Genomic DNA, 45,872 nt, shown 5'->3' with positions numbered 1-45,872 from the left:
AATAAGATAAGTTTTGTATTAAAAGGTTATTTAAGAATATGAATATTGAAGTTATTTTTAGTGAGAATGTTCGGTAGAAAAGAACTTTATTTTCTATCAAATGTTCTAACTATATTATACGAGGAGGTAGATAAAATGGTTCATAATTTGGAAAGAACATTAGATAATATTAAAAACGAAGGAATCAGAACAGGAGAAAAAAATAAAGCAATAGAGATAGCTTTAAAAATGTTAAAAGAAGAGTTGGACATTAATATGATAGTAAATATAACAGGACTAAATGAGAAGGAAGTATTAAGTTTAAAAAAGAAAATAAATAAGCAAAGACACTAAGGAAAATATAATTTAACTTGCTAAAAGCACCTAATGGACACAGTTGTTCTAAGGTGCTTTATTTTTTTAGGTAATTGTATTTGATTCTATAGCGGTACTTAATGATGGGTTCTCCTTTATAGCCCATATCTTAACGCAAAAGATATGATATAATTACTTATAACTACATTATTACCAATATAAACTAAAAAACAAAGGGGGATTTTATGAAAAGAGTAGTCATAATAATTTTAGTTATGGCATTACTATCATCTTTATTTGGATGTACTATAGTTGATAATGGAAAGAAAACAACATCAGATGATTCTTTGAAAGAAGAAATTAAAAATAAAGAGGAAAATTCCAATGATGGAATTGATGGGAAAAAAGAAGTAAATGAAGATGAAGTTACAATAGCCATTTGGGATATTCATCATGGGCAATTGCAGATACAGTTTCCAATGTTAAGATATGAAACTGATAGAATAAAAGAAGATATTGGAATAAATATCAAGTATGATGTGATAAAAGCAAAGGATGAGCAACAATTTTTTAAAAAACTTAATACAAAATTGTATTTAGACAAAGGGCCTACATTAATATACTTTTATAATATGCCAACTGGGATATATACAGGGAGTGGGGTTGCACTAAATCTAGAGGACAAGATAGAAAACATAAATAATATATATGACGCTATAAAGGATAAAAATAACTATTTTGTTCCCATAGGCATGAAAACATATTTTATGAAGATAAATAGGTATGAATTTGGGGAGTTAGATGTAGAAGAGCCAGGATTAAATTGGAATTGGGATAACTATGTAGATATTAGGGATAAATGGTTTAAAAATAAAGGAACAAAGCTTAAGAATTATTTAATTAAAGAAACATATTATCATGATTTTAATCAATTGAACATTATAGATATAGAGGATAAAAAAGTTAATGTAAATACTAGATCAGTTAAAAATATTATTAGAGATTTAAGAAAAGAATTTTTAGGTGGTAAATATAAATTGCCAGATAATTTTAAAGAAGAGGATTATTATAAGGCTTGTTTTAAATTTAATAGTCTTACCCAAGAAGAGAAACTAGGGAAGTACAATAATTTTCTAAATATACCGTCAGATTATATATATCCATATAGTGGTTATAATGGGCTTTATCCATCTACACTAGATTATGAAATCGAAAAAAATAAAATAGTACTTCCAAATATTAAAGATAAAGGAGAAAATCTGTACTTATCAGGATTTCTAGTAAATAGAAACGGTGAAAATATAAATAAGGGTATGGAGTTTTTAAATTATATTTTAAGTGATAAAACTCAGATGAAACTTTATAAAGATTATAAAAAGACTGTAACACGCTTTTATCCAGTAAATAAAAATATAGAAGATAAAATTAAAACCATTGAGAAAAACGAAGAATTAAATGAAAAAGCAACAAAATTAAAAGAATATCAATTGCAAAGGATAAAGAATGGAGAAAATAAACCTAATAGGGTATATAAAGAGGAAAACATGAAAATATTCAGTCTAAAAGATAATTTATATAAAGACATATTTAAGCTAATATTTTCAGACGAAGAGTATAGTGACAGTAAATTAGAAAAAAAGTTACAGGAGCTAGAGAATCAGTATAATATATATTTAAATGAATAGGGAGTACAATTGTTAACTGTGACTGGTTAATTATTGTGGTGACAACTTAGGTTCGGGAGGTGTCGCTGTTTTTTTTAGATAAAGTAAAATTTATTTTATAAAAAAATGAACGTTTCCATATATTAAATACTCGTATATATAAAGGAGGATGGTTTGATGAAAAAATTGTTCATAGTTATTACATTATTTTTATTTATTTTATCAGGTTGCTCAAATGAGAACAATGATAAAGAGTTAATATCTGATAATAAGGTAGGAGAAAAAGAAATAAGTGGGGAGGTAAATGATGACGAAGTTACAATAGCTATTTGGCACCAAGATCACCATATCTTACAGATACAGTTTCCAATGATAGTATATGAAACTAATAAAATAAAGAAAGAAACGGGAGTAGATATAAAGTATGACATTATAAATGCGAAGGATAAACAGGAATTTTTTAAAAAACTAAATACAAAATTATATTTGGACAAAGGACCAACTTTAATATATTTTTATAACACCCCCATCAGTATATATACAGAAAGTGGGGTGGCATTAAAACTAGAGGAAAAAATAGAAAACTTAGATAGGGTATATGATTCCATAAAGGATAAAAATGACTATTTTGTACCTATAGGTATGGAAACAGAATTTATAGAGATCAACGGATATGGAGCCAGTGATTTAGGTATAGAAGAACCAGATCTAAGTTGGAGCTGGAAAGACTACATAAATATTAGAGACAAATGGATAAAAGAAAATAAAGGGAAACTTAAAAGCTATTTGATTTCAGAAACATATTACCATAGATTTAATCAATTAGATATTATAGACACGGAAAATAAAAGAACAAATATAAATACTGAAGAAGTGAAAAATACTATTAAAGACTTAAGAAGTGAATTTTTGGAAGGTAAATACAACATATCAAATGATTTGAAACAAGAGGATTATTATAAAGTATGTTTTGGTAATACTACCAAAGAAGAAAGAAGCGGGAAGTACTTTTCATTTGTAAATAGACCCCAAGAATATATATATCCTTATCCATGGGGAAATGGACTATATGTTTCTGTACTTAATGATTTAGTAAGAAAAAATAAGATAGTAATGCCAAATATTAAAGATAAAGATGAAAACCTAAAGCTAGCAGGATTCTTAATTAATAAAAATGGTAAAAATATAGATAAAGCTATAAAATTTATTAATTATATTCTAAGTGATGAAATTCAAAAATATCTTTATGATACCCACAAAAAAGTTGAAGCACGTTTTTATCCAGTGAATAAAGAGTTAGAAAATAAGATTACAAAATTTGAAAAAAGTCAAGAATTAAGTGAAAAGGTATTACAGTTAAAAGAGTATCAATTAGAAAGAATAAAAACTGGAAAAAATAAGCCTAATAGGGTATATAAAAATGAAAATATGAGTATATTTACTTTAAAAAATAAGCTATATAAGGACATATTTAAACTTATATTTGCAGATGAAGAATATAGTGATAGTAAGTTAGAAGGAAAGCTACAGGAGTTAGAGAATCAATATAATATATACTTAAATGAATAGGGAGTACAATTTTTAATAAAGTAGGGATAGCTTTTTTTAATAGGTTATCCCTACTTTATTAAAAAAATATGCTTAAAATAACAAAAAAAAGTATATATAAAGAATATAAGCTAATAATATGGATATTTTAAATATTAGACTATTATTTGGAGGTGTATTAATGTTAGATATAGATAAAAAGACTATAAATACAATAAGAGTTTTATCAGCAGAAGCAATAGAAAAGGCAAATTCTGGTCATCCAGGATTACCAATGGGAGCTGCAACTATGGCATATACTTTGTGGGATAGGTTTTTAATGGGGTACGGAAAGGAACCTAACTGGAAAAATAGGGATAGATTTGTGCTATCAGCTGGTCATGGTTCCATGCTTTTATATTCTCTTTTACATTTATTTGATTATGATGTTACTATGGATGATATAAAGGAATTTAGACAACTGGGAAGTAAGACTCCAGGACATCCAGAGTATGGTCATACAGAAGGAGTGGAGATGACGACAGGTCCATTAGGTCAAGGAATATCAAGTGCTGTGGGAATGGCAATGGCAGAGAGAAGGTTAGCCAGTGAGTTTAATACAGATAAATATAATATAGTAGATCACTATACATATGTAATAGCAGGAGATGGAGACTTGATGGAAGGTGTGGCAAGTGAAGCTGCTTCATTGGCTGGCCACTTAGGATTAGGTAAACTTATAGTTTTATATGATGATAATAATATTACCATAGATGGAACCACAGAAGTAGCATTTACCGAAGATGTGGGCAAGAGGTTTGAAAGTTATGGTTGGGAAGTTTTACACGTGAAGGATAGTAATGATATAGATCAAATAGAGGATGCCATAACTAGGGCAAGGGAAAATACAGAAAACCCCACATTAATAAAGATTCCAACTACAATTGGCTTTGGAAGTCCCAATAAGGCCGGTAAATCAGCAGCCCATGGAGCTCCATTAGGTGATGATGAATTAAAGTTAGTTAAAGAAGGTTTAGAGTGGAATGATTATCCTGAGTTTTATGTGCCCGATGATGTTCGGGAACATTTAGAAAAAATTATTGAAGAAAAGAAGGAAGAATACCACAAATGGAAGGAAACTTTTAGTGATTATTCTAAAGAATATCCTGATAAGGCCAAAAAGTGGGAATCATGGCATGGCAGCACTATACCTAAAGAATTAGACAGTAGATTAGTAAACTTTGATAAAGAGAGTTTGGCTACCCGTAATGCCGGTGGAGAAGTAATGAATGAGATAGTAAAATATATGGATAACCTAGTGGGAGGTTCTGCCGATTTAAATGCATCAACTAAGACATATTTAAAGGGGAAAGGTGACTTTACACCAGATAATTATAGTGGTAATAATATAGCCTTTGGAGTGAGGGAGCATGCCATGGGAGCTATACTTAATGGTATGGCATTACATGGAGGATTTAGAACATTTGGATCCACATTTTTAGTATTCAGTGACTATATGAAACCTGCCATAAGGCTATCGGCACTAATGGGAATACCGGTAACCTATGTATTTACCCATGATAGTATAGGTCTTGGGGAAGATGGACCTACCCATCAACCCATAGAACATCTAATATCATTAAGGTCCATACCAAATCTATCAGTATATAGACCGGCAGATGCCAATGAAACTGAAGTGGCATGGAAGGAAGCTATTAAAAATACAGAAGGCCCTTCGGCACTAATACTGAGTAGACAGAAACTACCTATGCTAAAATTAAATGAAGATGCCCATAAAGGGGGATATATAATAAGAAAAGAAGAAAAAGACACTCCAGATTTTATACTTATGGGTAGTGGCTCCGAGGTTTCAGTATTGATAGAAGCCCATAACAAACTTAAGGAACAGGGTATAGGTACAAGAGTAGTAAGTATGTTATCCTTAGAGCTGTTTGAAAAGCAGTCTAAAGAATATAAAGATAATGTACTACCACCTAGTGCCAAAAACAGACTGTCCCTAGAGGCAGGCTCAACACTAGGGTGGAGAAGGTATGTTGGAGATAATGGTATAACTATAGGAATAGATACCTTTGGTGCATCGGGAAAAGGGGATGTACTTATGAAGGAATATGGTATAAGTGTGGAAAATGTTGTTAGTCAGGTTAAGGAAAAGTTGAAATAATTTAGAAAATGACCTAGACATTTATCTAGGTCGTTTTTATTAGTGTACATATTGTCTTAAGTAATTGCTTAAGCAATTCTCATTAGTTGCTGGGGGATTTGTAATCCCCCAGTTTATTAAATAACAAAGAATGATAATTTAATAATAGCCAATAGTGAAAAAATATGTTAAACTACTGTTGACAAATAGAAAAAAAGGGGAAATGTAAAGTGACAGATAAAAAAGTTTTACCTATATTATCTATGTTGTTTACAGTTATAGTTTGGGGATTATCATTTTTAAGTATTAAAGTTGTTATAGATATTATTCCCCCTGTAACATTGGGATTTTTACGATTTGCTATAGCATCGGTATTATTATTATTTGTCGTAAAGTTAAAAGGGGCTAGTACAAAACTAGATAGTAAAGATATTCCCTTTGTTATACTTTCAGGTTTTACAGGGATAACATTATACTTTATTTTTGAGAATAATGGAGTTAAGGAACTTCCTGCTTCTACCGCATCATTAATAATAGCGACAATACCTATAGTAACACTAATAACCGATACTATAGTATTAAAGACAAAACTAACTAGGCTAAAATTAATAAGTGTGCTTATATCCTTTATTGGAGTATACTTTATAGTTGGTTCTGACTTAAAAGATTTAATGAGTGGAGGTAGTATAACGGGATATTTATATATGCTAGGGGCAGTTTTAACATGGGTAATATATGCCTTGGTTACTAAGCCAGTTTCCGGCAAGTATTCACAAATGGTTCTTGTATATTATCAAAGTGTTTTTGGAGCATTATTATTTGTACCATTTATGATATATGAAGTTATTTTTATTGAAACTCCCAAATGGTATCAAGTAACAGGAAGTGTAGCCCTTAATATATTATACTTAGGAATATTCTGTTCTGCTGTTGGATATATAACCTATGTATATGGGTTAAAACATCTTGGGGTGTCAATATCATCTATATATTTAAATGCAATACCCCTTGTAACTGTGGTTGCCAGTGTATTTATATTAAATGAAGAAATAACTTTATATAAGGCTGTAGGGGGATTATTAGTTATTATTTCAGTTACCATGGCTAATTGGAAGAAGAAGACTAATAAGGATACAATAAATATATCAAAGGAAAACAATAAAGTACTTGAAAACTAAATGAATTATAAAAATTGTCTGGTGAAATCCAGACAATTTTTTTATCCACTTTCTGCTCTCTGCACCTTGGACCCTGCACAGAACAAAGAAGTGACAAAGTGGCCTTTGTTCCAAATCTGACATTTGAAACAAAAAAATGTATAATACAGCCAATTACTATTTTATAAATGGATAAATTAATCTATAATTATATTAAGATAATTAAAAGTATTACAATAATTAAAAGGGGTGAAATATAGTGGGAAAGAAAACTTTACTTTTAGGATTGGTAGTTTTTGTATTAATTATGGGATTATCAGGTTGTGTTAAAGAGAAGGAGATAAATCAACAAGAACTTTCAGAGGAATATGCTAATGTAGAGTTTAGCGAAGCCACAGAAGCTAGGGTAAGTAGAGTTGACAAAATATATACTTTCATATTATTTACAACATATATAATAATAATTGTTTCAGGTGTATTTATTGTTAAAAATCTATTAATAGCATTTGATTTTAAGACTGCCCATATAAATATTATAATTGTTTTAATAAATGTGGCAGCCATACACTTTGCCATTGGAACATTTAGCTATATTAATACTGCAAGTTGGTATTTGCATGAAACTGGAAAGGAACTGACAAGTATAACCGAGATAGTATCATCCAATATAGTAGCTGTTATAATCATTGTACTATCTGTTATATTGAGAAAGGTATTAGAAAAAATATCAAAACACAAGCTGAAAAATTCTGGAGAAGAAGGGGTTAAATCAAGCTGGGATAAATTTATGGAAAAGCATAAATAATTAGTTGGGGGATTACGAATCCCCCAACAACTAAAAACGAATCCCCAACAACTAGAACGGGGAGTGATTGGATAACTAAGATTTAAGGTAAATCGTCTAATAACTAATAATTATTTAAAAGGATTTTTAACAGATTAATTGAATAGAATATTTAGAGGTATAAAATATTATTTCTGATCATATCAAAGAGGGGGTATTATGAAAAAGAGATTAAATATAAACAAGGCAGTGGTATCTCTAATATTAATAAATATATTTCAAATATCTGTATTGCTGGTAATACTGGGATATGGAACATATCTTTTAAATAAATCCCAAGTGACATTTTATCAAAATGGAAAGTTTTTCGTATTTATAGTTATAATGATAGTTTTATCTAATTGCGTGGTATCTATTAGGGGAATATACCTATTGTCTAATTTAAAGGCAAAATATTATATGCAAAGAGAAAGTTTCGGTCAGATTGAAAAGTTAAATATAGAGCTAAGGGGACAAAGACATGATTTCTTAAATCATTTGCAAGTAGTCCATAGTCTCATTGAAATGGAAGAATATGAAGATACTAGAAAATATATAGAAGATGTTTATGAGGATATTAATAGGGTTAGTAGGGTGTTGAAAACAAGGGATGTTGCCATAAATGCCCTTTTGCAGGCTAAAATACAGGACTGTGATAATAGAAATATAAAGGTTGATTTAGAGATAACCTCTAAGTTAAAGGAGTTAATAGTGCCATCTTGGGAAATGTGTAGAATACTTGGAAACATAATAGACAATGCCATATACTCCCTTTTAAAAAAAGACAATAATAGGGTATTGAAAGTTAAAGTATTTAAAGATTTAACAGGACATGTATTTAAAATAATAGATAATGGAAATAAAATCCCAGACAATATTATTGAAAATATATTTGAGCCAGGCTTTACAACCAAGGGAAGTGAAGGGGATGGTATGGGATTATCGATAGTAAAACAAATAGTTTCAGATTATGGGGGAGATATAACGGTAAATAGTGATGAAGGAGAAACTACATTTACAATTAAAGTTCCATATAAAACTAAAAAATTATAAAAGGGTTTTATAAATATAAGATTGAAGGGAGGATTTATATGGAAATATTAGGACCATTACTAGCGAATATAGGTATACTGTCAGCATTTTGTTTTTTTCTAGGAATTGTATTAATAATAGTTGAAATGTTCGTACCAGGATTTGGATTTCCAGGAGTGACAGGGGTTATATTATTACTAGCATCGGTAATTATGATAGCAGAAAGTGTTTTACAAGCCTTTGTTTTACTTGTTATAATATTAGTCATATTAGGAATAGCTTTATCTATAATAATACATTCTGCAGCTAAAGGAAAACTTTCTAATTCAGTTATTTTATCCACATCTATGAATAAGGAAAGGGGATATTCTAGTAACAATGATATGGAGTATTTTCTTGGTAAAAAAGGAATAGTATTATCTAGACTAAGACCATCGGGCTCTGTTGATTTTGATGGAGTAAAGCTTGATGTTGTTGCCGATGGAACATATATAGATAAGGGTGCTAAAGTAGAGGTAGTAAAGGTAGAAGGAAGTAAGATAGTTGTAAGGGAAATAAATGACTAGGTAGGTGGTTTTATGACATTAAAAGTCTTAATTGCCGATGATGATAGTGGGATGAGGCTGGTATTAAAGAAAGTAATAAAAAAAATAGATGGTTTTCAGTTAGTAGGAGAAGCGGATAATGGATTAGAGGCCCTAGAAATGGCTGAATCTGAAAATCCCGATGTAGTATTTTTAGATATAGAAATGCCAAAACTCAGTGGAATAGAGTGTGCAAAGAGTATTATAGATATAAATCCTAAAACAGCAATAATATTTGCCACAGCCCATGAAGAGTATATGGGGGATGCATTTGAACTTTATGCCTTTGATTATCTTACAAAGCCCTTTAGATTAGATAGGGTTTATAAGACATTAAGAAGGATTAAAGATGTAAATAATAAAAGTAATGAAGAAGATAATATAAGTGAGGCATTAGATAAATTAATTATAAAAAATAAAGACGGAATTAGTTTTGTAGATACTAAAGATATTATATTAATTCAGAGGGAAGATAGAAGCACCGTGGTATATACAAAGGATCAAGGATATGTAACTTCAGAAAGCTTAACAGACCTAGAAGAAAAACTAGAGGGAACAACATTTTTAAGGAGTCACAAATCCTATATAATAAATTTATCTAAGATAAAAAGGGTAACCTCCTATGGAAGGTGGACATATAGTATAGAGTTTACAGACACCCATAGGGATGCCCTTATAACCCATAAAAAGTATAAGGAAATAGAAAAAATATTTATAACAGGAGAATAGGGATTGATATAAATGATATATAATAAAGATAATATTTGTATAAAAAGTGATTTTGATATAAGAACCATAAGGGAAGAAGATAATGATATAGATATAATAATACCTATAAATAATAGAACATTAAACTTATATATAAAAGATATACCTTCCTATATATCTTCTAGACTTCAATTTCAAATGATAAAAAATATAATAATAAGATTTAATAGATCAGAAAATAACAATATATGTACGGTTCATCTATTAAGGAATATCGATTTACAGTCTGCTGTAATGAATTTTGAAATGGATTATAATGAAAAAGTCATATCTATAGAGGATAAGGAATATTATATTGATATGAAAATAGGGGATAGGTAAATTATTTTTTATCTACCCCTTATCTTTATAAGTAATTTTATTGTGTATACATTATTAGGAAGAATATTATGGGGGCTGAGAACATATGCTACACTTATTAGAAAATGATAACTTTCTTACATTTGTAACCACTTGTTTCAGCATAATCATTTTATATAACGGTATAAGAAAAACAAATAAAGACATAGGGACATATTTATTTATAATATTATCTGTGATATGGATTATTTTAATAGCTTGGAGAATATTATATTGATATGAAAATAGGGGATAGGTAAATTATTTTTTACCTATCCCCTCTCCCATATTAATTTTTGTTTCAATATGATTTTTAGTGTTTTCTATAATATCTCTATCTATTTTCACTTGTCCCTTTTTTATAAACATAATTACGGTGGAACCACCAAATTTAAAATAACCCTTTTCATCACCTTTATTAACTTTTATATTAGGCTCATAGGTTTGAATAATGGAACCTACACATGTAGCCCCTACCTCTATCAATAAAACTTCACCAAAGTTATTAGATTTAAATACTGTTATTTCCCGTTTGTTTCGACAATATACCTCTGTAAACTTTCTTAAGGTCATAGGATTTACAGAGTAATAATAACCATCGATAAATTTAGATTTTTCAGCTACTCCACCATCGGGGAAGTGGAACCTATGATAATCAGCAGGACATAGTCTTATAACTATACAGGTTCCATTTTCATATTTAGATGCCAGGGATTTACTTTGTAATAGTTCCTCTAAGGAGTAATGGGAACCCTTTATTTGAAGAACTTTATTTATATCTATATTTTCATAGGCAAAAACCCTTCCATCGGCTGGGGAAATCAAAATATTATTATCTTTATTAATAGGTCTGGTATCATCCTTTAATCTTCTAGCAAAGAAATCATTAAAGTTACTATACATATCATGGGATTCCTTTACTGCCTCTGACATATCTATATCTAAAGCATTAATGAAGCCAGGGATCTTTTTCTTACTTATGGACAAGTCTTGTAGTTTTCCATATAGAATAGAAAAAAGCTTTTTCCTAACAAAAGTTTCTAGGATACTGTTTCCCATCTTGGTATCATTAATCCATCTAAGAAACTTTTCCCCTGCAACTGTTTCCTTTTCCTTTTTTCCGGTTTTTCTATCTATATAATAAATGGTCAAAATTATCATTCCTTCTCCTTTAAGTTGTTGGGGGATTCGTAATCCCTCAACTAATCACTATTTTAACATAGAAAATATATAAAAACTATTTTATTTTTCTTGGTAGAAGGAAATAGAATCATAAAAATTCTAGTCTTTAGTATAATAGGTCTTCTAAAAGAAGACCTATTGGATTCAATATATTGAATCCCTACAATAGAATATATTAAGTATACCCCGTTAATATTAAAGCACCTTACACCCTGCACAAAATAAAATCGGCCACACTTCTCGGCCGATTTTTGTCATTCTTTATAAAGATAATTTTCAACACCTTGAGCTATTTTAGTAGCAATAGTATTAACAAAGCTAGGGAGATGAACATTTTTTTCCTCCCAAGGATTACTTAAAAATCCTATTTCAACTAAAGTAGCAGGATAATTTTGCTCCCTTATTACCACAAACCTTCTATCGTATACCCCATCCTGATAAACACCATTTATAGATGTTATATTTCCATATATGGATTTTGCAAGTTTCTTTCCTTCATAACCTAACCTATTATTGGTTGTATTATAATAGGTAGATGCACCAAAGTATCTAGTATCGGGTAAAGCATTGTGGTGAACACTTATAAACGCATCGGGTTTTATTCTTTCACTTATGGCGGCCCTATCGTATATGCTTATATGTCTGTCATTTGTCCTAAGCATAATAACAGAGGCGCCAAGTTCCCTTAGCTTAGTTCTTAATTTCATAGCAGTTGTTAAATTTATATTTTTTTCAAGTATCCACTTCCTATATCCCTTAGTTCCAGTCTTATATCCACCATGTCCAGGATCTACAACTATTGTTTTACCTAATAGACTTTTAAAGGGCTTAAGATATGAGTTATGGCTATAGGCAACCTTGCCAGAAGGGGTTATTATCTTATCCCAGTTACCATTGCTACTTAGTATCCTTACAACATCCCCTTTATTCAATAAACCTAGAGATTTATTCTCTACACTAGGACCTTGTCTAAAGTTTAAGCCATTTACTGTTACTTTTTTTCTATATAACATTTCTGTATTTAGAGATAAATTATTATTAAATGATACTAACCAGCCGGCAATATAACCTATCCTTTCATCATTGATTCTAACCTTAACCCATCCATCTTTTTCTCCTAAATATTGATATCCTTCATGGAGTCTAGCCTGTTTTAAAACAGTACCATCGGTGCTAGGCTTATTTCTAATATTCACTTTATCCATTATTAGTATTGCCCTGGTTTTACCATCGGAAATAACATCTCCAAGCCAACTTGCCACATAGACTTTTTTGCCATTATATTTTACTTGGTACCAACTATGAAAGGTTCTTATGTACTCTAACTTATCTCCAGGGTTAGCTTGTCCTACTTTTTCTGTTTTAACAGAAGGACCAGTTCTTAAGTTTGCAGGTTCGTTTATAGTTATTTTCACATATCTTTTTGGATCTCTGTTGACAAAATAGGATGATACCCATCCAACTTTATTATCTTCAGTCTTTACCTTTAACCAATTATTATTTGTTGAAATAATCTCCACACTATCATTGGCACTTAATTTTGTAACAACATTAGAAGAATAGTTAGGTGAATACAAAAGACCTATACCGGAAATATTTATATGACCTGTATTGGAATTTGCAAAAACAGATTTAGATCCAAATAATATAAATATTACAGCAAATACTAGAATAATTTTTCTCTTCATCATAGTCCTCCTTTAACGTCATAGTTAAGTTACTGTGTACATGATACATTTTTAAATGTATAGCTAAGGACTGGGCATGCCCAGTCCCTCTTTACTCTGAACTCTGCTCTCTGACCTCTGTACAGAGCAAAGGCACCTTTGGTGTTTCTTTGTTCTATATAACTTCCTTAAGAAGCTTAATAAATTTCTTATTCTGGTCCATAGTACCTATTGATACTCTAATCCAAGTATCCTGCATAGGTCTAATGATCATTCCTTTTTTCTGAAGTTCAACAAATACTTCCTGCCCATTTTTATTTACATTAACGAATATATGGTTTGTTTCAGATGGTGCATACTTTAGTCCCATACTATCAAATTCTTTATATAGATACTCTTTTCCTTCTTTATTCAGCTCGTAACTTTTTCTTAAAAAGTCATCATCTTCCAGTGATGCTATAGCTGCTACTTGAGCTAAGGTATTAACATTAAATGGTCCCCTTATTTTATTAATGTTTGAAATTATCTCTTCACTGGCCATGGTATATCCTACCCTTAAGGAAGCTAAGCCGTATACCTTTGAAAAGGTTCTCATAATAATTATATTGGGATAATCATCTAGTAGTTCTATACTATTTTTAGGATAATCATCTCTAGTTACATACTCATTATATGCCTCATCATAAACTACAACTATATCACGTGGAACTTTATCTAAAAAGTTTATTAGTTTTTCCTTTGTAAACATGGTACCGGTGGGGTTATTTGGATTACATAACCAGATAATCTTTGTTTTATCAGTTATAGCTTCTAACATTCCCTCTAAGTCGTATGCCCAATCCTTAAGGGGAACTATAACAGGGGTTCCTCCCATCATCTTGGCTGTAGCTATGTATCTAGGAAAAGTAATATCGGCCATTATAATTTCATCACCTTTATCTATAAAGGTCTTAGAAATTTGATCTATCATTTCGTCAGAACCACTACTAGGTAGCACTTGACTCGGTTTAATATTTAATTTTTCAGCTATTTTTTCCTTTAAAAGTGTAGCATTTCCATCGGGATATAAGGCCAAGTTATCACATGCTTTTTTTATAGCTTCAATAGCCTTAGGGGAACACCCTAATGGATTTTCATTTGATGCAAGTTTTATAACTTCATCTAACCCATATTCCCTTTTAACATCTTCAATAGGTTTTCCAGGTTTATATGCCTGAAGATCCTTTATTTCTTCTCTAAAATTAATACTCAACTAGATTACCCCCTTATATTATTTTTTAAAATATTCTCAAATTAATTATAACATATTAATCTTAGTCATACATTAATTACTAAAGGCTAATTTAATATTATTTATGATAAATTTTAAGAAAATTGGAATAATAAAGAAAAACGGAGGTGTGGCCTATGCTAAAGAAGTTTCCAAAAACTATAAAAAATATTAATATTTAAAAGGATTTTTATTAAAGTTGTAGAATATTTATAATAATCAGAAAACAAACCAACTGATTGAGGGGGTAAAAAAATTATGAAAAGCTATAGTACTGATAAAATAAGGAATATTGGGTTATTAGGTCATGGAGGTTCTGGGAAAACATCCTTGGCTGAAGCAATGTTATTTGTATCTGGGGTATTGAAAAGAAAAGGTAAGGTAGAAGAGGGGAATACTGTTTCAGATTTTGATAAAGAAGAAGCAGAAAGACAGTTTTCAATTAGAACATCAAATATACCTGTTGAATGGAATAAATCAAAGTATAACATTCTAGATACTCCAGGATATTTTGATTTTGTAGGAGAAGTATTTAGTTCCCTAAGTATAGCAGGAGGAGCAGTAATAACGGTAGATGCAAGCAGTGGAGTAGAAGTAGGAACAGAAAAATCTTGGAAATATACTGAAGAGAGAAATATACCTAAAATTATATTTATAAATAAAATGGATAAGGAAAACGTTAACTTTGATAAAATAATAAAAGAGTTAAGGGAAACCTTCGGCAAAAAAATAGCTCCCTTTGCAATACCTATGGGATTGGGAGATGACTTTAAAGGATTTATAAATATAGTTGATTTAAAGGGTCGAGAGTATAATGGTAAAAAATGTTTAGATGTTCCAGTACCCGATGAACTAGAAGATACAATAGAACCCCTAAGAGAAATGCTTATAGAAAGTGTTGCAGAAAGTGATGAAGAACTACTTGAAAAATATTTTGAAGGTGAAGAATTCACAACGGAAGAAATCCATGAAGGACTTAGAAATGGAGTATTAAACAATGAAGTAGTCCCTGTCTTAGTGGGGTCTGCTACCAAGAATATAGGAGTAGAATCCCTTCTTAATATGATGTTTGATTACTTACCCACACCTAAGGATGCAGTGTCATATAAAGGTATAGACCCAAATACCGAAGAAGAAATATCTAGAAAAGTTGACGATAATGAACCATTTTCTGCATTAATATTTAAGACTATAGTTGACCCATTTGTTGGAAAAATATCATTATTTAAGGTTCGATCAGGAAGCATATCAAAAGATATGGAAGTATTAAATGCAAATAAGGATGAAGAAGAAAAAATAGGTAGTCTATTTTTAGTTAGAGGTAAAAAGCAAGTTGATGTTTCTAAAGTAGGTGCAGGAGATATAGGAGCTACTGCGAAACTCCAATATGCAGAAACGGGAGATACTTTATGTGATATAGACAATCCTATTAAATATCCTAAGATAGAATATCCTAAGCCATGTTTATTTAAAGCAATAGATCCTAAATCAAGGGATGATGAGGAAAAAATAAGCTCATCACTACATAAATTAGCTGATGAGGACCCAAGCTTTGTAGTTGAAAGAAATAAGGAAACAAAGCAACAGCTAATCGGTGGTCAAGGGAGTATGCAATTAACGGTAATAAAACACAAACTTAAAAATGACTTTGGTGTTGAAGTTGAACTAACAGTACCTAGGGTGGCATTTAGAGAGACCATCAAAGGTCAAGCGGATGTTCAGGGGAAACACAAAAAGCAATCTGGAGGAGCCGGTCAGTATGGAGATGTTCATATCAAGTTTGAACCAACAACGGAAGAGTTTGAGTTTGACGAAAAAATATTTGGTGGATCAGTTCCAAAATCATATATCCCTGCTGTTGAAAAGGGACTTAAGGATTGCATACAAAAAGGGGTTTTAGCAGGTTATCCAGTGGTTAATGTAAAGGCCACTCTACATGATGGCTCATACCACCCAGTGGATTCAAACGAGATGGCATTTAAAATAGCCGCATCACTGGCCTTTAAAGAGGGTATAAAAAAGGCTAGACCAGTGTTACTTGAACCTATAATGAAGTTAGAAATACTTATCCCCGATGAATATATGGGTGATATTATGGGTGATATGAATAAGCGTCGAGGTAGGATACTTGGTATGGAACCACAAAAGGATGGAACCCAATTGGTTATAGCAGAAGCTCCCCAATCAGAGTTATTTGAATATGCCATAGACCTACGTTCCATGACCCAAGCTAGGGGTAGCTTCACAATGGAATTTTCAAAATATGAAGAAATGCCAAGGGAGTTAAGTGAAAAGGTGATAGAAGATTCAAAGGTGAATGCTTAAAAATAAAGAATAGAGAATAAAGAATAGAGAATAAAGAATAGAGAATAGATAAGGTGCAAAGTGGCCCAGGGGCCACTTTGTATTATGTAGTGACTAATAAATATGTAAGGGCTAGGCATGCCTAGTCCACCTTTAAAACCATAGATATCATGATCACCAAATCTCTGCTCTCTGCACCTTGGACCCTGCATAGAACAAAGAAGCACCTAAGGTGCTCGAGTTCAATAGAAAAAATTAAATATAATAAGGAATTAAAAGATAAATTGAAATAAATGACTATAAAAAACTTTTTTTTAGGGTAAAATAAACAATATAAGACTTGAAAAAAATTCTTTTATGTTTTTTAATATAGTTAAGGTCAAAGAAAGTCAAAGTCAGAAAAACGGAGTGGTATTATGGCTAAAGTAAGTAATATTATAGAAAATTTTATAAAAACCTTATTAAAGGAAGCTGATAATGGAATAATTGAAATACAGAGAAATGAACTGGCACAACATTTTAATTGTGCTCCGTCCCAGATTAATTATGTTTTAAAGACTAGATTTGATTGTAACAAAGGCTATTATATAGAGAGTAAAAGAGGTGGTGGCGGGTATATAAAAATAATGAAGGTAAATATTAGTAGTGACGAATATATTAATAATGTAATAAATAATATGATAGATAAATCTATTACAAAAAATCAGGCTTACAATATAATAGACAGCTTTGTGGAAAAGGGATTGATAACAAGAAGGGAAGGAGCCCTCATAAAAACAGCAATAAGTGATAGGGTTTTATGTGTTGCCGGTAGCAATAAAAGTCAATTAAGGGTAAACATTCTTAAGAATATGTTGCTTATATTATTAAAATAGATTATATGTGTTAAAAAAAATAGTAAGGAGGAAGGGAAATGCTTTGTGAAGATTGCGGGAAAAATAAAGCTACGGTTCATTTAACTAAAGTAATAAATGGAAATGTCAATAAAGTTCATTTATGCGAAGACTGTGCATCAAAAAATAAAGACTTTAATTTTGATTCATCCTTTTCTATTCATAATTTCTTAACAGGACTACTTGAAGGGAGTCATAATGAAACTGTAGATTTTTCTAAAACGAAAAGTATAAAATGTGATACCTGTGGTATGACATATGGAAAGTTTAGACAAATAGGCTTATTTGGATGTGACGATTGTTATGATAATTTTAAAGATAAATTAAAACCATTGGTTAAAAGAATTCATGGACATAACACCCACATAGGAAAGGTTCCTAAAAGGGCAGGTGGGGTTATAAGAGTTAAAAAAGAGATAGAAAAATATAGAAACCAATTAAATTCCGCTGTAAAAAAAGAGGAGTTTGAAAAGGCAGTAGAATTAAGGGATAAGATAAAAGAACTTGAAGGTCAATTAGATAATTAGATGGGTGGTGATTTTGTGACTAAGTGGTTAGAAGGAAATGGTACTGATAGCGACATAGTAGTAAGTAGTAGAATAAGGCTTGCTAGGAACTTAGAAGATATTAAGTTTTCTCCAATGATGTCCCAGAAAGAGGCTGATAAAGTAACGGATATGATTAAAGATTCCGTGTTAGAAAGTAATACAATATTATCAAAGGACTTTCAATTTTTCGGAGTTGAAAATATTTCCCCATTAGATAGAAAAATATTAGTAGAAAAGCATATAATAAGTCCAGCTTTGCTTAAAAGACCGGAATACAGTGGCTTCTTACTTAGGGATGATGAAAAAGTATCAATAATGATAAATGAAGAGGATCACGTTAGGATGCAGGTTATATTCCCAGGATTTGAGCTAAATAAGGCATGGGATTTAGCAGATAAAATAGATGATGTGTTAGAAGAAAATTTAAAGTATGCCTTTGATGAACAGTTTGGATATATAACATCTTGTCCCACTAATGTTGGAACTGGACTTAGGGCTTCAGTTATGCTTCATCTACCGGCATTAGTGATGACAAGGTATATAAATAAGGTATTACAGGCTGTAAGTCAAATGGGTCTTACTGTTAGGGGACTCTATGGAGAAGGTACAGATGTTATGGGAAATCTATTCCAAATATCAAATCAAACTACAATAGGAGAAACAGAAGATGAAATAATAGAAAAATTAAAAAGAATAGTTAGCCAGATTGTAAATGGAGAAAGGGAATCAAGGGATAGATTATTATCAAATAAGAAAATTGAGATTGAAGATAAAGTATTTAGGTCCTATGGAGTTCTTACAAATTCAAGAATATTATCCTCTAAGGAATCAATGAAGCTATTATCAAATGTAAAAATGGGTGTTGATATGGGCATAATAAAAGATATAGACCCAAATAGTTTAAATAAGTTAATGATTATTACACAACCGGCAAATATACAAAAATATGCTGGAGAAAGTTTAAATGGCCAAGATAGAGATATAAAAAGGGCTGAACTAATAAGGGATAAAATTATAGGATAGGAGGTTATTATGTATGGCTATGTTTGGAAGATTTACAGAAAGGGCTCAAAAAGCTATAATGGAGGCTCAACAGGCAGCAAAGGAGCTTAAACACAATTATGTGGGAACGGAGCACATCCTATTAGGGCTTTTAAAAGAAGGAGAAGGTATAGCAGCTAAAACATTAAATAATATGGGAATGGATTTAAATAAAGTAAAAGCCACAGTTGTAGAAGCTGTAGGTGAAGGAAAGGTAGAACAAGAAATATTAGGGTTTACCCCTAGAACGAAAAGGGTATTTGAATTAAGTTTTATGGAAGCTAGAAATCTAGGTCATAATTACGTAGGAACAGAACATCTACTTTTAGGATTAATACGAGAAGGGGAAGGTGTTGGAGCTATAATACTTAAAAGACTAGGCCTAGATTCAAATAAGGCTAAAGAGGCAGTGGTTAAAATGCTAAATAGCAATTATAGTACTCCCCCTAATAATGGAGGAAATAACTCCACATATAATAAAGGAAAAACTAAAACTCCCACTTTAGATAAATACGGTAGAGATCTAACGGGAATGGCAAACGATGGTAAACTAGACCCTGTGATAGGTAGAGATAAAGAGATAGAAAGGGTTATTCAAGTTTTAAGTAGAAGAACTAAAAACAATCCATGTTTAATAGGAGAACCTGGTGTAGGAAAAACAGCTATAGCAGAAGGGTTAGCCCAACAAATAGTAGATGGAAAGATTCCAGAGTTATTAATTGATAAAAGGGTAGTCACCCTAGATTTATCATCAATGGTTGCAGGTGCTAAATACAGGGGAGAATTTGAAGATAGACTTAAAAAGATTATGGAAGAAATAAGGCAAGCACAGAATGTAATCCTATTTATCGATGAAATGCACACGATAATAGGAGCTGGGGCAGCAGAGGGTGCTATAGATGCATCTAATATATTAAAACCTGCATTGGCTAGGGGAGAACTACAGGCCATAGGGGCTACAACGTTAGATGAATATAGAAAGCATATAGAAAAGGATGCAGCCCTTGAAAGAAGGTTCCAGCCTATAACTGTAGATGAACCTACTATTGAAGATACAATTAAGATACTAGAAGGATTAAGGGATAAATATGAAGCCCATCATAGAGTAAAAATAACCGATGAAGCACTAAAAGCTGCAGCAGAACTATCTAAGCGTTATATTACCGATAGATTTTTACCCGATAAGGCAATAGACTTGATAGATGAGTCGGCTTCAAGAATAAGGCTTCAATCCATAACAGCACCATCGGACTTAAAGAAGCTAGAGGATAAACTGGAAGAACTATCCCAAGAAAAAGAAGAAGCTATAAACACTCAAAATTATGAAAAAGCTGCAAGTATAAGGGATAAGGAAAAACAAATAAAGGAAGAACTAGAAGAGAAAAAAGGTCAATGGAAAAAAGAAAAACAATCTAGTTCCAATGAGGTTGGCTATGAAGAAATAGCCCATGTGGTTTCTAGCTGGACAAAAATACCAGTTAAGAAGATGACCATAGAAGAATCAGAGAGACTACTAAAATTAGAAGAAATACTTCATAAGAGGGTAATAGGTCAAGAACAGGCAGTTTCAGCCCTTTCCAGCGCAGTAAGAAGGGCAAGAGTTGGACTTAAAGATCCTAAAAAGCCAATTGGTAGTTTTATATTTGTAGGGCCTACAGGTGTGGGTAAAACATATTTAACTAAGGCACTGGCAGAGGCACTATTTGGTGATGACGATGCAGTTATTAGAATAGATATGTCGGAATACATGGAAAAACACTCAGTTTCTAAGTTAGTTGGTTCTCCTCCAGGATATGTTGGATTTGATGAAGGGGGTCAATTAACAGAGAAGGTAAGAAGAAGACCCTACTCAGTAATATTATTTGACGAGATAGAAAAGGCCCATCCCGATGTATTTAATATACTACTTCAACTTTTAGATGATGGAAGACTTACCGATTCTAAAGGAAGGGTTGTGGACTTTAAAAATACAGTTATTATCATGACATCAAATGTTGGGGCTACAACACTGAAAAAACAAAAAACTCTAGGTTTTGCAGCACCTACTGATGAGGAAAAAGCAGAGTATGAAAAGATGAAGGATAATATAACTGATGACTTAAGAAGGACCTTTAGACCGGAGTTTTTAAATAGAATAGACGAAGTAATAGTATTCCATCAGTTAAATCAGGAGCATATAAAAGAAATAGTTAATCTAATGGTGGAAAAACTAGAAAAAAGGTTAAAGGATTTAAATATTCACATTAAAGTTACAGATAAGGCAAAAGAATATATAGGTAAAAAGGGTTACGACCCAGAATACGGTGCAAGACCTCTAGAAAGGTCCATAAGAAAACTAGTTGAAGATAAGTTATCAGAGGAAATGTTAAAGGGGAATATAACTAAAGATGACAATGTGGTTATAGATTATGATGGTGATAAATTAATATTTAATAAGGAGTAGTTATAAAGGTAAAGGGGGGCTTTAAAGCCCCCTTATATTTTTGTTTAATTTATATATGATTTAGTTATTGGGGAAATTCGTAATCCTTCGATAACTTGTTAGTTAGATGTAGGGTCTAGGCATGCCTAGACCGGTTTTTGATATAATAACATACTTTTCACCACACATTAATTAGAACTATAAAGTAAAAATGTATATATTTGACTTATTTTAGGGAATAAATTAAAATATAAAGTGCATAATGTATAGATTAAGTTTTATAAATATATTTAAGGAGAGGATAGATTGATAAGAAAATTAAAACATATAACCATTACTTTATTTTTAATAGTAATCTTATCAGCTTGTAATAATATTAAAACCCATGAAGTTTCAAAAGATAATAGTATAATAGAAGAATCCATTAAGTTCTTAACCTCCGATGAATGTGGGGGAAGATTACCAAACACAGAGGGCAATAAGTTAGCTAAAGAGTATATAGTTAAAAAGTTTAAAGAAATGGGACTCAAACCCTACCAAGATAATTACTATCACAGCTATAAGCAAAAGATACCTGTGATAAATAAAGATAATGTAGAACTAGAATTATTACTTTCAAAGGATAAAATAAAAATATTTAACTATGGAAAAGATTTTAGAGAAGGAGACATTATAAATACATATTTAGAACTACCTATATATATGGATAGTAATTCTACTAAAGATCATATTAGGCTTATAAAAAACTTTGAAGATATTGAAAAATTTGAGAAGAAGATCAATATCAAAGCTTTTTTATTGTTAGATGAGATATCTGATAGGTCTGCTCCTAGACTAAGTAAAGGGAAAAGAAGACCTATATTTAAAGTATCAAAGGATACATACAATATTTTAAAAGATAACATTGGACAGACTATAAAACTTTCTTTTAATTACAATGAAGAAGAAATAATGGAAGAAAACATAGTAGGTATAATCCCAAGTAAGGCTAGAATAAATGCCATAGTAGTAACGGCCCATTTAGACCATGTTGGGCGTATAAATGATACCATATGGAGGGGAGCTATGGATAATGGCTCTGGAGTATCGGTACTACTAGATGTGGCGGAGAGATTAAGCTCCAAACTAAAGGATAATAACTTTAATACTGACATAATATTTTCTACAACAAACAGCGAAGAGATGGGTTTAATTGGAAGTAAAAAGTTAAATAATCTATTGGTTAATAACTATCAAAGACTGATAAATATAAACATAGATTGCGTAGGGGAAAAGGATAATGAAGGTATTTTAATAGATGCAAGATCAGATGATAAAGAAAACTTAGAGATAGCTAAGGGACTAGAGAAAATATTTAATGAAAATAGTATTTCATCTAAGATTACCATAGGACAGTATCCCAGTGATCATAGATCCTTCAATATAGGGGTAAATATAAGTAATGATATAAGTGAGAGTCCAATTCATACCCCAGATGATACATTAGATAAGCTGGATTTAAAACAGATGTCAGTTATAGGGGAGAAAACAAGTCAATATATAATGAATTATCTAAGGGAAGATAAAACTAATATGGGTGCTAGGAAAATAAAAATTGCTAAAATAAATAATACATTACAGAAAGAAGAAGAAAAACTGGAGTTTGGACAGTTTAAATTAGTAAATATAGATGGTAGGAATCGCTTAATAGAAAATACAGAGTTTTTAGGTTCCATTGATGAGGCTAATAAACTTTATGATAATAAATTAAACTTTATACCTAAAACTGTGGGAAATATGAAACTAGACAATACAGATATTGTTGATAGATTTTTAGCAAAGGAAAAACCTAATGTAGAGGACTACTCTATAGATAAGATATATAATAAGGAAATGTCCATATATAATATAAACCACTTAAACCTAGGATATGAGAATGAAGATAATTCATTAAACTTTGGTTTGCAGTTTACTAAATATAATAAAAAAGATGAAGGAGATATGAATCTATATAAAATGAACTGTGGAGAAAAAGAGTTTATATCCGACGGGACATTAGATTATGGATATAGTATAAAATATACCGGAAAAAATAAGTCGATTACCTTTAAATATGAAACAAATGAAAACATATATACAATATATATTTGGGCGGGTAGTATAAGTAAGTGTAAAGATAAAAAGGAAATGTTAAATTTTATAAAAAATAATAAAATAGATAATGCTATTGATATTATATTTGACGGATTGATAGAAAATAAAGGGTAAAAATCATTGTGTCCCGATGGTTTTTGCCTTTTGTTGTTTAAAGATTAACTAAAGGGTTATAATCTAAACAATAACAAATTTTGTGCCTTCTATACATAAAATTATTGTAAATGATTTGTTAAAATTATATAAAACCAGTAGGAGGAATATTATGAAAAAAATATTTATTGATGATATAGAACTATTAGTGGATGGTTATGAAAGAGATCATATAAGAAGTGAATATACAAACAATAAACTTATTAGAATAAAATGTGAAACCAAAGTTAACGGTATAGATAATAGCAAAAAGCTTAAAGGTGTGTTAGGTAATAAAAATTTCACAGTAAAAATCCCCGATGAGAAACTAGAGTTTGAAGCAAGGCAAGGGGAGATAAGTTATGATTATAGTGATGGTAATGTTTTTAAGGACAAGAATGTAGATATAATACATATTTTAGAGATAATAGAGTTTGAAGAAAAAGCCGAAGAAATAAAGGCACAGATGAAGGCAGAGGATAGTAGAGTTGAAAAGTTAGAAAAGAAAATAGTCATACTAGAAAAGTTACTAGTGGATAAAAAAATTATAGATAGAGAAGAAATAAAAAGACTATCAGATCTTATGACAGAAATATAAATAAAGTGACCAGTTATGGTCACTTTATCTATATCTATAAAGGTAACCTTCGAATGAATTCAAAGTTACTTATGTTTAGGTGTAGGTTATAAGCTTAGATGATGTAGATGGGAATTCATTCCCTGTATAATAACATAGAGAAACCATTTCTGATTAATTTGTTTAAATATACTTATTAATCGTATTATAAGCACCGAAGGTGCTTATTGTTTTTTTGTATTTAATTTATAATTTACAATTTATAATTTAAAATTAAAAAGCCGTTAGGCTTTTTCACCTTCTTGCTAAATATACATTATTGATTTAAAATTAATAATAAATTATAAAAATCCATATAATAAGTTATAATTATATATGGTAATATTAGGAGGTTTTTTTGTGGCGAAGTTAAAGTCAAAGTATGTATGCCAAGAGTGTGGGTATGAAACCCCTAAATGGATGGGAAAATGTCCCGCCTGTAATGAATGGAATACCCTTGTGGAAGAGATTTATGAGAAAAATTCTAAAGTAAATATATCCAAGGAGTATAGTGAAACTAAAATCAAAAAATTAATAGATGTAAAGATAGAGGAAGAGGAACGGGTATCTACTGGGGTTGATGAGTTAAATCGTGTTTTAGGGGGAGGGGTAGTTAAAGGATCTCTGATACTGGTGGGAGGAGATCCAGGGATAGGAAAATCCACACTACTTATCCAGACTGCCAATAATCTTGCAAACAAAAAACTAAAGGTATTATATATATCCGGGGAAGAATCGGATAAACAAATAAAAATAAGGTCCGATAGGTTAGAAATAAAATCAAATGAATTATATATTTTATCAGAAACCAATATGGAGATAATAAGAAATGTTGTGGAGGATTTAAAGCCGGATATATTAGTTGTGGATTCAATACAAACGGTATATACCCCTGAGATCACATCGGCCCCAGGGAGTGTAAGTCAAGTTAGAGAAATCACTTCTAAACTTATGAAATTAGCCAAAACTAGGGAAATGGCAACCTTCATAGTTGGACATGTTACTAAACAGGGGTCAATAGCAGGACCTAGGGTACTTGAACATATGGTTGATACGGTATTATATTTTGAAGGGGAGAGACATCATACCTACAGGGTATTAAGAGCGGTTAAAAATAGATTTGGTTCCACAAATGAAATTGGTATATTTGAAATGAGGGATGTTGGACTTGTGGAAGTTAAAAATCCATCGGAGATGTTATTATCTGGCAGACCAGAGAAGTCATCGGGAAGTATTGTAGTTCCCAGTATAGAAGGTACTAGACCTATGCTAATAGAAATACAAGCCCTTGTAAGTCAAACGGTTTTTGGTATGCCTAGAAGGGTAGCCACTGGTCTTGATTATAATAGAGTGATACTAATGATGGCGGTTTTAGAGAAAAAAGCTGGTCTTCAAATGCAAAACTATGATGCTTTTATAAATATAATAGGTGGTATACAAATTAAAGAGCCGGCACTAGACTTAGGAATAGTATGTTCTGTGGCCTCTAGTTTTAGGGATGTTGAGATGGATTCTAAAACCGTAGTTATGGGAGAAGTAGGACTAACAGGAGAAGTAAGAACCATTAGTTTTATAGAAAAGAGAATAAAGGAAGCTGCAAAGTTAGGATTTAAAAGGGCAGTGATTCCTAGGGCTAATCTAAAGGGACTAAAGAATTATTCCGATATAGAAGTTATAGGAATTGATAATGTATTAGATGCATTAGATCTAGTTATAGGAGGTTAAATAGTAAATGAAAGAAGAGAGCATTAAAAAGGACGGCATATATGAATCTTTAAAGCTTTTAGCCCCAGGTACTCCACTAAGAGAGGGGCTAGAAAACATAGTGAGGGCTAAAACGGGAGCATTGATTGTTGTTGGGGATTCAGAGGAAGTATTAGATATTGTGGCCGGTGGGTTTAATATAAACAGTGAGTTTACTCCCGCAAATGTATATGAGTTAGCAAAGATGGATGGGGCAATTATATTAAGTGATGATTGTAAAAAAATATTATATGCCAATGCTCAACTCATGCCAGATCAGTTTATAGCATCAAAGGAAACTGGTATAAGACATAGAACCGCCGAGAGGGTGGCTAAACAGACATCGGAGCTGGTTATATCTATATCCCAACGAAGAAATATTATTACCCTATATCAGGGAAATAATAAATATGTATTAAAGGATGTTAGTAAAATATTAAATAAAGCTAATCAGGCTATACAAACCCTTGAAAAATACAAAGCGGTATTAAATCAATCTATGGCAAATTTAAGCGCCCTTGAACTGGAAGATTTAGTTACTGTATTTGATGTGACTAAGGTACTTCAGAGAACAGAAATGGTTATGAGGGTAGTAACTGAAATTAAAAAATATATATTAGAGTTAGGTAATGAAGGAAGACTTATTAGTATGCAACTTGAGGAACTTACAGGAGACGTAGAAGAGGATGGTCTAAATGTTATTAGGGACTATTATGTTAAAAAAGAGGATGTTACCTATAAGGATATAAGGAAAAAAATAATAAAATTATCATCGGAGGAATTATTAGACTTAAATATTATAGCAAAGTTATTAGGATACGACTCTGGAATAGACTCACTTGATTTAAATGTATCCCCAAAGGGATATAGAGTTTTAAATAAAATACCAAGGCTACCATCCACAGTTCTAGAAAATGTTATAGATATGTTTTCTTCGTTTCAGGAAATATTAAAGGCATCTATATCCCAACTAGATGCAGTTGAAGGGATTGGAGAAATAAGAGCTAGAACAATAAAAGAGGGACTAAGAAGAATGCAAGAACAGTCCCTACTTGATAGAAATATGCTATAAGAAATTAAGGGGTTCAAGTATGAACCCCTTAATAATTTTGTTACTAAAATATTCGTAATCCCTCAATAATTATGGATCGTTACCCAATCCCTGCACTTTGTATCCTGCACCCTGTACAAAACAAAGAAGCACCGAAGGTGCCTTTGTTTAATAAAGTCCATAAATGCCTAATCTTTTTATGTTTTTATATTCCTTTGAAATAATATCATATAAATTCACATCTAAAGTATTACATAAAGAAGCAATATAAAAAATATGGTTTCCCATTTCCTCTTCAATTTTTTCTTTACAATTTTCACATAGCTCACCGTTAACATGATTATCTAAGAAATCTTTAACTTCTGATAAAGTTTCTTTGTCATAATTTTGCTTATGGGCTTTTATTGACACGCAACCACATGAAGTCACAGACTTTATAACAGCCCTGTTTACTTTAGCATTAGATTCTTCTAATTTGGATATTATATCGAGTATACTTTTATGTCTTACTAACACATCTGAAACCTTTGTCTGAAAATCATCGCAAAGCAAGTCTTTTTCCATCAAATCACCTCGATTAAGTAATGTCTTTATATTAATTATAAGTATTGAGACAAGCTGTTGTCAATTTAAAATATTGGTATTTATGAAATTTAGTTCCCATCTAAAATTAGAATGATAAAATATTTGACAACATTTTTTTTGTATGGTAAAATAAATTATTTGACAAAATGAAGAAATTGTTATATAATCTATAATAGTATGTCGTGTATAATTTAGGAGGTTTGCTTTATGTTTGATATAGGTGATAAAATCGTATACCCTATGCATGGGGCAGGAGTAATAGTTGCAATAGAAGAAAAAGAGATTTTGGGAGATAAGAAAAAGTATTATGTAATGAAGATGCCTATGGGTGAAATGAAGGTTATGGTTCCTATTGACAATATGGAAGAAATAGGAATAAGAGAAGTTATTGGCAATAAAGAAGTGGAGCAAGTATTTGCAGTATTAGGTGATGATAAGACTAAGATGCCTAAAAACTGGAATAGAAGATACAGAGCAAATATGGATAAAATTAAAAGCGGAGATATTTATGAAATAGCTAATGTGGTTCGCAATCTTATGATAAGAGATAAAGAAAAGGGACTGTCAACTGGTGAAAGAAAAATGCTCAATAATGCAAAGCAAATGCTAGTTAGTGAGATAGTATTAGCAAAGGACACTGACCAAGAAGATGTGGAAAACTTAATCAATGAAGCAGTAAAATAGGCGTCTTTATGACGCTTGTTTTTTTAGATATAAGGGAAAAATCTAAAGGTTCCTGTTACATTTAACGATATAAATATTGAAAACAACTATATAATTGGAAATAATATATAAATATTAATAAACTATTCAATATTAAATGTGTCTATGGGTATATTATAAGTAGAGGATTGATTACCTTAAATTTTAGCCTATATTCTATATAATATGATACAAATAATAAAAAATGCTATAAATATAATTAAAACTATGGTTAAATATTGAAAAATGTGGTAAATTAGTTATAGAATGTAGGTATAATGGTAATAATTATAATAGGAGGTGATAGATACATGATATTAAGAAAAATTATAAGGGGAGTTTTAACGTTAATAGGTATAGCCCTTGGCTATGGAGTAGTTGCCCTTTTAAAGTCATTGGATTTATTACAATTTATAAATCAAGACAGATTTTTAATTTATGGTTATGTAGGAGTTAGCTTAATATTTGGAATTATATTTTTTATGATTTCACCAAACATTACAAATTTCACCAATAAAACTTTAAAGAAACTGGAAAATAGATTTCAAGAAATACCTGCTTCTGATATTTTCTTAGGTTCTATAGGTTTAATATTTGGACTTGTAATAGCTTATTTATTAAGTAAGTTGCTTCTTGAGATTCCCTATTACATTGGAGTACCTATTTCAATAGTACTATATATCTTTCTAGGTTATCTTGGAGTAAAAATTCCAACTAGAAAAAGCGATGAGTTCTCTGGAATAACAGACTTCTTTAAAAGGAATAGTAACAAAGAAAAAACAGGAAAATCACAATCTAAATCCATTCCTAAGGTTTTAGATACCAGTGTAATAATTGACGGCAGAATAGCTGATATATGTAAAACTGGTTTTGTGGAAGGCCCCCTTGTTATCCCTGAATTTGTTCTAGAGGAGTTACAGCATATAGCTGATTCTTCAGATTCATTAAAAAGAAATAGGGGAAGAAGAGGACTTGATATGCTAAATAAAATTCAAAAAGAATTGGATATAGAGGTAGTAATACATGAAAAGGACTTTGAAGATATAAGTGAGGTAGATAGTAAACTGTTAAAGTTAGCTCAATTTTTAGATGGTAAAGTAGTTACTAATGATTTTAATTTAAATAAAGTGGCAGAGTTCCATGGAGTAAATGTACTAAATATTAATGAACTTGCCAATGCTGTGAAACCAGTAGTACTTCCAGGAGAAGAAATGAAAGTGCTAGTCATTAAAGATGGAAAAGAATCGGGACAGGGAATTGGTTATTTAGATGATGGAACTATGATAGTTGTAGATGGAGGAAAGAAACATATAGGAAGAAATATAGATGTTTTAGTGACAAGTGTATTACAAACAGCGGCAGGAAGAATGATATTTGCAAAGCCTAAATCAGTAGTAGATAAAGCGGTATAATAATTTTTACTAATAAAAGGAACCCTTGACTTAAGTCAAGGGTTCCTTTTATTAGTCTAACTCTCTGCTCTCTGTACCTTGGACCCTGAACAGAACAAAGAAGGCACAAAGTCTCTTTTGTTCAATGTGCAAAGTAAACTTGACAAGTAATGCAAAGGAAACTATACTTAAGATATAAAGTCTACTTATCATTTAAGGAGGTATATTTTTGAAAAGTAGAATAAAGGAATTAAGAAAGAAACATAAGTTATCCCAAGAAGAACTTGCCCTAGCTGTGGGTGTAACCCGTCAAACTATTACTTCGTTAGAATGTGAAAAATATACTGCATCTTTAGTTTTAGCATATAAAATTGCTAAGTATTTTGATTTGACTATAGAGGAAGTTTTCGATTTTTCTGATGTAGAAATATATAAATGATAAAATTAAGATAAAAGAGGTGATAAAGTGGCATACAAAGGAAAATATATATCAGTGATAATACCTGCTGCTGGTATGGGAAAGAGAATGGATAAAGGAATGAATAAACAGTTTATATTATTGAAAGGAAAGCCTATACTGGCACATACTATTGATAAGTTTAATTCCTGTCCTTATATCGATGAGATTATAATTGTAACTAGAGAAGAGGAAAAAAAATATTGCAGGGATAATATAATTGATAAATATGGTTTCCACAAAGTAAATAAAATAGTAAAAGGGGGGGAAGAAAGACAAGACTCTGTATATAATGGGTTGATAGCGGTGGATAATAAATGCGATATTGTACTTATCCATGATGGAGCCAGACCATTTGTTAATGGGGCTAATATAGCAGATGCCATTAAAGGGGTTATAAAATATAAAGCTTGTGTTATAGGGGTTCCCACAAAGGATACAATCAAGGTAGTAGATGGTTATAGTAATGTAAAGGATACCCCAAATAGAAAATATCTTTGGTCAGTTCAGACCCCCCAGGCCTTTGATTATAATCTTATTTTAAAGGCATATAAGGATGGCATGGCAAATAGTGTATCAGTTACAGATGATAGTATGTTGGTGGAAAGACTAGGCTATGAGGTAAAGATGATAAATGGAAGTTATAATAATATAAAAATAACAACACCTGAGGATTTACAATTTGGAGAATTAATAGCTAAAGGGGGGGAGTAATATTGAGAATTGGTATAGGATATGATGTACATAAGTTAGTTGAAGGGAGAAAGTTAATATTAGGGGGGATAGATATTCCCCATACTATGGGACTTTTAGGTCACTCTGATGCAGATGTATTGTTACATGCTATTATGGATAGTATATTGGGAGCTTTAGCATTAGGAGATATAGGTAAACACTTTCCAGATACAGATATAAAATATAAGGGGATTTCCAGTTTAAAGTTACTAGAAGAGGTTTATGACTTAATGAATGAAAAGAATTATAAAATAAACAATTTAGACTGTGTAATAGTAGCTCAAAAACCTAAGTTGGCCCCTTTTATAGAAGATATTAGAAATAGTATATCTAAAGCATTAAAAACGAATATAGATAATATTAATGTGAAGGCTACAACCAGTGAGAGATTAGGTTTTGAAGGTAGAGAAGAAGGCATATCAGCTCAAGCGGTATGCACATTATGTAAGAAGTAGTGTATATTAAACATAAGGATTTTTAATTTAGTTTAAAAAAATATAACTTAAATTCTTAATTATTAAAGGATTAAGGATTTCATAACTTCAGTTGCTGGGGGATTCGTAATCCCCCAGCTAACTATAAATACAGGAGGTACACCATGATAGAAGTTAAAAACCTGTCTAAAAAGTTTAAAGATGTAGATGCAGTAAAAAAAGTTTCATTTCAAGTTAATAAAGGAACCGTATTTGGATTATTAGGAGAAAACGGAGCAGGAAAGACCACAACCCTTAGGATGTTAGCTACTATGTTAAAGCCAACAAATGGTACAGCTAAGCTAAATGGTGTTGATTTAGTTACAGATCCGGAAGGGGTAAGGGGACAAATAGGAATATTATTTGGAGGAGAAACTGGACTTTATGATAGACTAAGCGCTAGAGAAAATATAGAGTATTTTGGTCTATTAAATGGTATGGACAAAAGAAAAATAGAATCTAGAATTAATACTTTATCAACAATGCTTGATATGGATGACTATATAGATAGAAGGGCAGGTAAATTCTCTAAAGGTATGAAACAAAAAGTATCTATTGCTAGAAGTATAGTACATGATCCTAATATTATGCTATTTGATGAACCAACTTCAGGTTTAGATGTGACAGCTGTAAGGTTAGTCCATGATTTTATAAGGAAAATAAAAGACCAGGGGAAAACAATTATATTCTCAAGTCACTCTATGAATGAAGTTGAAAAATTATGTGATGTGGTAGGGATAATACATAAGGGTGAGATAATTGAAATCGCAACTATAGAGGAGCTTAAAAACAAATATGAAAATATGGCATTAGAGGATATATTTATAAGACTGGTAGGTGGTCAAAATGAATAAATATATGTGGATAGTTCTAAAGAAAGAGTTAAAAGATACATTTAGGGATAAAAAGACTATTATATCAAGTATTCTTATACCAATTCTTATTTTTCCTATTCTTGCCCTTGTTATAGGTTCTGGATCATCGGATTTTATAGGGGAAGGAAATGAAGCTATAGATATAGCTATAGTTGATGAAGGGGAAAGTGAGTTATATGATTATCTAGATAAAAATGAAATGATTAATATATTAGATGTAGATGATAAAGATGAAGCATTGGCTGAATTAGACGTAAAAGCCATAGTTAAAATAGGTAAAAACTTCGATAAAAGTATAAAAGATGGAGAAAGTGGAGATATTGAAATATTATACGACCAAACTAGTATGAAATCAGATGTAGCTAGTTCTAAGCTTAATGGCATAATAAATGGATACTCCCAGAGTATAACCTTAAAGAGGTTAAGTGAATTAGGTGTAGACCCTGAGATTCTTAAACCAATTAATATTCAAATGAAGACGGTTTCTGTAGAGCAAGAAGATGATGGTATGGGACTTATGATCCTCTCTATGATTCTTCCTATGTTACTTGCCATATGGTCAGCTGTGGGAGGACTAGGAGCTGCAGTAGACCTAGGCGCAGGGGAAAAGGAAAGACAGACCCTAGAGCCCTTATTAACCACTAAAGCAAATAGACTATCATTGCTACTTGGAAAATACTTTGCAGTTGTTATAGCAGGACTTATGGGAACCATAGCAGCATTAATAGGTTTTGGTATTGCTAGTAAAATTGATCCTACATTTACAGGAAGTGGTGCTATTTTAACAATAGAATCTATAATAGTAATAGCCCTATTATGTTTGGGATTAGCACTAATATTTGGAGCCATAGAGCTTGCCATAAGTTTCTATGCAAGAAACTTTAAAGAGGCCCAAACATATTCTGCACCTATAACAATAATAGCTATGATACCTGCATACTTTACAATGTATTTAGATGGTAAAGCAATACCAGATCACTATTTTCACATACCGGTGGTAAATGTTATAGCTATTATAAAGCAGGCTATTGTTTCTGTATTTAATATTAAAGATATTTTAATAGTATCGGGCTGGACTGTGATTTATATAGTAGTAGCTTTAACCTTTACAGTTAGAATGTTTAGAAAAGAATCGGTTATATTTAGAAATTAAAAACATTGACAAAGTTTTTAGTTCTAGTATAAAATAGTCATAAAATAATATATAAAATGCGTTGAAGGGAAATAGTAAGTATCTATGATCCACAGAGATGAAATCCTAGGCTGAGAGATTTCTGCTCCTCTAGATACTGAACCCGCCCCGGAGCTTCTAGACTGAGATCATTAGGTCTAGACGGTTATTTACCGTTATTTTAATTAAGTGGATTATATTTTATAATCTAGTAGGGTGGTAACGCGGATAATTCGTCCCTAAGTCAAAAGACTTAGGGACTTTTGTTTTATAAAAAGAAAGGAGAATGTAAAATGAAAATGTCAAAGCTTTATATGCCAACATTAAGGGAAGTGCCTTCAGAGGCAGAACTACCAAGTCATAAATATCTTCTAAGGGCAGGCATGATAAGAAAACTAGTTTCGGGAGTATATTCATATTTACCTTTAGGTTATAGGGTTATGAAGAAAATTGAAAATATAGTTAGGGAAGAAATGGATAATATAGGATCTCAGGAATTACTTATGTCAGCAATACAACCATCTGAGTTATGGAAAGAAAGTGGAAGATGGGATGATTTTGGACCTGAAATGTTTAAGTTAAAGGATAGACATGAAAGGGAGTTTTGTTTAGGCCCAACCCATGAAGAGATTTTTACAGACCTTATAAAAGATGAGTTAAAGTCATATAAACAATTACCTTTAAATCTTTATCAAATACAAACAAAATATAGGGATGAAAAAAGACCTAGGTTCGGTCTTATGAGATGTAGAGAATTTATTATGAAGGATGCATATACCTTTGATATGGATGAAGAAGGTATGACAGAATCCTATAGGGATATGTGGAGAGCATATGAGAACATATTTACAAGATGTGGCTTAGATTTTAGAGTAGTTGAAGGAGATTCAGGAGCTATGGGAGGGAGTGATTCCCATGAGTTCATGGCCATGTCTGTGGTAGGTGAAAGTGAAATAGCCTATTGTGGTGACTGTGATTATGCAGCTACTGACGAAAAAGCCATTTGTGAGTATAAAATAGAGGTAAGTGATAGTAAAGAACTAGAAAAGGAAAAAGTATCAACACCAAACATTAAAACAATAGAAGAACTTACAGAATTTTTTAATATTCCATCAGAGAACTTTGTAAAGACTTTAATATACCAAGGGAAAGATGAAGTTCTAGCTGTACTTATACCAGGAAATAGGGAGTTAAATGAAGTGAAATTACTTAAGCATTTAGCTATACCAGAACATGAACTTGAACTTGCTGATGAGGAGACCATAAAAAGGGTAACCGGTGCTAATGTTGGATTTGCAGGACCTATAGCTATTAGTGATGAGGTTAGAGTTATAGTTGATAAGCGAGTTACTAATATGAAGAACTTTATAGTTGGAGGAAATGAAACAGACTATCATATAAAAAATGTTAACTATAATAGGGATTTTCATGGTGAAATAGTTGAAGATTTATTGCTAGTTAGAGAAGGGGATAAATGTCCTAAATGTGGTAGTAGCTTAAAGATGGATAGGGGAAATGAAGTAGGCAATATATTCCAATTGGGAACTAAGTATAGTGATGCATTAAATGCTACTTATCTTGATAAAAATGGCAAGGCTCAAAAAATATACATGGGATCCCATGGTGTTGGAATATCAAGAACCATGGCTGCTATTATAGAACAATATCATGATGATAAGGGAATTATATGGCCATTATCTGTAGCTCCATATCATGCTGTAGTTACAGTTATAAACGCAAAAAAAGAAGATCAGATGGAATTGGGAGAAAAATTATATAAAGAATTATCATCAAAGGGAATTGAGGTATTAATAGATGATAGAAAGGAAAGGGCAGGAGTTAAATTTACAGATGCAGAGCTTATAGGTATTCCTATAAGAATAGCAGTAGGCAGAAAGGCAAATGAAAATATTGTTGAGTTTGTTATAAGAGGAGAAGGGGAAAAGATAGAGATTAAATCAGAAGAAGTACTTGGAAAGGTAAAAGAAGTATTTAAAAGTCAAGGATTAGATATATAATTAGTAAAAGGGTCTGAATATCAAGTTCAGACCCTTTTGAGTTTAAGTTTGAGATTGAGTCTTAGTTTTAATTCTGAGTTGTTGGGGGATTCGTAATCCCCCAACCCTTTATTTCTTTTTATATTTTGGGTTTATATCCCCCTTCTTATATTCATTTTTTCGATATATCTCCAACCCTAAATCCTTTTTAGGATTTAAAATTCTTGTTGTCATGAAGAAATTATTCATATTATAGAACCTCCAATTCACTTTTACCTTTGAAATTTATCCCAGATTATATTTATTCAATAGAGAAAAAAGTGTTACCTAATAATGTTTTGTATATCTCCCTGTTTTTATGTGAAAAATAAGGGAAAGTTAAATTAGGAGGATTTATAAGTGGAGGAAGAAAAAAAGGACAAAAAGATATTATTAGATAGATTTAGGTTTCTATCAATAGGCTGGTGGATAGTTCATATTTTATTACTTTTAGTAGTTTACTTCATAATAAAGAATTTTTAATGGAGGTTATGACTTATGAAAAGACTATCTATATTAATTATAATTATAATTTTATTAAGTGGGATTTCCTATGGTGATAGCTTTGATAATTCGGTGATAAGCCTAGGTGAAGATTTAACTATAAAAGAGGAAAAAGAAATACTCAACTTTTTTAATGCCAAGGACCACATAAGAATAGTAAGGGTTAGTAATGATGAAGAGAAAAAGTATTTAGGTAAATATATAGATAATAGTTTAATAGGGACTAAGTCTATATCCTGTGCCTATGTAAAGGTACTAAGAGCTGGTGAAGGTATGAATATTGAAACATATAATATAAGCTGGATAACAGAGGGTATGTATAGAAATGCCCTTATAACTGCCGGTGTAAAAAATGCAAAGGTTAAAATAGCAGCTCCTGTTAGTGTTTCTGGGACTGCAGCATTAACGGGGATAATAAAGGGCTTTGAGAATATAACCAATAAAAATATATCCGAAGAAAGAAAAGAAATAGCCAACGAAGAGATAGCAAAAACAGGAACATTGGCTAAGGATATAGGAAAAGAAAAGTCTATGAAGCTAATACGGGAAGTTAAAGAAGAAGTTATAGAAAATAGAGTGAAGGAAGAAAAAGATATAAAAGAAATTATAATTAAAATAAGCGGCAACTTAAATATAAAATTAGCTGATGAACAGATAGATGAAATAGCAGAGTTAATGAAGGGTATATCAAAGTTAAATTTAGACTTAAATAATATAAAAAAGCAAATAAATGAAATTTCAGATGGAATAGATAATATATCTGAAAATAAGAAAGATGAAGAATCATTTTTTACTAAAATAATTAACTTTATAAAGTCAATATTTGAAGGAATACTTACATGGATAGGAAATATTTTAGGGTAAAATATAAATTTATTGTCTATAATCTTGATACAGTCAACTATGTAGTATATAATATACAAATATAAAAAGATATAAGTTCAATCAACACATTTGATATATAAAAATTAGATACAGGGAGGTTACTATATGTCTGATATAAGGGTAAGATTTGCTCCTAGTCCAACAGGATATGTACATATAGGTAGTTTGAGGACAGCTTTATATAATTATTTATTTGCTAAGGGACAAGGTGGTAAATATATACTGAGAATAGAAGATACTGATAGAAGTAGATATGTAGAAGGAGCTATTGAAAATTTAATAGAATCCATGGAATGGGCCGGTGTGACCCATGATGAGGGAGTATTTATTGAAGATGATAAGATAGTACAAAAAGGCGATTATGGACCATACGTTCAGTCAGAGAGACTTGATATATATAATGAATATATAGAAAAATTAATAGAAAAGGGTCATGCATACTATTGTTTCTGTACTAAGGAAAGAATAGATAAAATTAGAGAGGAACAGAAATCCCAAGGTAAAATTCCAAGGTATGATGGCTTTTGTAGAAGCATAGATATAGAAGAGGCTAAAAAGAGGATAGCGGCAGGAGAAAAATACACAATAAGACTTAAGCTTCCAGCAGCAAAGGATGTTAAGTTCCATGATATAGTTAGGGGAGATATAACCATAAATACTAGGGATATGGATGATCAGGTATTAATGAAATCCGATGGTTTTCCAACATATCACTTTGCTGTTGTTGTAGATGATCATTTAATGGAAATAACCCATATTGTTAGGGGAGACGAATGGTTACCATCAACACCTAAACATATATGCCTATATGAAGCATTTGGATGGGAACCTCCCAAATACGTTCACCTTCCAACTGTTTTAAATAAGGATAAAAAGAAATTAAGTAAAAGACAAGGTGATGTGGCAGTTGGGGACTTTAAGGAAAAGGGATATCTTCCTGAAGGTCTTGTAAATTACTTAGCCCTAGTAGGATGGAGTCCCGATACTACAAAGGAAATATTTACAATGGATGAACTTATAGATGAGTTTTCCTTTGACCGAGTATCGAAAACAGGTGGAGTATTTGACAAAGATAAATTAAACTGGGTAAATGGTCAGCATATAAAAGAACTGGATTCCAAAATTGTTACAGACCTTGCTATACCTTATTTAAAAGATGCTAACTATATAACAGAAGAAGATGTGGAAAATAGATATGATTGGATTCAGAAAATAGTAGAAACAGTGCAAGAGAGTTTATCATATATGAAGGAAATAACAGATAAAGTGGATATTTTCTTTAAAGATAAAATGGATCCAGAGGATGATAAGGCATTAGAAATGATAAAGGGAGAACAGGTTCCTGAACTATTAAATGCTTTTAAAGAGGAATTAGAGGGTATAGATGAAGTAGATGAAGAGTTTGCTAATTCTATATTTAAAGTATTAAAGAAAAAGACTGGAATAAAGGGGAAAAATTTATTTATGCCAGTCAGGGTAGCCCTTAGTGGACAACTACATGGGCCTGAGATGACAAATATAATTTTAATTTTAGGGAAACAAAATATACTAAATCGCATAAACTATGTAGAAAATAATATATTATAAAAGGTTATGAAAAGGTAAAGTAGATTTATTAAATTTACAGAGAGGTATCATCATTGGCTGAGAATGATATCAAGTCACTGATAAATTGAAGTGCACCTTTGAACTATTGTCTGAAAAATAGTAGGACTAATCGTTTGGGAACGTTATATCCTATAAAGTGAGGGTAACCTAACTAGAGTGGAACCGCGGAATTAGCCGTCTCTATATATAGAGACGGCTATATTTTTTTTGGCCTATAAAAATAATTAAAAATAAAAAAAGAGGGTATAGAAATAATCTTAGTATTTATAAATTTGTTATAATGGTTTAGGAGGAAGAATTATGTTCGGTAAAATAAAAAAAGATATTGAGGCCGTAAAGGAACGGGACCCAGCAGTTAAAAGCAAGATAGAAATATTATTATGTTATCCGGGACTTCATGCTGTGATTATCCATAGACTATCCCATTGGATTTATAAAAAAGGACTATTTACATTGGCAAGAATTATATCTAATTTAGCTAGATTTTTAACTGGAATAGAAATTCACCCAGGAGCTAAAATTGGAGAAGGGGTATTTATAGATCATGGAATGGGAGTGGTAGTAGGTGAAACCGCGGAAATAGGAAATAATGTTACAATATATCAAGGAGTTACCCTAGGGGGAACAGGAAAAGAAGTGGGAAAAAGACATCCTACAATAGGTAATAATGTAGTTATAAGTAGTGGGGCCAAGGTACTGGGACCATTTAAAGTAGGAGATAACTCGAAAATAGGAGCTGGGTCAGTGGTTCTTAAGGAGATACCTGAAAATTGTACAGTGGTAGGTATTCCAGGAAGAATTGTTGTAAAAGATAATATAAAAATTAGGAAAGTTCATGATGGCATAGATTTAGATCAAGTAAAATTACCTGACCCTATTAACCAAGAGTTGATATGCATGAAAAATAGGATTAGAAGGTTAGAAGGATATATTGAAAAATTAGAAGGGAGAGATAATGATGAAACTTTATAATACTTTGACTAAGAAGAAAGAAGACTTTAAGCCAATTAATGAAAATAAGGTAACAATGTATGTTTGCGGACCCACCGTATATAACTATATTCATGTGGGAAATGCTAGACCTTTGGTTGTATTTGATACATTAAGAAGATATTTTGAATATAAAGGATATGATGTTGATTACTTAGTTAATTTTACAGATATAGATGATAAAATGATAAATGAAGCTAATGCAGAAAATACTACAGTAAAAAAAGTAGCCGATAGATTTATAGAAGAATACTTTGAAGATGCTGAGGGATTACTTTTAAAGGAGGATGAAACTAATCATCCTAGAGCAACCGAAAATATAAGTGAAATAATAGAGTTTATAAAGAAACTTGAAAATAAAGGTTATGCCTATAATGTAGATGGAAATGTTTACTTTAATATTTCAAAGTATAAGGATTATGGTAAATTATCAAAGAAAAACTTAGAGGATCTAGTGTCCGGTGCCAGAATAGAAGTCAACTCAGAGAAAAAAGATCCTATGGACTTTACCCTATGGAAAAAGGAGAAACCAGGTGAACCTTCATGGAATAGTCCTTGGGGAAAGGGTAGACCAGGTTGGCATATAGAATGTTCAGTTATGGCTAAAAAATATCTTGGGGATACAATAGATATTCATGCTGGAGGGGAAGATTTGCAATTTCCCCATCATGAAAATGAAGTGGCACAAAGTGAATGTCTAACGGGAAAACCCTTTGCAAATTATTGGCTCCATAATGGAATGATAAATGTACAAGATAAGAAGATGTCAAAATCAAAGAAAAACTTCTTTACAGTTAGGGGAGTAAGTGAAGAGTTTGACTTAGAAGTGTTAAGATTCTTTATATTATCAGCCCATTATAGGAAACCAGTAAATTATAGTAGAGATGTTGTTATTCAGTCTAAGAATGGTCTTGACAGATTATATAATGGTAAAAAGAATATTGAGGATTTATTAGAAGTTTGCGAAGATAAAGAGTTAGACAGTGATAGTAATGAAATAATTAAAAGTATAAACACATATAGAAATAAGTTTTTAGAAAGTATGGAAGATGATATAAATACAGCCGATGCCATGTCATACTTATTTGAAATAATAAGATACTCAAACTCTAACTTATCTAAAAAAAGTCCTAGGAAGGTTGTAGAAGAAACTTATAACACTTTAAATGAGTTAAGTGGTATATTAGGATTATTATCTAAAAAGGAAGAAATGTTAGATGAGGAAATACTAGGGCTTATAGAAAAGAGAAATGAGGCAAGAAAGAATAAAGACTATGGACTTGCTGATAAAATAAGGGATGATTTGGAAGCTAAAGGAATATTACTAAAAGATACTCCAGATGGAGTAAAGTGGAGAAGAAGTTAGGTGAAATTATGGATAAAAGTTTTTTAAAAAAGATAACTAAAGTTGATAAGAGTTATGATAAAAGGGATGCTAGAATGTTATCCCCACTACAATTAGCTTATTTAGGAGACTCGGTGTATGAGGTCTTAGTAAGAACATATCTTTTGACTAATAATAATGTTTCTGTAAATAAACTTCATAAAAAGGCTATAAAATATGTTAAGGCAAAGGCTCAGGCCGGTATAGTTTTTTCATTAGAAAAAAATCTTACAGAGGAAGAGTGGGGCATTGTGAAATGGGGGAGAAATGCCAAGTCTCTTTCGGTTCCTAAAAATGCCAATATATCCGATTATAAGTATGCTACAGGATTTGAAACATTAATAGGATTTTTGTACTTGACGGAAGAGTTTGATAGAATATTTGATATTTTTGATATTATTATAGAGGAAAAATAGAGTTATTTGAGTCTAACAACGACTTACCCATAGATCATTGTTAGACTCAAATAATAGCTTTAATAAACTAAAATATTAGCATAAATAACATATTTTAAAGTAAGTTAAAATGTTTATTAAGATAACGAAGTGTAGCATCATTAATAGAAGAAGTAAGTTTAGATATTCACATTGAACATACTTTAATATTAATGTTAGTATTTAAAATTAAATACAGTTTATACTTTATTAAAAAATAAATGTTATGAGGAGAATAAAAATATGAAAATTACTAATTTTGAAGATACAGGATTAGATAGGATAAATAATTGGATTGATATAAATAGGATAAATGAGGTAGATGAAAGAAGCATAAAAGAGACACTAAAGACAATAAATATTTCATTTGTTATAGAAGGGATCGATAGAATCCAAAGCACACTTTTATGTGAGTTGAAAGATTCTTATGTTCAACAAAGTCAAAGGTATGTAACTATGGGGGAAGATGCATACATTCTGCCGGAGTTGTCTAAAGAGGATACTGAAAAATCAAAAGAACTATTGAATAGGGTATTTGACTTGTATATTAGAATGTCAGAATTAAAAGAAGGAGATTTCAAGGGGCGACCTAAAATTGGAAATTATAAATATGGAGTTCCAGTAGAAGATGCACGGTATATATTACCATTAGCCACTAAGACAAACTTGGCTGTTGCCATGACGGCGGACAAGTTATTTGATTTATTTTATTTAATCAATGATAAAAAATACTATAGTATATTTAATGAATTTAGAAAAGAAATAAGGGGAAAGTTACCTGTAAATTTAATAAAATTACTACCAGAAAGTTATAATAGTGATAATAATAAAGAATTAATAGAGAAATTTTACTCAGAAGATTTAAAAAAAATTGATAATGAAAATAAAATGGTACTATTAAGCAAGTTTGAAGACCTGGATGTTAAAGTAGGCTTAGGAGCATTAACTAGTACACAATCATCAACGCCTTCTCAAATTTTAACAAAGTGGGGAGATGAAGCTAGAAAGAATGCTAGTGGGGTTGTTAAAAGGGTATTAGGTTATGGTCATGATAGTATTTCAGAACAGGCTAGAACAACTTTCGGAATGATGTGTAGTATGGTTACTTATCATCAACAAATAAGACATAGACTATCGAAAAATCATAGGGAAGATTTCAGTAACCTAATAAAGGATAGGGGAAGAAAAATATTAATACCACCTACTATTAGAACTTCGAAATTTGAAGAAGAGTTTCTAAGTTTGGCTAATGAAACTAAAGATTTTAGGATGTATATATTAAACAAATATGGACAAGATAAAGCATTACCTTTTATTTTAAACTGTGATCAGGTAAAGTTGGTTATTTCGTCCAATGCTAGAATGGACATTGCTATGTTATCTGAAAGGGTCTGTGAAAATGCACAATGGGAAATTAGAGAGTTATCTACTGAAAAACTTATGATATTAAAAAGCTTATCAGAGATACTATATAATAAGGCTCATCCCTCTTGCGTATTTGGTAAATGTAAAGAAGGGAAATTAAGTTGTGGAAAACAAGAAGAGGTAAGAAAAAAATTCATTTAAATAAATCCTGTAGTTCCTTTAAAGATATACAGGAATATTTATTAAAAATAAGGAGTTGATACATATGAATAAACAAAACCTAATTGGGGGAAGAAATCCTATTATAGAGGCCCTTAAGTCGGGAAGAGAGATAGAAAAGATTTTATTATCGAAGGGAGAAAATAAAGGGTCTATAAAAAAGATAGTGGGAATGGCTAAGGATAAGGGAATACCTATACAATATGTAAATAAAAATAAATTAGATGAGATGGCAAATACAAATCATCAAGGAGTAATTGCTATTGCTTCTGCATATAAGTATAAGACATTGGATGATATAATGAAAAGAGCAGAAGAAAGAAATGAAGCCCCTTTTATAATTATATTAGATGAGATAGAAGACCCCCATAACCTAGGAGCAATAATGAGAACAGCTGAATGTGCCGGAGCCCATGGAATAATAATACCCAAAAGAAGGTCGGTTGGGTTAACTTCTACTGTTGCTAAGACTTCGGCAGGAGCCATAGAATATTTGCCTGTGGTTAAAGTATCAAATATAGGCTATGCAATTGATGAACTTAAAAATAAGGGTCTTTGGATATATGGAGCAGATATGGATGGAGAGGACTACTATTTCGATAAAGATTTAAAGGGAGCTATAGGTCTTGTAATAGGAAATGAAGGGAAAGGGATAGGTAGATTAGTTAAAGAAAAATGCGATTTTTTAATTAAAATACCAATGAAAGGGAAAGTTTCGTCACTAAATGCTTCAGTAGCCACATCGGTGATTACCTATGAAATATTAAGACAGCGAACTTAGGTGGTAATATGAAATCAAAGATGAAAGAGTATTTGTTTGTTGATGGATATAATATTATTAATGCGTGGAATAATCTAAAATCATTAACAAAGGTTGATTTAGACGCATCTAGAAATGAGTTAATAGAAATAATGGCAGAGTATCAAGCTTATACTGGAATTGATGTAACTATTGTTTATGATGCCCACTTGGTAAAGGGAAGTATAGAGAAGAAAGAGAATATTAAAGGGGTCAATGTTGTATACACTAAACAAAGAGAAACAGCAGATCAGTATATAGAAAGACAGATAGATAAAATAGGTAAAAGAAAGAAAGTTAGGGTGGCCACCTCTGACTGGGTTGAACAACAAATAGTTTTAGGTAGGGGTGGAACAAGAATATCTGCTAGAGAGCTTAAGATTGAAGTGGAAAATGCAAAAAAAAGGATGGAAAGGAAGAATATCAGGAAAAATGAAACCAATGATATGATTATGGGTAGGCTTGATGATGAGTTAATTGAAAAACTTAACAAATGGCGAAATAATCAGTGATTTAGCTTGACTGGGCGATTATACATAATGTATAATAAAAATATGGTTTTATACTTAATAAATGCTGGAGGGGATGCTGGTGGGCTTAGGTGTACATAATGGAATTATAACAAATACTTACGATATGATGGAAGATGAGGAAATTATTGAAGAAGCCAAAAACGGCAATCCTATGGCTTTAGAGTATCTTATTAAAAAATATAAAAACTTTGTTAGAGCTAAGGCTAGATCGTATTTTTTAATAGGAGCAGATAAGGAAGATATAATCCAAGAAGGGATGATAGGATTATATAAAGCTATTAGAGACTACAAAGAGGACAAGCTTAGTTCCTTTAAAGCCTTTGCAGAACTTTGTATAACTAGGCAAATAATTACTGCTATCAAAACTGCTACAAGGCAGAAACATATTCCCCTTAATTCTTATGTCTCTCTTAATAAACCTATTTATGATGAAGAATCAGATAGAACCCTGTTAGATGTGTTGTCTGGGGTGAAGATTACAGACCCGGAGGAGCTTATAATTAGCAGAGAAGAATTAAGACACATTGAAAGTAAAATTGGTGAAATATTAAGTGATCTAGAATGGGAAGTGCTAATGTCCTATCTTCAAGGGAAATCTTATCAAGAGATTGCTGTCGATTTGGATAGACATGTGAAGTCCATAGATAATGCTCTTCAAAGAGTAAAGAGGAAGTTAGAGAGGTACTTAGAGGTTAGGGAGTTATAGAAAAGAGTTATACATAATTTTGTTATTGACAATGGCTTATGAAAATAGTAAAATTATAGGCAGTGGTATCAATGCCCACGTAGCTCAGCAGGTAGAGCACTTGCATGGTAAGCAAGAGGTCACCGGTTCAAGTCCGGTCGTGGGCTCCATTAATGTGTTTCTAAATAGTACATAAAGAAACACCCGGATAAGTTTTCTAAAAAAGTATAAATATTAAGGAGGAATAAAGATGGGTAAAGCAAAATTTGAAAGAAATAAACCACACGTTAACATAGGAACAATAGGACACGTTGACCATGGTAAAACAACATTAACAGCAGCAATAACAACAGTATTAAACAACAGAGAAGGATCAGGAGAAGCAGTAGCATTTGATAACATAGATAAAGCTCCAGAGGAAAGAGAAAGAGGAATCACAATAGCAACAGCTCACGTTGAGTATGAAACAGAAAACAGACACTATGCTCACGTTGACTGTCCAGGCCATGCTGACTACGTAAAGAACATGATCACAGGAGCAGCACAGATGGATGGAGCTATCTTAGTTGTATCGGCAGCAGATGGTCCAATGCCACAAACAAGAGAGCATATCCTATTATCAAGACAGGTAGGAGTACCTCAAATAGTAGTATTCTTAAACAAAGCAGATATGGTAGATGACGAAGAGTT

Annotated in this window: 42 protein-coding genes, 1 tRNA gene and 2 other annotated features; of the genes, 39 read left to right on the top strand and 4 right to left on the bottom strand. The window is 31.4% G+C overall.

The window, feature by feature from the left end:
• Positions 1 to 135: 135 nt before the first annotated feature.
• The 10 genes from V6137_RS13485 (at position 136) to V6137_RS13440 (ending at position 10,331) form a co-directional block, all read left to right on the top strand.
• On the top strand, positions 136 to 333 hold the full coding sequence (locus tag V6137_RS13485) for a hypothetical protein (protein WP_425448471.1): 198 nt from the start codon (positions 136 to 138) through the stop codon (positions 331 to 333).
• A gap of 206 nt (positions 334 to 539) precedes the next feature.
• Positions 540 to 1,979: an extracellular solute-binding protein gene (locus tag V6137_RS13480; RefSeq protein WP_425448470.1), complete on the top strand. Its 1,440-nt coding sequence runs from the start codon at positions 540 to 542 to the stop codon at positions 1,977 to 1,979.
• 156 nt (positions 1,980 to 2,135) lie between these two features.
• Positions 2,136 to 3,527, top strand: coding sequence for an extracellular solute-binding protein (locus tag V6137_RS13475; RefSeq protein ID WP_425448469.1), 1,392 nt, complete (start codon positions 2,136 to 2,138; stop codon positions 3,525 to 3,527).
• Positions 3,528 to 3,687: 160 nt separating this feature from the next.
• A complete protein-coding gene (tkt, locus tag V6137_RS13470) occupies positions 3,688 to 5,667 on the top strand; it encodes a transketolase (protein WP_425448468.1) in 1,980 nt (659 codons plus the stop codon).
• 209 nt (positions 5,668 to 5,876) lie between these two features.
• Complete coding sequence (locus tag V6137_RS13465) at positions 5,877 to 6,824, top strand: DMT family transporter (protein WP_425448467.1); 948 nt, start codon at positions 5,877 to 5,879, stop codon at positions 6,822 to 6,824.
• 238 nt (positions 6,825 to 7,062) lie between these two features.
• Complete coding sequence (locus V6137_RS13460; protein ID WP_425448466.1) at positions 7,063 to 7,608, top strand: hypothetical protein; 546 nt, start codon at positions 7,063 to 7,065, stop codon at positions 7,606 to 7,608.
• Positions 7,609 to 7,806: 198 nt separating this feature from the next.
• A complete protein-coding gene (locus V6137_RS13455) occupies positions 7,807 to 8,679 on the top strand; it encodes a sensor histidine kinase (protein WP_425448465.1) in 873 nt (290 codons plus the stop codon).
• A 38-nt stretch (positions 8,680 to 8,717) separates the two neighbouring features.
• On the top strand, positions 8,718 to 9,224 hold the full coding sequence (locus V6137_RS13450; RefSeq protein WP_425448464.1) for an NfeD family protein: 507 nt from the start codon (positions 8,718 to 8,720) through the stop codon (positions 9,222 to 9,224).
• A 12-nt stretch (positions 9,225 to 9,236) separates the two neighbouring features.
• A complete protein-coding gene (locus V6137_RS13445) occupies positions 9,237 to 9,971 on the top strand; it encodes a LytR/AlgR family response regulator transcription factor (RefSeq protein WP_425448463.1) in 735 nt (244 codons plus the stop codon).
• Positions 9,972 to 9,983: 12 nt separating this feature from the next.
• The gene (locus V6137_RS13440; protein WP_425448462.1) at positions 9,984 to 10,331 is read left to right on the top strand and encodes a hypothetical protein; all 348 of its coding nucleotides are present in this window, start codon (positions 9,984 to 9,986) and stop codon (positions 10,329 to 10,331) included.
• 279 nt (positions 10,332 to 10,610) lie between these two features.
• On the opposite strand, the gene V6137_RS13435 is transcribed toward V6137_RS13440, so the two are convergent.
• The 3 genes from V6137_RS13435 to hisC form a co-directional block, all read right to left on the bottom strand.
• Entirely contained in the window at positions 10,611 to 11,510 is a 900-nt protein-coding gene (locus V6137_RS13435) for a phosphatidylserine decarboxylase (protein WP_425448461.1), read from the bottom strand.
• Between the two features lie 275 nt (positions 11,511 to 11,785).
• Positions 11,786 to 13,219: an N-acetylmuramoyl-L-alanine amidase family protein gene (locus V6137_RS13430; protein ID WP_425448460.1), complete on the bottom strand. Its 1,434-nt coding sequence runs from the start codon at positions 13,217 to 13,219 to the stop codon at positions 11,786 to 11,788.
• Between the two features lie 154 nt (positions 13,220 to 13,373).
• Positions 13,374 to 14,450, bottom strand: coding sequence for a histidinol-phosphate transaminase (gene hisC, locus V6137_RS13425; RefSeq protein ID WP_425448459.1), 1,077 nt, complete (start codon positions 14,448 to 14,450; stop codon positions 13,374 to 13,376).
• 276 nt (positions 14,451 to 14,726) lie between these two features.
• Between hisC and fusA the strand changes: the two genes are divergently transcribed.
• From fusA to disA, 9 genes are all read left to right on the top strand, one after another.
• Complete coding sequence (fusA, locus tag V6137_RS13420) at positions 14,727 to 16,793, top strand: elongation factor G (RefSeq protein WP_425448458.1); 2,067 nt, start codon at positions 14,727 to 14,729, stop codon at positions 16,791 to 16,793.
• 395 nt (positions 16,794 to 17,188) lie between these two features.
• Positions 17,189 to 17,647, top strand: coding sequence for a CtsR family transcriptional regulator (locus tag V6137_RS13415; RefSeq protein ID WP_425448457.1), 459 nt, complete (start codon positions 17,189 to 17,191; stop codon positions 17,645 to 17,647).
• 38 nt (positions 17,648 to 17,685) lie between these two features.
• Positions 17,686 to 18,192 carry a UvrB/UvrC motif-containing protein gene (locus tag V6137_RS13410; protein ID WP_425448456.1) on the top strand — a complete coding sequence of 169 codons (507 nt, stop codon included), beginning with the start codon at positions 17,686 to 17,688 and terminating at the stop codon, positions 18,190 to 18,192.
• A gap of 15 nt (positions 18,193 to 18,207) precedes the next feature.
• Entirely contained in the window at positions 18,208 to 19,236 is a 1,029-nt protein-coding gene (locus V6137_RS13405) for a protein arginine kinase (RefSeq protein ID WP_425448455.1), read from the top strand.
• A 13-nt stretch (positions 19,237 to 19,249) separates the two neighbouring features.
• Positions 19,250 to 21,697, top strand: a complete 2,448-nt coding sequence (locus V6137_RS13400; RefSeq protein WP_425448454.1) for an ATP-dependent Clp protease ATP-binding subunit — start codon at positions 19,250 to 19,252, stop codon at positions 21,695 to 21,697.
• A gap of 285 nt (positions 21,698 to 21,982) precedes the next feature.
• Positions 21,983 to 23,923: a M28 family metallopeptidase gene (locus V6137_RS13395; protein WP_425448453.1), complete on the top strand. Its 1,941-nt coding sequence runs from the start codon at positions 21,983 to 21,985 to the stop codon at positions 23,921 to 23,923.
• Between the two features lie 151 nt (positions 23,924 to 24,074).
• On the top strand, positions 24,075 to 24,539 hold the full coding sequence (locus tag V6137_RS13390; RefSeq protein ID WP_425448452.1) for a hypothetical protein: 465 nt from the start codon (positions 24,075 to 24,077) through the stop codon (positions 24,537 to 24,539).
• 378 nt (positions 24,540 to 24,917) lie between these two features.
• Positions 24,918 to 26,282, top strand: coding sequence for a DNA repair protein RadA (gene radA / locus V6137_RS13385; RefSeq protein ID WP_425448451.1), 1,365 nt, complete (start codon positions 24,918 to 24,920; stop codon positions 26,280 to 26,282).
• A 7-nt stretch (positions 26,283 to 26,289) separates the two neighbouring features.
• Entirely contained in the window at positions 26,290 to 27,372 is a 1,083-nt protein-coding gene (disA, locus tag V6137_RS13380; RefSeq protein ID WP_425448450.1) for a DNA integrity scanning diadenylate cyclase DisA, read from the top strand.
• A gap of 147 nt (positions 27,373 to 27,519) precedes the next feature.
• On the opposite strand, the gene V6137_RS13375 is transcribed toward disA, so the two are convergent.
• Positions 27,520 to 27,915: a nucleoside triphosphate pyrophosphohydrolase family protein gene (locus V6137_RS13375; RefSeq protein WP_425448449.1), complete on the bottom strand. Its 396-nt coding sequence runs from the start codon at positions 27,913 to 27,915 to the stop codon at positions 27,520 to 27,522.
• A gap of 228 nt (positions 27,916 to 28,143) precedes the next feature.
• Between V6137_RS13375 and V6137_RS13370 the strand changes: the two genes are divergently transcribed.
• From V6137_RS13370 to V6137_RS13275, 20 genes are all read left to right on the top strand, one after another.
• The gene (locus tag V6137_RS13370) at positions 28,144 to 28,620 is read left to right on the top strand and encodes a CarD family transcriptional regulator (RefSeq protein WP_425448448.1); all 477 of its coding nucleotides are present in this window, start codon (positions 28,144 to 28,146) and stop codon (positions 28,618 to 28,620) included.
• A gap of 329 nt (positions 28,621 to 28,949) precedes the next feature.
• A complete protein-coding gene (locus V6137_RS13365) occupies positions 28,950 to 30,050 on the top strand; it encodes a PIN/TRAM domain-containing protein (RefSeq protein WP_425448447.1) in 1,101 nt (366 codons plus the stop codon).
• A gap of 208 nt (positions 30,051 to 30,258) precedes the next feature.
• Complete coding sequence (locus V6137_RS13360; RefSeq protein ID WP_425448446.1) at positions 30,259 to 30,468, top strand: helix-turn-helix transcriptional regulator; 210 nt, start codon at positions 30,259 to 30,261, stop codon at positions 30,466 to 30,468.
• A 27-nt stretch (positions 30,469 to 30,495) separates the two neighbouring features.
• Entirely contained in the window at positions 30,496 to 31,200 is a 705-nt protein-coding gene (gene ispD, locus V6137_RS13355; protein ID WP_425448445.1) for a 2-C-methyl-D-erythritol 4-phosphate cytidylyltransferase, read from the top strand.
• Between the two features lie 2 nt (positions 31,201 to 31,202).
• On the top strand, positions 31,203 to 31,676 hold the full coding sequence (ispF, locus tag V6137_RS13350; RefSeq protein ID WP_425448444.1) for a 2-C-methyl-D-erythritol 2,4-cyclodiphosphate synthase: 474 nt from the start codon (positions 31,203 to 31,205) through the stop codon (positions 31,674 to 31,676).
• A gap of 143 nt (positions 31,677 to 31,819) precedes the next feature.
• Positions 31,820 to 32,548 carry an ABC transporter ATP-binding protein gene (locus tag V6137_RS13345; protein ID WP_425448443.1) on the top strand — a complete coding sequence of 243 codons (729 nt, stop codon included), beginning with the start codon at positions 31,820 to 31,822 and terminating at the stop codon, positions 32,546 to 32,548.
• Positions 32,541 to 33,722: an ABC transporter permease gene (locus tag V6137_RS13340; protein ID WP_425448442.1), complete on the top strand. Its 1,182-nt coding sequence runs from the start codon at positions 32,541 to 32,543 to the stop codon at positions 33,720 to 33,722. Before V6137_RS13345 ends, V6137_RS13340 begins: the two co-directional genes overlap by 8 nt.
• 52 nt (positions 33,723 to 33,774) lie before the next feature.
• Positions 33,775 to 33,984: a binding site (T-box leader), on the top strand.
• 49 nt (positions 33,985 to 34,033) lie between these two features.
• Positions 34,034 to 35,758 (top strand): proline--tRNA ligase, encoded by a 1,725-nt coding sequence (locus tag V6137_RS13335; RefSeq protein WP_425448441.1) that lies wholly within the window; start codon positions 34,034 to 34,036, stop codon positions 35,756 to 35,758.
• A 378-nt stretch (positions 35,759 to 36,136) separates the two neighbouring features.
• A complete protein-coding gene (locus tag V6137_RS13330; RefSeq protein ID WP_425448440.1) occupies positions 36,137 to 36,259 on the top strand; it encodes a hypothetical protein in 123 nt (40 codons plus the stop codon).
• Between the two features lie 15 nt (positions 36,260 to 36,274).
• Positions 36,275 to 37,144 (top strand): DUF1002 domain-containing protein, encoded by an 870-nt coding sequence (locus V6137_RS13325; RefSeq protein ID WP_425448439.1) that lies wholly within the window; start codon positions 36,275 to 36,277, stop codon positions 37,142 to 37,144.
• Between the two features lie 126 nt (positions 37,145 to 37,270).
• Complete coding sequence (gene gltX / locus V6137_RS13320; protein WP_425448438.1) at positions 37,271 to 38,752, top strand: glutamate--tRNA ligase; 1,482 nt, start codon at positions 37,271 to 37,273, stop codon at positions 38,750 to 38,752.
• Positions 38,750 to 38,958, top strand: a binding site (T-box leader). (Overlaps the previous gene by 3 nt.)
• Before the next feature lie 115 nt (positions 38,959 to 39,073).
• Positions 39,074 to 39,745 (top strand): serine O-acetyltransferase, encoded by a 672-nt coding sequence (gene cysE, locus V6137_RS13315; RefSeq protein ID WP_425448437.1) that lies wholly within the window; start codon positions 39,074 to 39,076, stop codon positions 39,743 to 39,745.
• A complete protein-coding gene (gene cysS / locus V6137_RS13310) occupies positions 39,732 to 41,129 on the top strand; it encodes a cysteine--tRNA ligase (protein WP_425448436.1) in 1,398 nt (465 codons plus the stop codon). The genes cysE and cysS overlap by 14 nt, the downstream gene beginning before the upstream one ends.
• Before the next feature lie 8 nt (positions 41,130 to 41,137).
• Positions 41,138 to 41,563 carry a Mini-ribonuclease 3 gene (locus V6137_RS13305; RefSeq protein ID WP_425448435.1) on the top strand — a complete coding sequence of 142 codons (426 nt, stop codon included), beginning with the start codon at positions 41,138 to 41,140 and terminating at the stop codon, positions 41,561 to 41,563.
• 261 nt (positions 41,564 to 41,824) lie between these two features.
• Positions 41,825 to 43,147: an FAD-dependent thymidylate synthase gene (locus V6137_RS13300; RefSeq protein ID WP_425448434.1), complete on the top strand. Its 1,323-nt coding sequence runs from the start codon at positions 41,825 to 41,827 to the stop codon at positions 43,145 to 43,147.
• A 64-nt stretch (positions 43,148 to 43,211) separates the two neighbouring features.
• Entirely contained in the window at positions 43,212 to 43,946 is a 735-nt protein-coding gene (gene rlmB / locus V6137_RS13295; RefSeq protein WP_425448433.1) for a 23S rRNA (guanosine(2251)-2'-O)-methyltransferase RlmB, read from the top strand.
• A gap of 8 nt (positions 43,947 to 43,954) precedes the next feature.
• Complete coding sequence (locus tag V6137_RS13290; RefSeq protein ID WP_425448432.1) at positions 43,955 to 44,476, top strand: NYN domain-containing protein; 522 nt, start codon at positions 43,955 to 43,957, stop codon at positions 44,474 to 44,476.
• Between the two features lie 79 nt (positions 44,477 to 44,555).
• Positions 44,556 to 45,203 (top strand): RNA polymerase sporulation sigma factor SigH, encoded by a 648-nt coding sequence (sigH, locus tag V6137_RS13285; RefSeq protein ID WP_425448431.1) that lies wholly within the window; start codon positions 44,556 to 44,558, stop codon positions 45,201 to 45,203.
• Positions 45,204 to 45,276: 73 nt separating this feature from the next.
• Positions 45,277 to 45,352 (top strand) — tRNA-Thr (locus V6137_RS13280).
• A gap of 80 nt (positions 45,353 to 45,432) precedes the next feature.
• The coding region (locus V6137_RS13275; protein ID WP_425448430.1) for a GTP-binding protein at positions 45,433 to 45,872 on the top strand (440 nt) is incomplete at its 3' end.

Origin of the sequence: Dethiothermospora halolimnae (assembly GCF_037577855.1) — a bacterium.
GTDB lineage: Bacteria > Bacillota > Clostridia > Tissierellales > VENL01 > Dethiothermospora > Dethiothermospora halolimnae.
The sequence above is the reverse complement of the archived record's forward strand: the minus strand, read 5'-3'. Positions and strand labels throughout refer to the sequence as shown.

Coding starts and splice junctions, on each gene's coding strand:
- V6137_RS13475 (WP_425448469.1), top strand. CDS start 2,136: ATGAAAAAATTGTTCATAGTTATTACATTATTTTTATTTATTTTATCA.
- tkt (WP_425448468.1), top strand. CDS start 3,688: ATGTTAGATATAGATAAAAAGACTATAAATACAATAAGAGTTTTATCA.
- V6137_RS13290 (WP_425448432.1), top strand. CDS start 43,955: ATGAAATCAAAGATGAAAGAGTATTTGTTTGTTGATGGATATAATATT.
- cysE (WP_425448437.1), top strand. CDS start 39,074: ATGTTCGGTAAAATAAAAAAAGATATTGAGGCCGTAAAGGAACGGGAC.
- V6137_RS13390 (WP_425448452.1), top strand. CDS start 24,075: ATGAAAAAAATATTTATTGATGATATAGAACTATTAGTGGATGGTTAT.
- V6137_RS13480 (WP_425448470.1), top strand. CDS start 540: ATGAAAAGAGTAGTCATAATAATTTTAGTTATGGCATTACTATCATCT.
- V6137_RS13410 (WP_425448456.1), top strand. CDS start 17,686: ATGCTTTGTGAAGATTGCGGGAAAAATAAAGCTACGGTTCATTTAACT.
- V6137_RS13440 (WP_425448462.1), top strand. CDS start 9,984: ATGATATATAATAAAGATAATATTTGTATAAAAAGTGATTTTGATATA.
- V6137_RS13365 (WP_425448447.1), top strand. CDS start 28,950: ATGATATTAAGAAAAATTATAAGGGGAGTTTTAACGTTAATAGGTATA.
- disA (WP_425448450.1), top strand. CDS start 26,290: ATGAAAGAAGAGAGCATTAAAAAGGACGGCATATATGAATCTTTAAAG.
- V6137_RS13375 (WP_425448449.1), bottom strand. CDS start 27,915: ATGGAAAAAGACTTGCTTTGCGATGATTTTCAGACAAAGGTTTCAGAT.
- fusA (WP_425448458.1), top strand. CDS start 14,727: ATGAAAAGCTATAGTACTGATAAAATAAGGAATATTGGGTTATTAGGT.
- V6137_RS13370 (WP_425448448.1), top strand. CDS start 28,144: ATGTTTGATATAGGTGATAAAATCGTATACCCTATGCATGGGGCAGGA.
- V6137_RS13450 (WP_425448464.1), top strand. CDS start 8,718: ATGGAAATATTAGGACCATTACTAGCGAATATAGGTATACTGTCAGCA.
- V6137_RS13325 (WP_425448439.1), top strand. CDS start 36,275: ATGAAAAGACTATCTATATTAATTATAATTATAATTTTATTAAGTGGG.
- V6137_RS13305 (WP_425448435.1), top strand. CDS start 41,138: ATGGATAAAAGTTTTTTAAAAAAGATAACTAAAGTTGATAAGAGTTAT.
- V6137_RS13345 (WP_425448443.1), top strand. CDS start 31,820: ATGATAGAAGTTAAAAACCTGTCTAAAAAGTTTAAAGATGTAGATGCA.
- V6137_RS13455 (WP_425448465.1), top strand. CDS start 7,807: ATGAAAAAGAGATTAAATATAAACAAGGCAGTGGTATCTCTAATATTA.
- V6137_RS13435 (WP_425448461.1), bottom strand. CDS start 11,510: ATGATAATTTTGACCATTTATTATATAGATAGAAAAACCGGAAAAAAG.
- cysS (WP_425448436.1), top strand. CDS start 39,732: ATGAAACTTTATAATACTTTGACTAAGAAGAAAGAAGACTTTAAGCCA.
- rlmB (WP_425448433.1), top strand. CDS start 43,212: ATGAATAAACAAAACCTAATTGGGGGAAGAAATCCTATTATAGAGGCC.
- V6137_RS13300 (WP_425448434.1), top strand. CDS start 41,825: ATGAAAATTACTAATTTTGAAGATACAGGATTAGATAGGATAAATAAT.
- V6137_RS13485 (WP_425448471.1), top strand. CDS start 136: ATGGTTCATAATTTGGAAAGAACATTAGATAATATTAAAAACGAAGGA.
- V6137_RS13430 (WP_425448460.1), bottom strand. CDS start 13,219: ATGAAGAGAAAAATTATTCTAGTATTTGCTGTAATATTTATATTATTT.
- V6137_RS13335 (WP_425448441.1), top strand. CDS start 34,034: ATGAAAATGTCAAAGCTTTATATGCCAACATTAAGGGAAGTGCCTTCA.
- gltX (WP_425448438.1), top strand. CDS start 37,271: ATGTCTGATATAAGGGTAAGATTTGCTCCTAGTCCAACAGGATATGTA.
- V6137_RS13400 (WP_425448454.1), top strand. CDS start 19,250: ATGGCTATGTTTGGAAGATTTACAGAAAGGGCTCAAAAAGCTATAATG.
- V6137_RS13340 (WP_425448442.1), top strand. CDS start 32,541: ATGAATAAATATATGTGGATAGTTCTAAAGAAAGAGTTAAAAGATACA.
- V6137_RS13415 (WP_425448457.1), top strand. CDS start 17,189: ATGGCTAAAGTAAGTAATATTATAGAAAATTTTATAAAAACCTTATTA.
- V6137_RS13445 (WP_425448463.1), top strand. CDS start 9,237: ATGACATTAAAAGTCTTAATTGCCGATGATGATAGTGGGATGAGGCTG.